The sequence below is a fragment of the Niabella hirudinis genome (assembly GCF_051201075.1).
Classification (GTDB): domain Bacteria; phylum Bacteroidota; class Bacteroidia; order Chitinophagales; family Chitinophagaceae; genus Niabella; species Niabella hirudinis.
Genome location: NZ_JBPEHJ010000006.1, coordinates 115,343 through 173,013 on the forward strand (window position 1 = coordinate 115,343; position 57,671 = coordinate 173,013).

Annotated in this window: 33 protein-coding genes (2 of these 33 running past the window's edge); 4 read left to right on the top strand and 29 right to left on the bottom strand. The window is 48.4% G+C overall.

The genetic code is table 11. The features are described 5' to 3' along the window. On the top strand, positions 1 to 175 hold the 3' end of the coding sequence (locus tag GGU45_RS13300) for a DUF2911 domain-containing protein (protein ID WP_435225454.1). Its footprint begins 656 nt before the window's first position; the window shows 175 of its 831 coding nt (coding positions 657-831); its start codon lies off the left edge, out of view; the stop codon is at positions 173 to 175. Between the two features lie 318 nt (positions 176 to 493). Here the strand turns inward: GGU45_RS13300 and GGU45_RS13305 are convergent, their stop codons facing one another. After that, positions 494 to 2,632 carry a S9 family peptidase gene (locus GGU45_RS13305; protein ID WP_435225455.1) on the bottom strand — a complete coding sequence of 713 codons (2,139 nt, stop codon included), beginning with the start codon at positions 2,630 to 2,632 and terminating at the stop codon, positions 494 to 496. 181 nt (positions 2,633 to 2,813) lie between these two features. Between GGU45_RS13305 and GGU45_RS13310 the strand changes: the two genes are divergently transcribed. Both GGU45_RS13310 and GGU45_RS13315 read left to right on the top strand, forming a co-directional pair. Continuing rightward, entirely contained in the window at positions 2,814 to 3,314 is a 501-nt protein-coding gene (locus tag GGU45_RS13310) for a hypothetical protein (RefSeq protein ID WP_435225456.1), read from the top strand. Positions 3,315 to 3,396: 82 nt separating this feature from the next. Next, entirely contained in the window at positions 3,397 to 4,104 is a 708-nt protein-coding gene (locus tag GGU45_RS13315) for a hypothetical protein (RefSeq protein WP_435225457.1), read from the top strand. Positions 4,105 to 4,451: 347 nt separating this feature from the next. On the opposite strand, the gene GGU45_RS13320 is transcribed toward GGU45_RS13315, so the two are convergent. From GGU45_RS13320 to GGU45_RS13345, 6 genes are all read right to left on the bottom strand, one after another. Then, positions 4,452 to 7,859 carry a glycosyl hydrolase gene (locus tag GGU45_RS13320; RefSeq protein WP_435225459.1) on the bottom strand — a complete coding sequence of 1,136 codons (3,408 nt, stop codon included), beginning with the start codon at positions 7,857 to 7,859 and terminating at the stop codon, positions 4,452 to 4,454. Positions 7,860 to 7,900: 41 nt separating this feature from the next. Further along, complete coding sequence (locus tag GGU45_RS13325) at positions 7,901 to 9,910, bottom strand: aceric acid hydrolase (RefSeq protein WP_435225461.1); 2,010 nt, start codon at positions 9,908 to 9,910, stop codon at positions 7,901 to 7,903. Between the two features lie 125 nt (positions 9,911 to 10,035). Then, complete coding sequence (locus GGU45_RS13330; protein WP_435225463.1) at positions 10,036 to 12,435, bottom strand: alpha-L-rhamnosidase-related protein; 2,400 nt, start codon at positions 12,433 to 12,435, stop codon at positions 10,036 to 10,038. 3 nt (positions 12,436 to 12,438) lie between these two features. Further along, positions 12,439 to 14,013 carry an SLC5 family protein gene (locus tag GGU45_RS13335; RefSeq protein ID WP_435225465.1) on the bottom strand — a complete coding sequence of 525 codons (1,575 nt, stop codon included), beginning with the start codon at positions 14,011 to 14,013 and terminating at the stop codon, positions 12,439 to 12,441. 239 nt (positions 14,014 to 14,252) lie between these two features. Further along, positions 14,253 to 15,347 carry a Gfo/Idh/MocA family protein gene (locus tag GGU45_RS13340; protein ID WP_435225466.1) on the bottom strand — a complete coding sequence of 365 codons (1,095 nt, stop codon included), beginning with the start codon at positions 15,345 to 15,347 and terminating at the stop codon, positions 14,253 to 14,255. A 90-nt stretch (positions 15,348 to 15,437) separates the two neighbouring features. Next, positions 15,438 to 17,933 (bottom strand): L-rhamnose mutarotase, encoded by a 2,496-nt coding sequence (locus tag GGU45_RS13345; protein ID WP_435225468.1) that lies wholly within the window; start codon positions 17,931 to 17,933, stop codon positions 15,438 to 15,440. A gap of 279 nt (positions 17,934 to 18,212) precedes the next feature. Between GGU45_RS13345 and GGU45_RS13350 the strand changes: the two genes are divergently transcribed. After that, positions 18,213 to 18,431 carry a hypothetical protein gene (locus GGU45_RS13350; protein ID WP_435225470.1) on the top strand — a complete coding sequence of 73 codons (219 nt, stop codon included), beginning with the start codon at positions 18,213 to 18,215 and terminating at the stop codon, positions 18,429 to 18,431. Positions 18,432 to 18,654: 223 nt separating this feature from the next. On the opposite strand, the gene GGU45_RS13355 is transcribed toward GGU45_RS13350, so the two are convergent. The 22 genes from GGU45_RS13355 to GGU45_RS13460 form a co-directional block, all read right to left on the bottom strand. After that, positions 18,655 to 19,812, bottom strand: coding sequence for an alpha-hydroxy acid oxidase (locus GGU45_RS13355; RefSeq protein ID WP_435225471.1), 1,158 nt, complete (start codon positions 19,810 to 19,812; stop codon positions 18,655 to 18,657). A 128-nt stretch (positions 19,813 to 19,940) separates the two neighbouring features. Continuing rightward, the gene (locus GGU45_RS13360; protein WP_435225473.1) at positions 19,941 to 20,798 is read right to left on the bottom strand and encodes a sugar phosphate isomerase/epimerase family protein; all 858 of its coding nucleotides are present in this window, start codon (positions 20,796 to 20,798) and stop codon (positions 19,941 to 19,943) included. Positions 20,799 to 21,003: 205 nt separating this feature from the next. Further along, complete coding sequence (locus GGU45_RS13365; protein ID WP_435225474.1) at positions 21,004 to 22,401, bottom strand: alpha/beta hydrolase family protein; 1,398 nt, start codon at positions 22,399 to 22,401, stop codon at positions 21,004 to 21,006. A gap of 101 nt (positions 22,402 to 22,502) precedes the next feature. Then, positions 22,503 to 23,444: a dihydrodipicolinate synthase family protein gene (locus tag GGU45_RS13370; protein ID WP_435225475.1), complete on the bottom strand. Its 942-nt coding sequence runs from the start codon at positions 23,442 to 23,444 to the stop codon at positions 22,503 to 22,505. 461 nt (positions 23,445 to 23,905) lie between these two features. Continuing rightward, positions 23,906 to 24,991, bottom strand: coding sequence for a sialidase family protein (locus tag GGU45_RS13375; RefSeq protein ID WP_435225476.1), 1,086 nt, complete (start codon positions 24,989 to 24,991; stop codon positions 23,906 to 23,908). Between the two features lie 170 nt (positions 24,992 to 25,161). Continuing rightward, complete coding sequence (locus GGU45_RS13380; RefSeq protein WP_435225477.1) at positions 25,162 to 25,815, bottom strand: DUF3826 domain-containing protein; 654 nt, start codon at positions 25,813 to 25,815, stop codon at positions 25,162 to 25,164. A 10-nt stretch (positions 25,816 to 25,825) separates the two neighbouring features. Continuing rightward, positions 25,826 to 28,540: an alpha-L-rhamnosidase gene (locus tag GGU45_RS13385; RefSeq protein WP_435225478.1), complete on the bottom strand. Its 2,715-nt coding sequence runs from the start codon at positions 28,538 to 28,540 to the stop codon at positions 25,826 to 25,828. Further along, the gene (locus GGU45_RS13390; protein WP_435225480.1) at positions 28,537 to 31,311 is read right to left on the bottom strand and encodes a glycoside hydrolase family 2 protein; all 2,775 of its coding nucleotides are present in this window, start codon (positions 31,309 to 31,311) and stop codon (positions 28,537 to 28,539) included. The genes GGU45_RS13385 and GGU45_RS13390 overlap by 4 nt, the downstream gene beginning before the upstream one ends. 84 nt (positions 31,312 to 31,395) lie before the next feature. Next, the gene (locus GGU45_RS13395) at positions 31,396 to 32,829 is read right to left on the bottom strand and encodes a sialate O-acetylesterase (RefSeq protein WP_435225482.1); all 1,434 of its coding nucleotides are present in this window, start codon (positions 32,827 to 32,829) and stop codon (positions 31,396 to 31,398) included. Next, complete coding sequence (locus tag GGU45_RS13400; protein WP_435225484.1) at positions 32,826 to 34,349, bottom strand: MGH1-like glycoside hydrolase domain-containing protein; 1,524 nt, start codon at positions 34,347 to 34,349, stop codon at positions 32,826 to 32,828. Before GGU45_RS13400 ends, GGU45_RS13395 begins: the two co-directional genes overlap by 4 nt. 6 nt (positions 34,350 to 34,355) lie before the next feature. Continuing rightward, positions 34,356 to 36,194 (bottom strand): exo-alpha-sialidase, encoded by a 1,839-nt coding sequence (locus tag GGU45_RS13405; RefSeq protein WP_435225486.1) that lies wholly within the window; start codon positions 36,192 to 36,194, stop codon positions 34,356 to 34,358. Positions 36,195 to 36,232: 38 nt separating this feature from the next. Beyond that, positions 36,233 to 37,147, bottom strand: coding sequence for a glycoside hydrolase family 43 protein (locus tag GGU45_RS13410; RefSeq protein ID WP_435225488.1), 915 nt, complete (start codon positions 37,145 to 37,147; stop codon positions 36,233 to 36,235). 156 nt (positions 37,148 to 37,303) lie between these two features. Beyond that, complete coding sequence (locus tag GGU45_RS13415; RefSeq protein WP_435225490.1) at positions 37,304 to 38,692, bottom strand: glycoside hydrolase family 140 protein; 1,389 nt, start codon at positions 38,690 to 38,692, stop codon at positions 37,304 to 37,306. Positions 38,693 to 38,827: 135 nt separating this feature from the next. Next, positions 38,828 to 41,941 (bottom strand): DUF6298 domain-containing protein, encoded by a 3,114-nt coding sequence (locus GGU45_RS13420; protein ID WP_435225492.1) that lies wholly within the window; start codon positions 41,939 to 41,941, stop codon positions 38,828 to 38,830. A 79-nt stretch (positions 41,942 to 42,020) separates the two neighbouring features. Then, a complete protein-coding gene (locus tag GGU45_RS13425) occupies positions 42,021 to 43,700 on the bottom strand; it encodes a pectate lyase family protein (protein ID WP_435225494.1) in 1,680 nt (559 codons plus the stop codon). A gap of 4 nt (positions 43,701 to 43,704) precedes the next feature. Next, on the bottom strand, positions 43,705 to 45,336 hold the full coding sequence (locus tag GGU45_RS13430; protein WP_435225495.1) for a pectate lyase family protein: 1,632 nt from the start codon (positions 45,334 to 45,336) through the stop codon (positions 43,705 to 43,707). 62 nt (positions 45,337 to 45,398) lie between these two features. Further along, a complete protein-coding gene (locus GGU45_RS13435) occupies positions 45,399 to 47,378 on the bottom strand; it encodes a RagB/SusD family nutrient uptake outer membrane protein (protein ID WP_435225497.1) in 1,980 nt (659 codons plus the stop codon). Between the two features lie 40 nt (positions 47,379 to 47,418). Beyond that, on the bottom strand, positions 47,419 to 50,742 hold the full coding sequence (locus tag GGU45_RS13440) for a SusC/RagA family TonB-linked outer membrane protein (protein ID WP_435225499.1): 3,324 nt from the start codon (positions 50,740 to 50,742) through the stop codon (positions 47,419 to 47,421). Between the two features lie 15 nt (positions 50,743 to 50,757). Beyond that, positions 50,758 to 51,405 (bottom strand): DUF3826 domain-containing protein, encoded by a 648-nt coding sequence (locus tag GGU45_RS13445; protein WP_435225501.1) that lies wholly within the window; start codon positions 51,403 to 51,405, stop codon positions 50,758 to 50,760. Positions 51,406 to 51,668: 263 nt separating this feature from the next. Then, complete coding sequence (locus GGU45_RS13450) at positions 51,669 to 54,104, bottom strand: glycoside hydrolase family 2 TIM barrel-domain containing protein (protein ID WP_435225502.1); 2,436 nt, start codon at positions 54,102 to 54,104, stop codon at positions 51,669 to 51,671. Then, a complete protein-coding gene (locus GGU45_RS13455; RefSeq protein WP_435225504.1) occupies positions 54,101 to 55,219 on the bottom strand; it encodes a glycoside hydrolase family protein in 1,119 nt (372 codons plus the stop codon). Before GGU45_RS13455 ends, GGU45_RS13450 begins: the two co-directional genes overlap by 4 nt. Next, positions 55,219 to 57,671, bottom strand: the 3' portion of a protein-coding gene (locus tag GGU45_RS13460; protein WP_435225506.1) for a glycoside hydrolase family 78 protein. Its footprint extends 235 nt past the window's final position; 2,453 of the gene's 2,688 nt are visible here — the last part of the coding sequence; its start codon lies beyond the right edge, outside the window; it ends in the stop codon at positions 55,219 to 55,221. The genes GGU45_RS13455 and GGU45_RS13460 overlap by 1 nt, the downstream gene beginning before the upstream one ends.

A 57,671-nucleotide genomic window follows, 5' to 3' on the forward strand; every position in this document is an offset into this window, starting at 1 on the left:
TGTTGAAACGCAGCCTAAAGCCTACTGGATCCAATACCAATATGCCCGGGCGCTTGCAAAAGCCGGACGGAAAAAAGAAGCAAAAGCAGCGGCGGAAAAATCAATGCTGCTGGCAAAAGAAAACCACAACGATGATTATGTGCGCAATAATCAAAAGCTGATTGCCGAGTTGTAGCCATTAGATGGAGTCGTCTCAAAAGTGTTTTTACCGGAAAGCCGGAAAGTCTTTGGTTGCTTAAATACAAGTCTTTCCAGCTAATAAATCAGGTTTTGGCTTTTGAGACAACTTCATTTTTAATATAGTAAGGTATACAACGATTTCCCGGCGGGGCTCCGGTACATGATTACATAGAGGTTTCCCGGCGGAGCTCCGATAGATGATTACACAGAGGTTTCCCGGCGGAGCTCGAAACGGAGATTTGGGAAAGGGTTCCCGGCGGGGCTCCGGTACACGATTACATAGAGGTTTCCCGGCGGAGCTCGAAACGACCGATCAGGGATTATTGATCTTGTAATCCTTTGGAGGTACGGCTCCCAGCAGATGTTCCACAAAATAATCCCATCGCCGCCGCATCATATAGTAGCTATCTGCTCCATAACCATGCCGGGCATTGGGTATTACCAGCAGATCAAAGGTTTTATTGGCCCTGATCAACGCATCCGCCACCAGGTAGGTATTATAAGGCGGCACGTTATCGTCCATGCCCCCGGTTACCAGCAACAGTTTCCCCTGCAGGTTCCCGGCATACAAAGGGGCTGCCTGTTTTTCATAATTATCGCCTTCCAGCAGACCAATATACCGCTCTCCCCAGTCATCCTCATAATTCCGGTTATCATGATTGCCCGATTCGGCAATGCCCACTTTGAAAAATTCGGGATATTTAAACATGGCCGAAGCCGTTGCAAAACCGCCGCCGGAATGCCCCCAGATACCTACGCGATCCAGATCCATAAATCCGTTTTTTGCCGCCAGCTGCCGCACCCCTGCTATCTGATCCGGTAATGTATTTTCTCCCATGTGTCCGTAGCAGACATCATGAAACGCTTTGGAACGGTTGGGATTACAGCTGCCCTCGAGGCGCACCACAATAAATCCCAGTTCAGCCAGCGCCTGAAAGTCCCCGGCGGCAACATTAAACGACCAGTTTCCAACGCTGCCGCCCTGTGGTCCCGGGTAGATATACACCACTACGGGATATTTCTTTGAGGGATCCAGGTGCTGAGGCTTATATAACAATCCATAGAGATCAAACTGCTGATTAGCTGATTTTACGCTGAATATTTCAGGAGCCTGCCAGCCCGCGTCTTTCAATTTAGAAAGCGCTACACCCTCCAGCTCGCGAATGGTTTTTCCGGAAAGATCTTTCAGTTTGGTAACCGGGGGCATAACGGGGGTCGAAAATCGATCAATAAAATAACGCGCTCCGGGCGCCAGGGTTAGGGAATGATTTCCGGGCTCGGGCGTAAGAGATACAAGCCGCTTTCCATCAAAACCGGTGGTATAAAAATGACTGAAATAGGGGTTTTCTCCCGGCTCCCTTCCTTTTGCTTCAAAAAGAATCTGCCGCTTTTTTGCATCGACCCGCAGCATTTTAGTAACCACAAAATTGCCCCGGGTGATCTGCTGTTTTACGTTGCCGGTAGCCAGGTCGTACAGGTAAAGGTGGCCCCACCCGCTTCGTTCCGAGTACCAGATGGCTTCATTGGTTTCCGGCAAAAATTTCCAGTTAGCCATACCCTGGCCCGATTCATATTGCGTGGGTACTTTTTCCTCAAACAGGGTACGGATTTCTCCGGTGCTGGTATTGGCTACGCGGAACTGTACAATTTTATGGTCCCTGCTTACAGACACAAAAGCCAGCTGTTTACCATCTGCACTCCAATCATTATCACCAAAACTGCCATCGCAGGCGATATCATCACAAAGCGTACCCCGGCGGTCATCGGGGGCCATCTTAAAGCGGATCATTGCGGTTGTTTCCACATCCAGCACCAGCCGGTGTATTTTTATAATGGCGCTATCGCCGGGTAGCGGATACTTCCACTGCTCCAGCTCCGGTGCGCCTACTTTTGTGCGCACGAGGTACATATCTTTTACATGACGCTGATCCTGCTGAAATGTGGCTATTTTTTTACTATCCGGTGACCAAAGTACAATGGGCCGGTTTGAATGCGTCCATCCGGCATTATCAGTAGCATACCCAAAATCCTTTACGCCATCGGTAGTCAACGGCCGCTCCTTTCCGGTAGCGATTTCTTTTATCCAAAGATTCCAGTCTTTAATATAAACCATCTTTTTACCATCCGGCGAAAGCACTCCCGGCGCGCCGGATATCTTAACAGGCGCCGGCCTGACAACAGCCGGTGATTGCTCCGTTACGGTTTGCCCCCCTTTTTTTACAGAAGGGTCAATAACAATGTACTGCCCGGTTGCCGGAAGGCGGTACCACAACCTGCCATCGGGCAACCATTGCGGGTTAATGGATTGACTGCTGTAGGCTTTAGCGGCCTTACCTCCACTCATTACGCTTACGGCCCGGTCATAATCCGCCCGGGTTCGTATATTTTTTTGCTGTGCGGCCAACCCGAGCATCATTTGAACAAAACCCACCAGCAAGAGACCTTTCTTCATAAACAATACAATTAAATCTGCCTGAAAAATTTCCGGCCAAATTAATTGAAATTTTCGGAAATTTGTATATGGGTTGCCAGTTATCGGGTTCCTGGCCGCCGGGTTTTGTTACTATTTATTATAAGGAGGAGTTACCTGTTTCATTTTGAAAAACCAATGCGTCTACTATTAAACGAGGTAAATGAGTGGTTTCAGGTATATAAAGTTGTTGGTGCTTTGGAGCATTGCCGGAATAGTTACCGGTTGCCAGAAGAATGGGGAATCTACGCCCGGCCAATATACGCTTACCACTATTTTTGAAAACCCGCTTCCGGAGGCGGTCACCATACAATACTTCAACGCGCGGATCAAACCCAATGGTGATACTACTGTTCTTTTTTCCGGTGAAAAGATCCTTGTGGATGCCAATTCGAGCACCCAGGTGGTAGAAACCATTTGTTTAAAGGATTGTCCGCCTCATATTGCATCACCGGAGTTTAATATGGCCCGCGTCACTATTGGGGATAAACAAAAAACAGATATCAATTGTAAGCTCTTTTCTTCTGACGCTGCGGCAGCCCATTGCGAAGCGGACCCTTATAACATCTTCAATGAAGCACAGTGGTCGGTAACAAAAAAAAGTTCGGGTGATTTGCTCAAAACTTATACACTGAATCTCTTTGAACCCGGCGATACGCGGTAAGTTACACGGCCGCATGGAGGGCGGCTATTTAACAAAACATTGGATAGGCCAGAAAAGAAAGCCTGCTTAATTTTAGTGATTGATGCGGCGCTATATTTTCATATTACTGATGGGGTTTGCCCTACTACCTGCCATAACATTTGGTCAAACCTACCTGCGGGGTAATATTTTTATATACACCAATGATACGCCCGTTCCCGGAGCATCCGTTACCAACCTCACAACTGGAAAAGTAATACAGGCTTCGTCTTCAGGCTCCTATGTTATTGAAGCAAAGAACAGGGACATCGTTGTTTTTTCTTTTACCGGCCTAACCAGTGATACGGTAAAGGTAGAGGAGCAGTTGCTAAAGACGGGCTATGATGTGGGTTTGACCGCGGATCCGCATACGCTGCGCAATGTAACCGTAACCAGCAACTACCAGCTGGATTCTTTAGAACGGAGGGAGCAGTATGGCAAGTATTTTGAAAAAGGTCCCGGTATCACCGGGGGCAATCGTCCTACGGATGGGTTTGGCATTTCTATAAGCCCGATCAGCCATTTTTCAAAAAAATCCCGTGAGCAGCGGAAGTTCCGGAAAAAGCTGATCAAAAACGAAAAAGAGGCTTATATTGATTATGTTTTTTCTCCCATCCGTGTCAGCAGGCTCACGGGTTTAAAAGGCGATTCCCTGAGCCGGTTCCTGTACCAGTACCGGCCCTCCTATCAGCTTGCCCGTTCCCTGGACCATACAAATATGACCACCTATATCAACGATCGCTATAAGGAGTTTATACGCCCTAAACAATAGCATCCCGCATTTAGCCGATCAATGAAAGATAGGCCTGCGCCGGTATTACTTTTATTAAACCGGCGGCTCTCTTAAATGGCTTGTGAAGACGCGAACCCTGGCCTGCGCCTCAAGGTTGTATCAAAAATCACTTTACAGCATGATGTCACCCAAGATGTCATCCCGGGCTTGACCCGGGATCTATTCTTGTTTCAACTTCTATGCGACCTCTATGCATGAATCCCCGGATCCTGAAACAAGTTCAGGATGACTATAAGCAAGTATTGTCATAACCCTATTGTTTTGCAACGCAAATGGAATACCCGGCAAGGCAAATGAAAGGCGCAGCGCGGCGGTAATAGTTGCTGCTACTGAACGATCCGTACCGTTCCCTTCAAACCGGCCGGCAGCAATGGCTTGCCCTGTAGCCGGATGGGTGCGGTGGTCCAGGTAACCCGCTTCGCTTCCGGCAGCTGCTGATCGCCCGCCAGCCGGTTTGCCCAGGTATTGGTTACTGCTATTTCCAGGATATTGGTTCCCTTTTTTATTGCTTTTGAAATATCCACCCTGAAGGGGTAGGTCCAGATCACACCACAATCGGCATGATTGATCTTTACGGAAGCCAGGTTATACAGGCTGTCCAGCTCCAGCCATACAGGCTTTCCGGGTGTTATTTCCTTCAGGTTAAACTGATTTTTATATACCGCCGTACCGGAATAGTATTTAATACCCGGCTCAGCAAATGTATTCCAGCACTTTAAGCTATCCATTACTACTACAGTTGCAGGGCCACCCGCAGCAGGATCAAATGTTACGCGCCAGTTGCCCGGAACGATTGTCAGCGTTTGCAAAGGCTGTTGCTGCCCGAAACGATGCGATGCTTCCCCTGGTTTTTTAAAATGCACAAATACGGAAGCGTTGGGTTCTAAACTCAGCGGCACCACTGTTTGCCCGCCCCTGCTGCGCCAACCGGCGGCCGCTGTTATTCTGCCGGTTACAGCATCCAGCAGCTGAGGCTCCAGTCCCTTTACCCGGAATGCAATTTCAAGACTGCGTTTTTGCTCAAATGGATTGGAAATAAAATAAAGATCGCCATCTGCAAGGCTACGATGCGCCCAGGCGATGGTGTCGCCGCCGCTCAGTACATCCACATCCCGCTCCAACCCCAGGCTCCGCAGATCCTGCTGCCGGAAGGGCGCTCCAACCAGTCTTCCTTTTGAACTTTCGGGGTTGAACAAGTCTTTCAATAGCTCATTTAACGCAACGGGACTATCATTAAAGCCAAGCGGGGCATCAAAACCCTTATCCATAATCACCCTGGCCCCGTTGCTCACCAGCTCCCGTATTTTTTTTAACACGGCAACCGATAGCAGACGGCTATTGGGGTTGAGCGCCTGCTTGCCCGGGATCACCAACACGGCGTAAGAAGCACCTCCCGGGGTTACAACCCGCCCCTGTTTCACACGCATCTTTAGTAACACATCCGGGTTCACACCATCGTATTTATAACCGTGCAGCGCATTTACATAATTGCCCGGATCCCCAATATTAGCTGCATGCAATACTCCGGAGGGTTGGGTAGTCATGGGCTGACCGGCATTTTCCATTCGCTTTTTTTCATAAGCAACGGCCGCAGGTCCAAAAAGACCGGGAAGGGTTTGTACCAACCGTTCGGGCAATACGGAACGCCGCGGCAACTCTTCCCCCGTGAACACCGCTATATCGGCAACGGGTTTTCCCAATTGTAACAATGCGGATGTCCTTGCCAGGTAATCGATCCAGGCCTTACCGGGCCGCATCCATGTTTGGTCTCTTTGAAAATACAAGCCCACTCCGTCTAATGTTACGCCTGGCTTTTTGTTGAGGAACGGGTTATGGGCAAATACATGCAATACCATTTTATTAATGCCCATGGCAAAGTTGCGGTCGCCCAGCACTTTGATATTGCCCGGATGCTCGCTCCAATCCATCCGCAAAGTAGTAAAGGCCTCCGCCTGCACAATGTTTTTACCATAAATATGTGCGCCGCTTATGGCATCCAGCATATCATTGGGCTTGTCGTGCGTGGGGCTGTTCAACCAGAATTCCCCCATCGGAATATCAACGGATTGATAGTGCAGCAATCCATCGCTCACCATGGTAGGCGCCACACTTTCCGCACTGAAGACGGCGCCCTTTTTGTGCGCCAGCTTTTGCAGCGTTGCATAAAAAACATCCCGGATCAATTCTGCAATGGTAGCACGTACATCATGCAAGACCTTTTCTGACGCAGCGGCGCTTTCGAGCGGCACCCCGGTCATTGCCAGCAGCCAGGGCCGGAGATCATACCCCCGCCGTTTATAAAATTCCTCAAGAAAATGGCGGCTCCAGTTTTGACTGCCGCACTCCCAGCTATCTACATGAAAAACCTTCAGTACTTCTTTTGCAAGCACCGGGTCTGTTTTTTCAAAAGCTTTTGCAAACCAATTATCAAACTGGAGCTTTACCGCTTCGGGATCAAACTTATCACATTCCAGTCCTTTGCCCGCCCCGCCCGTGGCATTTATGTGGCCGGTGCTGGTATGACCGATGCGAACAATCGCCCATTGGCCTGCCGGGGGCACCCAATGCAGCGTACCATCGCTATCCATTTTGCCCGTAAGATTGATAATATCCTTTAAAGGCACGGCATCCTCATCCGGAACCTGCGCTGCATCTGTATTTGCGGCTACGCGCCATACGCTGCCGTTCTTGGCCTCGTATTGGTTAATCACCGGCTCATCGCCCGGATAAATGCCCATCACCTTTAATGATGGTTTCCATTTTGCAGCGTCCAGGTCTTCGGCTCCCGGTTCGGAGCCGGCTTTATCATAAACAAACCGGAAATATTTTGCGGTGGTAGCGGGTATTGAAAAGGTATAATCCTCATCGGTATCCTGCCAGCCATGGCGGGGTGGCTCCAGCCGGGTTACTCTTTTAAAATGCACACCGTCATTGCTGCATTCTATAACCAATCGAAGCGCCTGGTAGTTATTGCCGCCGGTATGAATGCGCACGGATCTTGCCGTAAACGGCGTTGCATAGCGGTACCGGATCCAGGCAGCAGAATCTGCTTTGAAACTTTGTTTATTACCTGCATCTGCCGATGCCAGAAAATCTGCTGCAGCACCGGTACTGGTTGTTACCGTTGGCTTTATATGCGGATCTGCAAACGCAGCGCGGCTTTGGGAGCGATAGGCAAACACCGCAATATCCTGGTAATAGCCTTCGTTCGATGGAGGCTGCTCCAGCTGCAGGGGCTCTTTTGATCCTGATTTTACATACCGCTTGCTCCAGGTTAGCTTTTGCATGGATTGCCCGGGCCTGATCCAGGGGCCGCCGCCTAAGGCAAATCCATCGCTAAAATGCATTGCCAGCCTGAGGTTCAGTCGCTTTGCCTCTTTCATAGCATAACGAACCATACGCCACCATTCCGGTGTTAACTGGCGTACCGGGTGGGTATAGGGCAGTTTCACCGATGTATCGCCGATAGGCATCAGGTAGGCGCCGCCGATTCCTGCATTTTTCATGGATTCCAGATCTGCGGTGATTCCTTCTTTTGAAACAGCCGCATGCATCCAATACCAAAACACCCAGGGACGGGCCTGCTCCGGCGGATTAGCGAAAACAGCCTCCACAGGCTCCGTCTTTTGCTGCGATAATACCATTTGTGCACCGCCAAGGAGCCAAAACCATAAAAACAGGCGCCGCAGTATCCATTGTGTTATTTGTTTTTCTTTCATTACCGATACACGCATCGTCAAAGCTGTTCAGGGTTTTAATAATGCTGTTTTGATCCTCATCGTGCCAGGGGCAACCATACACACATATCCGAAGGCCCCCGGTTGGCCCAGGCATAGTAGGGGATCAGCTTCACCATTACCGGCCGCTGCGTCTTTTCCATTTCCTGGTATAATGTGTGAGCCCATTTCTGATGGAAAGTGGCCCTGGCGGTTCCTGTTAATGCCATAAAGCCTGCATGACTAAGCGTTGTCCGGACCGGGGTCCATTTTATACCTGCGGGGATGAGCACTTCTGTTATTTTATTGCCGTTATAATCTGGCGACTCGAGGCAATACACCACCGGCCCTCTCCTGACGGCTACCTGGTTCCGGGTTTCCTCTACCAGGGGATTTGCTTCCATCAGCTGTACCGGCATGTCCATAACCAGCTCAATTTTATCCCCGGCCTTCCAGCCTTTCTCTAACTTTATATATTGACCGCCCTTCACGTTTTGAGTGGTTCCTTTATACCGGATAACCGCATTTTTGCACCAGGCGGGGATGCGCAGGTGAATGGGCATGGCCGCCGGTGCTTTATCAATGGTGATTACCACATTGCCCTGCCAGGGATAATCCGTTTGTTGTGTTAATTCCAGTTCGCTGCCATCGGCTGTTTTCGTTTTTAAATGATTGCCGCTATATATATTTACAAATAACCCATACCGGCCCCAGCTATACATATAATTGCCAGCTTCTGCAATGGTGCGCACCAGGTTGGGGGGACAGCAGTTCGATAAACCGATATAGGGTTTTCGTCCCCCGCTCCACCGTCGCTGATAAGGATCATTTTTTGCAGCGGCCAGCGGGTTGGTATAAAAATAATCCTTTCCATCCAGGCTTACCCCGCTCAATATACTGTTATATAATGCCAGCTCTACAATATTCATGTATTGCTCCTGCCCGGTTATTAAAAACATGCGCCAGTTCCAAAGCAGGTTGCCAATATTGGCACAGGTTTCATTGTGCGCGCTGAGGTTGGGCAGCTGATAATCCTGGCCATAAGACTGATGCACTTTCTGCACCGTATCAGGGTTATAAGAGGTTCCATCTACCGAAACGCCGTCATATAAAGCCCCGCACCCGCCGGTAATATACATTTTTGTATTGATCACATTATCCCACAACTGATCCAGGGTGCTTTTTAAGGTCTTATCGCCGTTTTCGGCATACAGGTCTGCTGCGCCTGCCATAAGGTAATTGGCTCTTACGGCGTGCCCCACAATTTTCTTCATTTCGCGAAGCGGCGCCCGGTCGCTGTTATCATCTGTACCTTCCACCGCTCCGCGGATGTTGATCAGTTTTACCAGCAGGGCAAGATATTTTTCCTGGCGGGTAGTGCGGTAAAGCTCTGCCAGTCCCATATAATGCGAGGGACAAATGGCATTGCGTGCCTGTTCCGGTGTGGCCGTTTTATAAAAACCAATCAGGAAATCGGCTGCCTTTGCAGCAATCTGCAGCAGGCTGGTTTTGCCCGTAGCCCTGTAGTGCACACAAGCGGCCGTCATCAGGTGTCCAAAGTTATAAGCCTCAAAGCTGAGCTTGTCGTCAAATACTTTTTTTGCCCCGCTTTGTTTTTGCGCTATAATATTTTTTGTATAAATATAGCCATCCGCCCGCTGTGCTTTGCCGATCACGTCAATTGCTTCTCCCAGCCATTGATCCAGTTGCGGGTCTTTTGTGACTGCATACATAGCCGCCAGCGCCTCCAGCGTTTTATAAAAATCGCCATCATGAAAAGAGGGCCCCCTGAAATTGCCGGTATCCAGGCCGGCTGCCCGCCTGAAATTCTGAAATGCATAACAAATGGTATCGCTGGTATAGGTGCGCCAAAGGGCCGGCACCATTTCATCGCGACAAACGGCAAAACGCTCGGCCCAGAAGCCATTGGTAAATTTCACCGCTCCAAGACCCACCATTGATAAAGCTGCGTAGCGACTTTTTACGGTGTTTACCAGCCCCTGCTGCGCATAAACGGCAATATTTACCGTGCACAATGTAAGGAACACAATTAAAAAAGATCTTTTCATTTTAACGGCTTCATTCAATTATATATTTCACGAATCTCATCTCCCCATCATCATTTCACCAACGTCATCTCACCACCATCATCTCACCACTATCATTCCACTACTATCATTCCACCAATCTTCACCTAAATTGCTTTATACAGAACCTGATATTTTTTATTCTTCTCAATCGTTAATTCGTATATATTATTTCCTTTAACAGTCACCTGACCCTCTTTACACACCGGCTTTGTTTTGCTGATGATAATCAATTTCCCTTTACCCACAGGCGATGTAATTTTAATTTCTCTATCGCTGCAATAAAGTTCTATATTTCCTGCAGGAGTGGGCACGTTACCCTCCATCCATTTTAGCCCGCCCAGGGCCGGTTTTACTTCATATTGTGCATAGCCGGGAGCTGTTGGACTAACGCCGAGATAGTATTTTCCCAACAAATACAAGGGACTGGCACCCCAGGCATGACAGAGACTTTTACCGTACTTTCTTCCATACATAGCGTAATGCTCCGCGCCCTTTTTGGAGGGATCATATTCTTCCCAAAAGGATGTAGCCCCCAGCTTTAGCATACCACCCCAGTAATTTTTCATTTCCTGCAGCACATAGTCTTGTTCGCCAAGCGCGCAGAGAGCCTCCAGTTCGTAAAAACGCATATAGGGTGTGGTGATGGCCGGCACCTCTTTATTCAGCAGTACAGAGTTCTTTACCATCTGTTTTTGCTGATCATTAAAATAATTAAAGAAGATCGCAAACATATTGGTATACCGGGTCACATTTTCTGTGGGCTTCCCGTTTACCCTGCTGTGCACCAGCGCCTTTGCCTTATCACTCCAGTATATGGAAAATAATTTTTGCTTTAGCTCCGCCGCCGCTGCTTTGTAATGTGCGGCATCCTGGCTACGCCCCGCCAGCGCTGCACAAAGTCCCATCGTTTCCAATCCCCTTGCAAAAAGCAACTGTTCAAAACTCACCTCCCCTTCCTTGCTGAGGCCGGTAGCCCAGTCGATAAAGATCCAGTCGCCCGGCAGCCCTTCCAGCAACCCGTTTTTATTGCGCCGGTTCCAGACAAAATCCATCAACGATTTCATACGACCATAGTTCTGCACCAAAAAATCCTTGTCGCCACTGTACAGGTAATAATCATACACTCCCATAAACCAATAAAAGGTATAATCCATAATAGTATTTACATGCCCTGTTACGGGGTCTTTGCCGCGCAATGCATAGGTCGTGCGTTTTACCGTTTCGTTATCGTTCATCAGGTAATAATTCATCAGGTAGCTTTGATAGGCATCCCCGCTCCAGATCCAGCGATCGCGTTTGATACCATCAATAAAAAACTCCCGGGTGCTGAGGTGCAACGTGTATTTGGCCACCTCATAGATCCGGTTGAGCTCCTCATCATTGCAACGAAACCCGCCTTTGTCCTCCAGTGGTGCATATTCATATAAAAGCGAAGCATGATCCAGTTGTACATTTCCATCAATAACAATATTTACATACCGCAATGCTTTTGAGTTGGGATTGATGGTATCCACGGTATTGAGCTGGTTGACCGTTATACGGTCGAAAGTTTCTGAAGCCGCGGTATCCAGCGCCTCCTCCCGGCTTTCGCCATAGTAAAGCGAGATGGTACCTTTACCCGTTACCCCGTGCAGCTTTACATAACCAAAGGTTTCTTTTCCAAAATCCACCAGCATGCCTTCGCTCCGTTTTTCAGCGGATGTAGCTGCCACCGGTGTAACCGGCAATTTATAGGCGGAAGGCCTTGCTGCGGCATGATCAAAATTCCAGCTGCCCGCATGTCTGAAAACGGTGGCCGACAGATCGGAAGCCTTTCCCGTTTCATCAATCCACTCTTTATCTTCAAAAGTCACTTGCCAGCTGCTATCAGACACAATGGTGCGGCCCTTTACAAAAACCGTGGGCGGTGTGGCCTGGTTGAATACTTTAATATTGATTTTGTGGCTACCGGCAGGTACTTCAATAGCTCCCGGCGTTCCGGGAAACAGCTTGCCGTCCAGTTTGATGCTATACTGTCCTTCTGCGTAAACGGATACGGTTTCGGGCCGGTCCAGTTCAAACGTTTTATGAAAATCCACCAGCGGGTAATGACTGTCTGCTTTCCAGAATACAGGATAAAAAGCACCCCGTTCTGTACGGCGGTTTTGCATTTCATTGGAAAGCCATATTTCATAATCGCCGGGATACCAGATCCAGGTTTGTGCGGACGCCGCGAACCACGAAGACGCAAAGACACAAATGAACACAAAGAGTTTTAAAAATATGGTACTCTGAGTGGCGCGTGAAGACACACGCCACGACCATACGCTCCGGTTCGTGCATGCCTGTCCGGCAGGGAGATCCTTGCGGACCCGAGGCAGGCCATTATTTCCCGAGTCTGGGTTCCTGTCCTCACGAACCGGATATTTAAAAAGCCGATGCCTGCATTGCCGTACAAGTGTGCGACGCAAGTAAAGCGCAATAGCAGCACTGCTGCCGGGCCCATTATTTTTTTTATTCATCATATATTAACCAAATATTAAATACAAAACAATCATTACCGTACACAACGCGCCCCAAACAATCTTTACCCTTTTGGTGGGCTTTGCCAACTCCTGGGTTGCTATGGCCGTGCGCACAGGATGGGGGTCTGTAACCGCTATCAGCAGGGCCACAACAACGAGCAGCAGGAAAATAAAAAACGACAACAATAAGTAATGCGGCCAGAAGGAATATTCTTTTGCCGGCAATATCCATAAATAAACGACCCCAATACCAAGGCTGATGGCCGATCCCCAGGAAAGCGTAAAGTTTACCGCCCTGCGTGTGATTTTTTTCCAGAACACCGCCAGCAGGAACACGGCAGATAGCGGAGGCGCTATAAAGCCCAGCACCGCCTGAAACACATCAAACAGGTTGAGCCCCTTAATGCTGTCGATGGCAATGGCCATCAATATGGCAAAACCGCAACCGGCCAGCACCGTAAGGCGCCCTACTTTGATGATTTGCCGGTTAGTGGCGGCAGGGTTTATTTTCTTTACATAAATATCCGTTGTAAATACGGTGCTCAGGGCATTTAAAGACGAGCCGATGGTACCCACCAGCACGGCGATTAATACCACAATGACCAGGCCGTTTAGCCCCGCAGGAAACAGGTTGGTAACCATCGTCATATAAGCCTCATCGGGACTTGCAAGCTGCGGATACAATACCGAACAAGCGATACCGGGGATGATGAATAAGGGAATGGAAAGAATCTTGAGCCAGCCAATAAAACTTACGCCCAGCTGGCCCTGCTCCAGGTTGCGCGCGCCAAGTACGGATTGTACCATGGCCTGGTCTGTACAAAAAAAAGCCACAGCCGATACCGGGTAACCCAGCAAGATCGCCGGCCAGGGATAACCCGCATCGGATGCAGGCCGCACCAAACTCCAATAGGATGCCGGTGTTTTTGAAAACAATGCAGAAAGTCCGCCCACTTTTTGAACGCCCAATACACAAAGGATACAGGACACAATGATCAGGAGGATCATCTGGAACACGTTTACCCTGGCGATGGCCCTTAAACCTCCCGCCATTGCAAACAGAGAGGCAAACAATACCAACACGATCACCGATTGCCACATGGGTATTCCCAGGATCTGCCGCACCAGAAAGCCACCGGCAAACAGGCCCAGCGACAACCAGGAGATCAACATTTTTATCAATGCATACCAGGCCAGAATGTTCCGCGTGCCTTCGCCATAACGCTGTCCCATAAACTCCGGCATGGTAGTTACATTGCTCGCCAGGTACCTTGGTGCAAACACCATGGCCAGCAGCATCAGAAACACAAAGGCATACCATTCAAAATTTCCGGCTACAATACCCGTAGCATAACCAATACTGGCAAAGGCCAGCAACATTGAGGGGCCCACATTGGTACCCCACATATTAAGCCCGATATTGTACCAGTTCAACGATTTTCCGGCAAGAAACAGGGATTCATCTTTCTTTTTTCTCCGGCCAAAACTGGCGCGATAGCCGATGATCAGCAGTACCGCAAGATAGGCTACCACTATGGCATAATCGATGGGTTGTAATCTTGAAATAAGATGGTTCATTAATTCGTTATCTTTTATTTTATTACCGTCTGTTGTACTGCTATCATCTGTCTTGCATCGCACACTTGTGCTGTGGTGCAATGATCGGCTACCAATGTTACGCTCCTGCGGAGCTGTCTTATTCACCATTCATTCAACGCTACAAATGTTACGCTCTTACAGAGCTGCGCTACCCGTTGGCCCAACGTCCTCTATTTATTCCTCACTATTGATCATTGACTATTCACTTCTTACCATCACTACTCGCTATTAACCATTCTCAATAATTTCCCCAACCCATACTCCTTCAGCAAGGTTTTAACCGCAACCGGCTGCCTTGTTTTCAAACTCTGATCCATGGCCTGCAATAGCGCCACCGTTCCAATTCCCTCGCGCATGTCCGGGTAAGCCACTGTATCATTGTTGATGCTATCTGCAAAATACTCCAGGTAATTCTGATATTCGCCGGCGTGATGGCTTTGCCCTTCAAACCGGAAATAATGGTTCAGCTGCTGATCGCCCCAGGTAATCAATTGCTGCCCGCCTTTATTATTGGTGATGGCATAACGCAGCTCATGATAGTCGGCCTGGCTGGCGCCCTCCGTCCCGCGCAGGATGCAGCTCATCCCGCTTTCGCGGTTGGTTGGCTGCACCGGTCCGGTATAGGCGCCGCTTACGCGGGCAATGCGGCCGTCCTTGTTGCGAAAAATAAAATGCATGGTATCTTCATTTTTCAGGCCGGCTTTTTTGCCGTTGGCGCTGATCATCCCATAACCCATGACCTCCTCAATATCCGGCAGGTACCAACGAATAAAATCAACGGGGTGACTTAACCCGCCGTACAACCATTTAAATGATTTTTCCAGCGCCCATTTCTTTTTTAAAAACCAGCGATGATCGGCATTATAATGACTTTCTATTGTTATCAACTCGCCAATGAGCCCCTTTTCAAAATCGGCCCGCTGCCGTTTGTAAGGTTCAAAAAAACGGGAGCTTTGCCCCACAAACACCTTCTTCCCGGTCTTCTGCTGCAATTTCAACAATGCTTTTGCATCCGCCAGGTTATCAATAAAGGGTTTGGTACACACCACATGTTTACCATGCTGCAATGCCATTTGCACATGTTGTGCGTGTAAATGATCCGGCGTATAAATGGCCACTATATCAATATCCGGGTCGTTCAACAATGTTTCATAATGCGTGGTATAATGCTCAAACCGGAACTCGTTACTGCGTTGCCTGCATAATTCCTCGTTGGCATCACAAATCATTTTCAACTGCAATTTTTTGCTTTGTAATGCGGCCGACATGGTGCTCCGGCCCTCTCCTAATCCTACAATCCCGATATTTAACATGTGTTTGTTTTTATTACAAATGGATCGCTCCTACGGAGCGTGGACTATCAATATGGCCAGCCGCTATCCCCACTTGCTACCCGTCATTTCCTATTCACCATTCGTCAGCTCCACCCAGGTTTCTCCCTTCTTCGTTCCTTCGATACCCTCCTGGTAACCGCTCATTAACTGGTTCCAATCGTTCACGCGCGGATTATTTTCGCTGGTTTTGGGGTTTAAATCATCCAGCTTTTCGCCTTTGGGAATACTGATCACTAACATCAGCTGCCTTCCATTCTTAAATACCCGCAGTTGTTGAAAATCTGCGTTGCAAAATCCGTTGGACACCTCCGGCCATTTTTCAAATTGCGTGGCGTGATCATCAAGATATTCCTGTTGCTTCCCGGGATCATTTACCAGGTTAGCGGTCATGATAATATCCGTCCATTCCCTGGCAATCACAGCGCCCCGGCAACGTTCGGCCCGATCAAACTCATACACCAGATCCTGGTACACTTTAACGGTGACACCCGGAAATACTTTTTGCAATTGTCCGCGCAGTACGTTCACATCCGTTACGAGGCCATAAAACACGGTGTGCTGCTGCCATTGCCCGATGGTTGCCTGCTGCACCCCTTTTTCATGAAGCAGGGTATTCAGTGTTTTTAGATCAATGCGATTCTTATCACCGCCAACAAGCTCAACAAGCTCTTTTCGCTGCTTATTGATATCCAGATGCACCCCCTGGCTTGTTTTTTCTTTTAGTAATGCATGGTAGCGGCTTTCCAAACCAGCTTTTGCTTTTACAGCTGATGCCACCCCCGGACCATTATTGCTCCATTGATTGCCGGGGCCATTATTATTTTGCAAATATTTTTGAGCCGGTGTCCAGTTATTACGCAAGATAATACCGGACGATCCTTCATCGGTATACAGGTAAAACCAATGCGTGGGCAGGTGCGCATAAGGTGCTTTATAAATGCTGTCAATATAATTTTCCTCTATCAACGTTCCGGGTTGTGCGCTCAGCGTATAGATGCCTGCACAATCATAATTTGCGCGGCCATAATGATGAATGCGGTTAAAGCGGATGCGGTTGCGTTCCATGATATTTTTTTTTGGCGTCCATCCCCATCCCATACTGATTCCCGAATACGGTACATTTTCAACCTCGTTCCGTTCAATGCTGATGTTGCGCGAAAATCCCATTCCAATGCCCACACAGCCCCAGTCTTCATTGCCTACATCCGTAACCAGGTTATTGGCGATCTTAATATTTTCACAGATCACTCGGTTACCGGTGGGGTTGTAAGGTTTATGTATCTCCCGCCCATCATCGCCGAAATATCCGCCCTGGATGCCGGTTCCTCCTATGTCTTTAAAAAGATTTCCGGTAACGGAGGAGGCCTTTACCCCTATGCGAAGATCCAGGCCTGTAGCGGCCAGGTGCTCAAAACGATTGTCATCAAAACGGATATCGGCCGCATAGGATACCGCCACCGCGGCCTGGGGGCGGCCTACCCAGGCCTGGTTGTCAAGTGTTGGTTTTTCCTCCGTGCCGGCCGGCCGGAGTTTATAGGCTTCCGTCATGTACAGGCCAGCCTGGTGCGGTACATGCCCCTGCAGCGAAGACCGGTTCCAGGCACTATGTTCAAAACGGAGCCCTTTGATCTGTATATGTTCTACCGGAGTTTCGGGTAAGCCTTTAACAATTACAAGATTTTCTAAACGGGAAATAACGGTTTCTGCAACAGCCATATCCTCATCTGCCCGGGGATAGTAATAGATCTTTCTGCTGGCTGCATCGCAATACCATTCTCCGGGTTCATCCAAAAACGAAAGGGAATTACAAAGATAAAAGGCGGAGTTACCTGTTTCTGCGGAAAGCCAGGGAGCCGGCCAGGGATGCTCATTCTGAATATGGCTTTCCGGCTCGTAAAACCAAACCCGGCAGCTATCGCCGGTTTTCTCCAGCTTCCGGACGCGCAGGCGGGCGATCTCCCACCACTGATGAATAAAAAATTCCAGCCCATCCGTTACTTCAAGATCCTCAAACGGGTGTAGCGGAATAACCGCTGTTCCTGTTTTTTTATCCCAGTTCCGGATCCGGTGCATTTCATTACCCGGGGAGCTCTTTGCCCTTACCGCTTTTTTTTCATTTACCCATAGCTGTCGAAAGGGGATTGGGCCGGCTATAACCGGCAGGTTAGCTACCCATATACGCCCCGCCGCCGCCTGGGGCAACCCTTTTAGGTTGTCGGTATTTTCCTTCCACCCTTTTACCAGGATGCCACCGCTCAAAACAGGTTTTTCTCCAGGCGCCCCCTCTATTACCAATGGATTGGCAGGCGTACCATTGTCTTCCGGTCTTATGAATACCGGTTCGTTTAAGTAATAGGTGCCTCCCTTCATCATAATCTTTCCGGCCGGGGCCTTGCGTAATCGCCGTTCTTCCCGTACCTGCCGTATTGCTGCCGCCAATGTGGCTTTGGGAGCATTGAGGGTACCGGCGGCGGCATCGTTTCCATCGGGGGCAACATATACCTGCCCCCGTACTGCCAGCACAGCAAAAAATCCCGTAACAAATGCAAGACACAACCGTTTCACAATGGCGCTGTTTTTCTCGTTTTTTTTTTAACTGATACCGCACAAGTGGCAAAAGGTTGCCCTAATAACACAATCACGAATTTATCCTTTGCGCTGTACTCTGTAAATGTACCTGAAAGAATACAAAAGCAGATGCTGCTAATCGCTAATATACTGGCAAATTTTACTAAGGGGAATACATCGCCCATTTACCGGCAAGGCAACCTGTTTTACCGATCGGCATTCGTTAACCCGGATCTCAGGTATCATCTTTGTATCTTCATTAAAAAAACAAACATAATGAAGATCATCTGCATTTTATTAGCCCTTATTGCAAGTATTCTTGCCATTGTTGCGTTTATCCCCCTGCTTGGCTGGCTTTACTGGCTGGTAATCCCAATAGGCATCTTCTCACTGATCGTTTCTGTCATTGGAGGTTCTTCTACCGGTAAAACACTGAGCATCATCGTTATTCTTGTGGGTATTTTCCGGCTGATGATTGGTGGCGGCGTTTTGTAAAATGGAACGGGCCTATGGCTCTTCCGTTTCCATCATTTCTCAGGTGTGGCAAACTGAAGTTCGCTATTGATAATTAATTGAGGCGATGCCTTTTGCATTTGATCTCAATAAAAAAAGGTCTCCGGCCTGATCCACTTTTCAGCCCGGCAATTCATTCTGAATGATAGCCCCATTAATAGTAGCGGGAGTGCCGCAGGCCAAATACCTATTAAAAAACAACTGCTTATGATATCAATGCCTGCGGAAAATCGCGGATGGTTTCACAGCAAAGCTGTTCCATTACCTGCTTCAATTGCGCTTTAAGCATCGCGATGGTATGATCGCCACCGGCTTTTCCGAGAGCCCCTACTCCATACATAAAAGGGCGGCCCATAAATGTAAAATCGGCGCCACAGGCCAGGGACCGGCCAATATCCGGACCCGAGCGGAGGCCGCTATCGATCATTACTTTGTATTTATTTTTATACTTGTCGGCCAATCCCTTTAACGGGCGAATGGTTGATTCTCCCGCATCGATCTGCCGTCCGCCGTGATTGGAAACAATGATGCCATCTGCCCCTATCTTTGCGCACAGCTCTGCATCCTGCTCACTCACCACTCCTTTTACCACCAGTTTTCCTTTCCATCTATCTCTTATGGCCGCCACTTTATCCGCATCAACACGACCGGTAAATGTGGCGTTCATAAACTTTCCCAGCTGCTTCATGTCCATCCCCTTTTTCATATAGGGTTTTAGCGTGGCAAAGGAGGGAATACCTGCCCGCAGGGTTTCGATCCCCCACACGGGGTGCATGGCCGCCTGTACAAAATTGCTAATGGTGTTTTTGGGCGGCATCGAAAGCCCGGCCTTTATCTCGCGATAACGCAATCCAAAAGAAGGCACATCGATGAGCACCACCAGTACCTGGCAGTTTACCGCTTCGAGCCGGCGCAGGATATCATCCCGCAATTCATTCTCCGTGGGATGGTACAACTGGAACCAGAATTTACTTTCCGAAAGTTCTGCAATACGTTCGATGCTGCTGGTGGAAACTGTGCTTAAAACATAAGGAATATTATGCCGCAGGGCTGCTTTGGCCAGGATCTCGGGGGCATTGGGCCACATCAGCCCCTGCAATCCTACCGGCGCAATTCCAAACGGCGCATCGTAGGTATGGCCGAACAATTCTGTACGCATATCCACGCCATGATGCTTTTTCAGATACTGGGGCATCAGGAAGATATGTTTAAAATCTTCCTCGTTCCGCCAAACATTCAATTCATCATTACATCCCCCTTCCAGGTAATCAAAAGCAAATTTCGGAATCCGTTTTTTTGCCTTTCTTTTCAGATCTGCCACGGAAGGGTATTGGGAATTGTATTGCAGTAAATTTGTACTCATAACTCTGTTTGCGGAAAAGACCGATTATCAAAAACAGCAAGATTAACAAATAAAATCCAAATCGCTATCCTGTGCCATCCGGCAAGACCCTTTCCTGAATAAATTGTTTGATAAATGGCAAAAATGGTTTATCGGAATACTTTTTTCAAATAAGCCACATTAGCCCCGTAATTATACTTCACATCCCGCGGGCGCTGTGCATCGCGCGAGCGCTCTACCACCAGCCATCCGCTCCATTTCATGCGATCCAGGATCTTTTTCATCTTGTGAAGATCCAGCTGCGGATCGTTCTGCAGCCAAACGCTATCCTTATTGGTGCAATGGATCATAGCGATGTTTTTTGCACCAAGTATGCGCAGTTCTTTATACAGATCACGCCCTTCCTTCAGCGGATTTGAGCAATTAAAATAGATGCTGATAGCCGGCGAACCGATTTCTTTTAGCAGCCTCCGTTCTTCTTTTGCCGACAACGCTGTTTCTATGGCAACAACCACACCTGCTTTTTGCGCCATAAGGCCGGCTTCTTTTAAGCGTGCCACCACGGCCGGTCGCTTTTCGGGATATTTTTTCAGATCACATTGTATACCCAGCGGCAAAAAGGCGGTTTTAATCTGCATTTTTTTCATAGTGGCGATGCAGTCGGCTATAGATTCCTTATAATGTTCCCTCTGGCAAAAGGATTGAGCATAATAACCCGTCATAGCCAGGGATGGAATTTCAAGGTTCAGTTCCCGCGCCTTTTGAAGGTATTGCTCCCGTACGGAATCGATCGCCAGTATATTATCGAAGGTTTCCCGGTTGCCCAGGCTGCCCATATCGATTTCGATTCCATCAGCATTCAGTTCCTTTGCAAGTGGCAGCGCGCTGAGCTTCTGGCGTTTTAGCAGCATCAGGTCTATCAATGCTATTTTATAACGCTGCGATTTTTGGGCAATGCCGGCAAGCGGTAATGCAAGGATAAGGATGTATAAGAATATTTTTTGCATGTTTAGTAAGTTCAATATTCGAGACGTGGACGTCTCGAATGGCCGTTATCATCGCCGTTTCGAGCGCAGCCGGGAAACCTTTACGAAAATCCCCTCAACAAGTAAGCTTCAAATTATAGATATGAGGCAGTTTCCGCAGAGACCTCTCCATTACAGTCGAGGTGACAATGTTCCGGTCAGGTGACGGTGAACCATCAATTATACACTATCTCACTGCCGCTTCAAAAACCTTTTCCAGGTTGTCAAAACCCTTTACTGCATGTGCCGGCAATCGCTCCCCATGATCACCAAAGACATACATTTTTTGCTCTTCCTCAATCGTGATCCCCGATTCATCGATTGCACCCTGCTTGTCTTCAATTGCTTTTATATTCAAACCCAGGTACTGCGCCATAAAACGGTATACCGCCGTTCTTTTGTTGATGCCAAAATCGTGCTTTTCTGTGGGTAGGTGTACATTTTGCACATCGGCCTTTTTGCCATACCAACTGTACATTTTCTGCAGGTAGGGAAAATCATGCTCCGGCATTTTATCCGTCCAATCGCCCCCATCGCTTACCACCAGTTGCGGGCGTGGGGCGGCCATCGCAGCAATCTCCACGTTATCTGTGCCGCCACCGCAGCTATGGATGTCCATCCCGCTTTCGCAGGGACAGCCGCCATAGAAATAAGAAGAGAGCGAAACCACGGGTGCCGATACTTTGATGCGGTCGTCAATGGCCGTCATTAATACCGTATGACTGCCTCCGCCGGAGCCGCCCGTGATGCCCACCCGGCTGGCATCAGCGTCTTTTAATGCTAACAGATAATCCAGGATGCGGATGGAACCCAATGCCTGTATGGTCATGGCCAGGCTGCGGCGATGATCTTCTGTGTTGAACTGCAAGAGCGATTCGCCCCAGGCAAAGAGATCATAACTAAAAGCCATGGCGCCCATTTTTGCAAGGGCGGCACAGCGCAACTGGCAATCGGCGCGGTATCGCTGCTGTGGCCAGTGACCGTCCGGGTTCAGGATGACCGGAATCTTCCCTTTGTATTTTTCCGGTTTATACAACGATCCATTGATCCATACCCCCGGCAGGATTTCGAGCGCAATATTTGCAATAGTATAGCCACTATATTTCCTTTGTGGAGTGATGATGGGCTTGCTAATGGGCCAGGTTGGTAATTTTGCCAGTTGCAATTTTTCAAGAATACATTGTTTCAATTCCTTTTTCCGCAATTCCCATTCTCCTACATTTTTATACTGCGATGCGATGCGATCCAGCTCGGCCCATCCATCTTCCACCGCCCACCGGTAGTATTCATAACCATTGATCTTATATTTTTTATCACCGTCTTTTTTGACTTTCAGATCAAAGGGTGCCAGCACATTTTCCAGCGTTTCCTCCACATCCGGGCGAAAACGCCAGCGGGCATAATTCAACGTTTTTCCTTTTACGAGAGAATCCGGATACCGGATCGCAACACCATAGCGTGCTTCAATATTTTTTAATACCTGGGGTAATGACTCTGCATACCGGTTGTCTGTATTTTCCTGTGCCCCGGCAAAAAAGCCAAACAGGAATCCCCAAAGTACAAGAGTGCGACGCAAGTAAAGCATAATAGTAGTACTGAAGCTGGCCAAATAATAATAAAACTAATCATAAAGCGGTACGTGCGAACAGGTACCACGGCGTGCGTACCACACACCATCCAATAAAATTACAATCCCACGGGCTGAATTCCTAACCGGTTGCACCAACCCAGGAACCGGCTGTAGAGCGCATCTGCTTCTTTTTTCTGATCGGGTGTTAAATGCAGCGCATAAGCACGACTGATGGTGCGCACCGGCAATCCGCGCTTTTCCAGAAAATATTTGGCGCTCATGGGGTAGGCCTGGTGGATCATAGGATCCACGCTGGTCAACTCCCCCTGTAACCATTTCGCCGTTTCCTGTTGCTCCGGGTTATTGGCATTCTTTACCATCCAAACCAGCACTTCAGGATAAAAGTTTCCGGATACGGACGACATCCCCGTTGCGCCCCGCTGCATGCTGAACAAAGTGTTGGGCGTGTGTGCATCATAAAACCCCAAGGAACTACCGGCTACTTTTAATACATCCAGCTTGGCTTTTACATTTTGATGTGTGATGGAAGTATCCTTGTGGTAAACCAAACGACCAGACTTTAATAGCTGTTTGAAAACATCCGCACCCAGTATGCGCTTGTAAGGCGCCGGGCATTCATAAATACCCAGCGGAATAGCACCCGTAAGCGAAAACAATGTTTCAAAATTACGCAACAGTACCGCATCACCCTCCTCCACTTTTGCAAAATGTCCGCTGATCATAATGACCGCATCCACACCCGTATCATACATTTTTTTTGTAAACAGGGCTTTATCTTCCACCGTAAGACCAAAGGAGCCCGTAGCCACTACCGGCACACGCCCGTTGACACATTTTACCACGTGCTGTGTCAGCGCCAGCCGCTCTTCCTCCGTGAGACTGAACATCTCGCTGCTGAGGCAGTTGGCGAAAAAGCCTTCCACACCTGCTTCCAGATAGAACGCTACCAACTCCGTTACCGCATTATAATCGATACCGGCTTTCAGGTCAAAGGGCGTGATCATTACGGGTACAAACTTTCCTGCAATCGCTTTCATGCATCTATTGTTTGAAGCCGATAAAGTTTGGATATTTTTTTGTTTAAAGACTGTAGAATTCCACTAATGAGATGTAGGATTTTGTTATTTTCGGAGGGGGGTGATATGTATCGTGCCGATGGCACTCAGTACTCCTCTTGCGCGTTCTGTCCCCGGAATGAATTCCGGTGTTGGGGACATGAACCAGGCCGATGGCCTTGTACTACAGATGATACAGGTATAAGCTACTATATAGTGTACCGGACGGTTGCCTGATAGGGCGAGCCGGCGGCGCATGAATCGCAGTAGTGCGTTCAATCTCCGGAATGATCCGAACGTTCCGATTCAGAGTTGGGAGATGGGCAGGTCGATGGCCTTTATAACCTGCAACACGTGAGGATCAACAGCATGATGGCTCCGGCTTTCTCAGAATGTGCCAGAGGCATTGCCTCGACCGGTCACCAAAAGCGAACTTCAGTTCGCTAATCATCCGTCACCACGCCCCGCGCACTAACAGCTCCAGGCCAGCGTTTATTCTTTATAAGAGTAAGTTTCAGCTTTGAAGGATCGATCTTTACATATTTTATTTTTTGGCGGCGCCAGGTGTACACGATATGTACCATGCCATCCTTCCCCTGGATCACCGATGGATATGAATACTGGCTGATCGGTGAGTCTTCCAACACAAGAGCCGCTGACCAGTTTTTACCATCTTTTGAAAGCGCCACATTTAAAGGCGTGCGCGGCCCTTTCCCTTTCTTCCAGGTGGAATCCGGCAACACATGATTATATACCAGCAGCTGTCGACCATCTTTTAAGGTAACAGCATCCGTACCGGAATTGTTGTTGGGCAGGTCTGCTGTCGTCATCGGCGACCAGGTTCTCCCTTTGTCTTTACTCCAGCTTTGATAGATCACGGTATTCCGGGTGCGCCCCAATACCTGGAGATCACCATTCTTATATTTTAAGATGGAGGGTTGTATGGCCGAAAACTGTATGCCATCATTGATGGGTGCTGATTTTGTCCAGGTATGCCCCCAATCCTTTGTATATTCAAAATGCACTTTCCATCCGCTCTTCTCGGTACTGGAAGGACAGATCAAAACCCCATTGATTAGCTCGGGCTTGTTCTTGATCGGTCCCAGGAAGCCATCGGGCAGCGCTTCCCGCGCACTCCAGGTTTTACCATTGTCACGCGAGCGTTTCAGCCAGCCCGTCCAACCCGCCACATTGGGACCTATTTTGTAAAACAATAATAATTCGCCGGTGGGCGCATAGTACAACACCGGGTTATAACAGGCATAACGGGTGGTATCGTTCAAAATACCATCGGCCACCATTTCCGGTGCCGTCCAGCGGTGATTCACCAGGCGGCTGGTCCAGATACAAACGTCTTTATTGCCTTCCTTTGTGCCACCAAACCAGGCGGCAATCAGTCCATCCTGCGTTTCGGCAATCGTAGATGCATGAGCCTGCGGAAAGGAGGCTGTATCGTAGATAAATTCATCAATCAGGATCCCCTGCTTCCAGCGCGAAGTCTGTGCGGTAGTTACAATTGTTATTAACAAACAACAAAGGGTTAACAGATTTATTTTTTTCATCATCGTTATTTATTCTTTATTATTTTTTTCCCGGCAGAAGTGCAGGTGGCTGCTTTGCTTGCGTCGCACTCCTGTACTGCAGTGCAGGTGGCATCAGTCATGCTTCGACAGGCTCAGCATGACAAGCATATTCATATTCACAAAGCTCCATCTTTTTTCTTTTCTTTTTCTGCTTTTACCTTATCCACATAATTTTTAAACAGCTGCCGCCAGTTCCTGCCGTTATTATTAAGGTATTGTTCGCATTTTGTTTTATAAATCTCAAATATAGCCGATATCTCCTTCATACTTTTATAGTCAATAGCCTGTTCGCGTGCCTGCTCCAGGTTTTTGCGAATTTCGGCGCGCTCTTTCTCCGTAAGATCGGGTACAATGGCTTCATAGCCCTTTAACGTGAAGGCCACCTTACCGATGGTGTACTGGTCGAGAATAAATGCAACCTGCTCTTTGTTCAACCCGGCATTTAACACATCCATAAGTGATGTATGGATGGTTGACGGCTTTGATGAACAAACGATCAGCTGCCTGTCCAGGTCAGACAATCTATTTCCGGTAGCCGGGTTGAGCCCCGCCGGAACCTGTGTAAACGGATGGCTATTGTGCCAATCCCTAACAGCTGTGAGATGCGCCACTATTGCCTGTTGTACCTTCTCAGCTTTTGCCTTGTCATCGATCTTTAAGCCCGCTACCCAACGCTGCGCCTTTTGCTGCAATTCATTCGCTGCACTGGTATCCTGCGCATTCACATGATTCAACAGTAATAACAAACAAAATCCAAAAATTTTTTTCATTTCCCGATTTTTAATGATCCATAATTATTTTAAAAGAATAACGACCGCTTCCCAGCTCCAGATGAGTTGTATTATTTTTCACATCGGTTACCCGTTTTAATGGCCTATCCAATACCGTAACCTTGTCTGAGGGAATGGTAATTGACGCTGATGCATTGGCGGGCACTTCGATTTCCCAGTTTAGCGCATTCCCGTTCCGCTTCCAGCTACTTTTAATCAGTCCGTAGGGTGATTCATAAGATGCATTTACGCTGTCCAGCCCTTTTACAAAGGCCGGTTGCATATCAATCTTCCTAAACGCCATAGATTCAGCGTCCGATCGAATCCCCGCCAGGCTCTCAAAACTCCAGGTGATCAGGTCGCCCAGCAGCATCACATGATTCTGTGAGTTCATCTGTGGATTGGCCGTATTCCCATTCCACAGTTCCCATATCGTAGTTGCGCCCTGCGCGGCCATGTATCCCCAACCGGGATAGGTGGTATTCGTGGCCAATATCCATGCGGCACCGACATATCCAACCTTCGTCAATCCGCGCAGCAGCCATTGAGTCCCGATCACACCGGTGCTAATATGCATACCATCCTGTTGCAGTTTCTGAATCAACTGTTGTTTCACTGCGACTATCTTATTCGATGGTACCATTCCAAAATACAAGGGCAACAGGTTGGCCGTTACCGTGTTGTTGTCATAATGGTCACCATTGAGGAATGTTTTGTTAAACGCCGTCTTTATGCGGGCAGCCTGTTGACCATAGCTGGTCACATCTCCGGGTCTGCCGGCAAGCCCGGCAAACTGTTTCATTGTTTGTAATAGGTGATAATAATAGGCAGTGGCCATCAGTGTTCCGTTCGTATTTCGCAGCGGATCTTTTGAACGGATCAGCTCCAGGCTTTCCGGTGGCACACACCAGTCGCCGTATTTATCTTTTGTCATCAGGCCGTCCTTCATATATTTCTGCCGCATATACTCCATCCATTTTTTCATGGAAGGATAATGCTTCACGATCGACTGCCGGTCGCCATATTGCCGGTACAGCATCTTCGCCACCAGGATATAGGCTGCAGGCCAGGTAATATTATCGCTGTAATAATTCCAGAACGCGGGCGCCACATCGGGTATCGCACCTTCTGCGGTCTGTGACTCCCGGATATCATCCAGCCATTTGGCATACAAGGTAGCGTTGTTAAACAAATAACTTTCGCCCAGGGCGCCCTGGGTACGGTCGCCCAGCCAGGGCTGCCGCTCGTTGCGCTGCGGGCAATCCACCGGCATGCCTTTATAGTTGGAAGCAATGCCCCACCAGGCATTTTTCAACACCTGGTTCAGCGTGGCATTGGAGGTTTGCAGTTTACCGGTTGTAGCCATTTGATCATACACCAGCAATCCTGTAAAGTCATTCAGGGTAGGAACACCGGGATAACCGGTGATCTCCACATACCGGAATCCATGGTATACGAAAGAAGGCTGCCATAGTTCATCTGCACCCCCTTTTAGCGTATAAACATCCGTAACCCGTGCATCCCGGAGGTTGGCCGTATAAAGCGTACCATCCGGCTTCAGACTTTCTGCAAAACGTAATTGCACTTTTTGCCCACGGGGGCCGTTTACCCGCATACGTAGCCACCCCGCAAAATTCTGACCCAGGTCCAAAATATAAATACTGTCGTTTAACCGGTTAATCTTCTTCGGACGGATGGAATCCATTACCCGCATGCCGGGGGTCAACTGTGCTCGTAACTTTCCTTCTGGTGCTGCTACCAGCTCCGGCCTTTGCCATTTTGTATCATTAAACGATGCGGTGGCCCAGCCTGGAAACTCTTTATTGGCATCGTATTCTTCCCCGTCGTATTCATTATTGGTACGGATGGGACCATCTGCCGTAAATTTCCAGGAATCATCCGACATAATCAGCTTCCGGCTGCCATCAGCATAAGTGATCTCCAGTTGCAGTAATAATTTTGGATAGCCAAAGGTGTTGATCTTTTGAGGCTTGTAATCCTGGCGCATGGTAAAGAAACGGCCATTGCCCAGCACTATACCAATAGCATTGTTGCCGTTGACCAGGTCTGCCGATACATCAAAACTGTTATATAATACCGACTTCCGGTAGTCCGTTGGCACAGGCGCCAGCACCTGGTCACCGATCCGTTTCCCATTAAGATATAATTCAAACAAACCCAACCCCGCAATATGCAGCACGGCGGTCTTTATTTTTTGTTGTACCGCAAAGTTCTTTCTAAAATATCGTGCAGAAAGCCGCGACCACTGTGTAACACTATCCCAGGGCGACGCCTTATCATAACCGATCCATTTTGCCTTCCAGTCGCCCGAATGCAACAGCCCCATGCTCCATTGATTTGCATCACTCCACACACTGTCCTGCTTATTGGAAAAGACCTGCACTTTCCAGAAGTAATGGCCATTTGATACAAGCGGCTTTCCGTTATAAATTACCAGCACCGACTCCTCCGAAACAATTTTACCACTGTTCCAGAGATCCGGCCTACCGGCATCCAATAGAGTTTTTGAAGAGGCCACCAAGATCCGGTAAGCAGTTTGTTTTACATTATACTGACCACTTTTTAACTGCCAACTCAGCCGGGGCTGTACCACATCGATGCCAACCGGACTTTTCAACTGCTCACACTTAAGTTCCTGCACCGTAAGTTGTGCCTGCACTGTCAGGTGAACCATTAATAATATAATGCTGATCCCCTTTTTCATCGTTTTGGTGCATTTGCCGAAAAATCAAACCACAGGACCATCTTCAGCGCCCGGCCGGGATCTTTTTCATAATCATAAAAAATATTTTTTTGTCCCATAGGGCCGGTGGTTTCGCTGGTTTGTGTTTTATTCCCAATAGATGGGATGGCCTGCATAAAGGAAATGTCACCTTCGGGAAAAAGCGGCTCATAGTTATGCCAGGGATCCGTTTTGGGCGCAGCAGCAAACAATCGCAAAAAGAGATCCTCCGTTTCTGTAGCCACCGTAAACTGCTGATCATTCCCCTTAAAAGTGCCACTGTAAAAATTGGAATAGTATCCCTTAAACTCCGGGTATACCCATTGTTCACCGGTCTCCGTATTATTATATTGTTTGTTCCACACACCGAAGCTGGTGCCTTTCATCCGGTTCTTCCAAACCCGGTAGGGGCCATTGCCCATATAGGTTACAGAACGCATTTCCCGTTCGGGGTAATCAAAGTTTACGCCGAGCATGTTGGTGTGGAGTGCCATCGGAAAATATTGCACTTCCATTTTGATCCATCCGCTGGGATAGATCGTCCACCGCAGGGTATTAAAACTTTCTTTCTTATCAAACGCTGATGTAATCGCCAGGTTCTTTCCTTCATACCGGTAAGCGCAGTTCTTAAAATTCGTTATCCCTTCCTGGATGCGCGGCCCGTTAGTAAGCAATACCGGCCCCTTTGCATTTTCTGCCTTCACCAGCAGCCCGGTATTTTTGTTAATAATCATTCGCACATCTTTTACACGGATGGTATATAACGAATCAACTTCATCGATTGCTACCGTTCCTTCGCCCTTCGTTGTTACGATCTCCGTTGCCTTTTTGCCGGGCAGGCTGACCGGAAAACTCCAGGTAAATAATTCCTGGTGATACCGATCTTTAACCGTAACATATAGTACATCGTAAATGTGCCAGTCGGCGGGGAGCTTCAGATCCAGTACTCCTTTGGCACCCGGGGCAAGCGATGGCGCCGCCGCCATTCCCTTTTTATTGGTTGTTGTATTAAAACCGATCCGTCTTAATTCCCAGCTAAAAGAGCATTGGTCCAGGTTGGTATACAGGTAGCGATTCTCTATATGCAGCTTACCATCAAATTCCGGCGTCAGTTCCCTGCGTTCAAAATATACCGGGCTCCATATCTGCTTCACCGCGTAAAAGCTGCCTTCCTTTTCATGATGTGGCCCTACAATTCCATCTGCCCCCCGGTGCTTGTCGGTATCCAATGAATCGTGCAGGTCCTTCCGCACCACGGCCTGGTCGGCAAAATCCCATAAAAATCCCCCGGCGTGCAGCGGATCGCGCCACATTTTGTCCCAGTAATCTTCCAGTCCGGCGCCATGTCCGCCGTCATATTGTCCATGTAAAAACTCAGTAGGCAATACGATGTCATGGCCATTATCATAATTACCGATCCCGTAGTTATATTGCCGATAGTGCTGAGTCTCGATGCCGTTAAACAATTGCCAGGGATGCACCACCGGCCGCTGCTGCGGATCAAATTCTGTAAACAGAGAATCCAGCTCAACATTATGTCCGCCCTCATTTCCATTGGACCATAGCACAATCGATGGATGGTTCATATCATGAGCAATCATTTCCTTTAACAGCTTTGTACCGGTGGGTGTATCATAGTGCCCATGCCAGCCGGCCAGTTCATCCATCACAAACAAACCCAACGAATCACACACATCCAGGAAATGACCATCGGGCGGATAATGGCTCATCCGTACGGCATTCATGTTCATTTCCTTTATCAGCAACACATCCTCCACGCTATTGGCATAACTGAGCGTGCGCCCGGTTTCGGGCCGGAAGGAATGCCTGTTAATGCCTTTAAACTTCACCTTTATCCCGTTTACGTAAATGCCATCCCTTTTGCGGAGCGCAACCGTACGAAACCCGAATTTTTGCGATACAGAATGTACGGGGCGATTGTTTTTGTACAATGTAAAAACCGCTTTATACAATTCAGGGGTTTCCGGCGTCCAGGGTTTGATGCCATCTACTTTTGTCTGAATCCAAAAAACATTTTCGGGCCGGCGCAACACAGGGTGCAGCTGACCTGGCAACTTTTCGCCTCCGGTAGTAAACAGCTCAACTTTTAATTGTTCGGATGCTGAAGCGGCGGCATTGATAACCGCTTTAAATATCCCGTCTGCTCCCGCGTTGATCTTTACACTGCTGATATGCAGCTGCGGCAAGGCCTCCAGCCATACCGGCCTGAAGATGCCCCCAAAGATCCAGAAGTCGCCTTCTCGCTCTGCTGCATTCACCGATTTATTAGCCGAATGCTTGGCTACCGTTACCTCCAGCAGGTTTTGCTTCCCGTATTTCAGCAGCTTGCTGATATCATACCGGAACGCATAAAAGGCGCCCTGGTGCACCGGACCGGCCAGCTTTCCGTTCACTTTTACTTCCGCATCCGTCATTACCCCTTCAAAAACGATATTCACTTTTTTATGTCTCCAATCGGCCGGTACGGAGAAGCGGTGTTTATACAACCCTTTTTCTTTTCCCTTAACGCTGTCCTTTGCAAACCCATAGTTATACTTTCCAAAGCCCTGTAACTCCCAGCAAGAAGGTACACCAATGGTCGTCCACTTATTTGCATTCATGCCGCCGGTGCAATAAAAATCCCATTGCACCGCATCATCATTTCCTTTACCTGAGAGGTACTGCATTTCTGTTTGCTGGGCATTAACGCTCACAAACAACAACAAACAGCATATATAAATCAGTCCGCGCATTTTTTTATTTTATTATCGGCAGTGCTCCTATCGGCTTTGTTGCGTCGCACAGTTTGGCTCCAGTGCAGGTATAATGCCGCGAAACTATAAGTCTCGCGGAGCGGTCCGGAACGGCAATGCGGGCAAGCTATCTTTACTATATAGAGAAGGCCTGGCATCTTCGCGCCAGGCGTAGCGCACAGACCGGGGTGCTGCTACTTCCGGCGCCCGTACCCAAACCCTATCATCTTTAATGATGGCTTCCGCTTTTACATAACCGCCTCTTTCATTTTCTATTTCAAAGCCCCGCAATGACTTTCCATCGCGGCTTACCAGCCCTTTTCCTTTATACTCAAAATCAATAATAAATGTATTTGCTTTTCTTTCCGCTTTTTTAAACACCGGCCCCATGGGTGCACCGCTGCTGACCTTATAGGCAGCACTGAGCGCCGTGCCGGCCAAACGCTTTCCCAGATCCCATTTATTTACCGGGTGCAGGTCGGCAGGATCACTATTCAGATCCAGGGTGCTGATCATGGCCGTATGCGGAACCCTTAAGACCGCTGCCTGTGCCTCCCAAAACTCCGGCTCGCTGTACACCGTATAAGACCGGTCCGTTGCCTTTGAGTAATAATAAGGGGCTATCTGCACATAAAAAAAGGGCAGGCGGTTGTTGTTCCATTGTTTGCGCCAATAGTTGATCAGCGCCTCCATTTTATAGCTGTATTGCAGACGTTCATTTAAAAAGCAATTGGATTCTCCCTGGTACCATAAAAATCCTTTCAAAGCAAAGGGGATCAACGGCCGGATCATTGTTGTATAAAACTTGCCGGGATCGCCATCTATTTTGTGCGTGCTGTCTTTTTGTTCCCGGAAAAACTTTACTGCAGTAAAGGCCTCCCGTGGCATCCACGGTTCAATCCGGCTGCCGGGTATGGCCGCGGAGATCACGCCCACCGGCACTTTTAGTTTTGCCTGCAATTCTTTTGCAAAGAAATAGCCAACGGCAGAAAAGCTGCGCAAGGCCGTTCCTTCTGCCTGATTCCACCCGGCGTGCGTGGAATCAGGCATCATTTTTTTCCGCTCCACCAAAAAAATACGGATATTGGTATTCTGTGCCTTTGCCAATTCAGCAACCGGCCAATCCGCGCCGGATGGGGGCTGCAATTTACCAATCTTCCGCATGGCAAATTCCATATTCGACTGGCCGGAGCATAACCACACTTCTCCTACCAAAACGTTTTGCAGGCTAATGGTTTCTTTACCGGATCGTATTTCAAGAACCGCCGGATCAAAGGATGCCTGCTCTGGTTTCAATACGACCTTCCAGTTGCCGGATGCATCGGCCAGGGTTTGCTGCCGTTGTTGTTTAAACCGGACGTTTATAGCCGCGCCGGCTTCTGCATGGCCCCAAACCGGCAATGGCTGCCCCTGCTGCAATACCATATTATTACCGATGATTTTTGCCACCGTTAATTGTGCATTCAGTTTTATCGAAAGCACCATCATTATTATTATGACCAGCCCGTATCGCATCATAAAAGTCCTGTAATTTTTGTCAGCCGTTTTGACCGCTTCACCAGTTTGCCATCTGCCCAAACGGACAAGCCTTTGCCTTTACGATATTTTTTTCCTGTTCTGTCCCAGATGATCGTAATGATCTTTCCGTGATACAACACATTGTCCAATGCAAACCAATCCCATGTTCCTGCGGGGAGCAAGGGGTTCACTTCGATACGGTCATCCGCACGCGGGCGTAATCCCGCCAACCCCGTAATTACAAGATCATTAAATGTGGAGTGATTGTAATACCGGCCGCGTTCATCAGCGGTCAGCCACTTACCGGTGTTTTCGTCCATATACTCCCCAATATAGGGCCGTCCCTGAGCATATTGAGAAAGGGCATATTTGCGTAACTGCATATAATAATCCTTCTTTGTTACAACATGCTGCCGATAATTATTGAGCAGGTTGGCCATGGCCGTTAATGTTTGTGCCGTAGCAAAGGGCCATACCGCGCCATCCCATTCGCATTTGCAACAGCCATGGGTACGGAACCCCGGGTGACTGCGGTCCGCCGTGGTAATACCCGCCGGCGCATTAAAATGCTTCTTGTCCATTAAACGGCTCCAGGCATTGTTGTATGAGGCATCCGGCATATTAAAATACCAGGGAATAAAGCCAATCTCTTCCATTACATTAGCCAGTGTATCTGCAGGCTGTTTCCGCACCTCAAAGAAATGATCCTTATCATTCCAGAGTTCCTGCTGCACCAATCTTTTTAAAGTATCAGCCTTGGCCTCATATAACTGTTGCCAAGCGTTATCTCCGGTTAACCTCGCAATCCCGGATAAGGCTTTTGCATTTCCATACATATACCCGTTAATGGACGGACGGGGGTTTTTCTCTTTACGTCCGCCGCTGATGGTTTCCTCCATAGCATCGCGCACATCATATTGCCAGAACAGGCCACCGGGATATCTTTTCTCTACCTCCCATTCCTGGTAATCGGCCAGCAGATCCGGAAATATCTTTTTAACAAAAGCCGTATCGCCATTTACCAGGTACCGGTTGTATATCGCATCGGTGTTCCAGCTACTGTAAAAACGCAGTTTCTTTAACGGCTTGCCCCCATTACCACGGTACCATGTCAGTAAATCATCATCCAGGTACTGCTGGTTGTGCAGCCAGCGGCTTTCGTAAATATGATGCCCCAGTGCGCTGCTGATCAAATTGTATTTATCCGCATAAGACCGCTGAATCAGAAATTCGGTAAACGCAAATCCCTGTGGCGTCTTTTTTATATGCTTCCGCAATGTCCACCAACGGAAATAGTAGATCTCCTCCATCTTTTTATCCGGACACTCAAACAGGGGAATATTTTGTTGCATCCAGCTCCAGGCCTCTGTATTGGAAATCGCCTGCACCATAGGTTCCTGCTCCATGGTATTAAAATAATCCACATAATGTTTAAAGGTCGCCGGTTGCAATACCTGTGCCTGCGAAACAGATGCTGCAAGCCATAAAAAGAAAACCGTATTGAAAAGTTTTATCTGCATGTCCGGCTATTGCTTTTCGGTTTTAAAATACCCGATCTGGTAAACGGCCTTTGTATCCCTCTCCCCGGCCCGCGGCAGATCATAATCCTGGTCAGTAGGTGTATCCGCATCAGGGAACCGGCGTACCGGCCCGGTTCTGAAGGTTACGTGATGGATCTTGTGCACCGGTGCAAAGAAAATACCGTTAACGGGTTTGCTCCCATTGATGGATATGGTATAAAATCTTTTTTCAGCATCCAGCTCCATCACAAAATTATACGTTTTACCAGCCTCATATTTTGCAAGCGTCCGGTCCCTGTAGCCGGCCTTTGTAATGATGGTACCCGTGGAATCAAAGGAGATCCGTATACAAGCTGAATTCTTTGTATCCTGTAATTCAATATCCAGCCGGCCATTTGTTGCCTGCCCCGGTCTTATACTAAATTCCAGCTTCATTTTTGCAGCCTCCGGCACTACCCGTTCTGCTTTTGCAAAATCGAAGGGATCATAATCCGTAAGCGACAATACTTTTTTGCCATCCTGCTTTTCAATAGCAACCGGCGCCCATAGCGGACTGTATACATTCCAGTACTTCAATCCTTCTCCGGGTTTCAGCACATTAAAATCATCCGCTATATCCTCTGTCACTTCACGCTGCACCGGAACGGGAATTTTTGCCACCCAGATGTCTTCTTTATTCATGCTATATCCTACCCAGGTATCATTACCGGGTGGCTTCTCATTTACTTCCTGTATCCCTCTTACATACTGCGGGCCGTAGCTTTTATAGGCGCCTCCATACCGGAGCGAAGTGATTTCACCATTCACAAGTAACAGGTTCTTATAGTTCAGTCCATCATCACTAACGGACAGCGCCAGCGGCCAGCGGAATTCCGAAGGATTGTATACGGTCATATATTTACCATCGCCCGTTCTTTGTCCCCAGATCTTTGCATTGGCGTTTACAAATCCGGGCGCGCGCGTAGGCATATACGCCCAGGTTTTCCCTTCATCTTTGCTGATACTGGTTAAAGCATATTTCCAAAGTCCCACTACACGCCCATCTGGCAGGTGGTAATAGTTAAATGCTTTATAATCCTTTTTCAAAGGGATCAGCGGGTCGTTCCGGTCTGCTTCTTCCACCATCTGCTGCATCAGCAGGGGTGTAGCCAGTATTTCTTCGCAAGCTGCTACAAGGCCCTTATCCTTTGATTTTTTATAAAAGGGGTAACTGGTATTTTTTTCACTAAACCGGTGGTTGTATCGCAAAAAATAAATTGGACCAAAACTGCCATCCTTTTTTATTTCGCGGATCACCCGTCCCACCCCATTCCCATCGTTGGGATCATCTTTTGGCCCCAGCGCAATCCCATAAAAACCCAACGCAAACAAGCGTTTTTCTTTAGAAACGTAAAAGCCCATTCGCTGGTGCATGACCGCAAAACTATTGTGCGTTACTTCGGTGCGTCCCTCTTTTGTAAATCCATCCGGCAATTTGTATTCGGGAAAAATGGTCACCGGGGCCGACCATTTGTATCCATCTTCAGATGTTAGCAGGAAAGTGGCTCCGGGGGCCAGATGCTCCCCCACCGGGTCGCTCAGGAAATGCAGGTAAAACCTATGGTTCCAGTATGCCAGCATGGGTTGGTGATTGTAGGTCCAGTTCATGCCGCCTGCCCATTCCGGATGCTGGCGGTTAGCGCGAAACACCTGTATATTATGCACACCCACTGCAGGGGTTAACTGACCATTATGGTAATCCACGTTGGACAGGGTTTGGCCCGTGTAGCGAATAGTGTCCTGCTGTGCGTGCAGCAGGAGCCCGGTTAATACCAAAAATGCTGTTATATAATATTTCAATTCCATATCGTTTCACCGGGGGTTAAACCCCGGGCTATATGTTTTCATTTTTTAAACCGTTTAACCAATTGCCGCACTACTTTTTTCTTTACCGGCACAATCGTACCATGTTTATGCCCCTCCGGTACATGTACCTGGCTCGTAACATCCTCAAAATGGTGGAAGTCCTTTGTTGCCTTTACCTCGTAGATCTTTTTCCGGTATGAATCATAATAGATCAGCCACCGGTCCTTTAGATTCGCTACCGATGGACCTTCTGTAAAGTTATCGGAGAAAGGTTGCGAGATGTTTTTCCAGGGGCCCAGCGGGCTATTTGAAAAAGCCACTTTCAGATTACGCTCGGGTCTTGTATTGTCTTTTAATACCAATACATAGTCGTTTTTTTGTTTTTTAACGATCACTGCGTCGATCACGCTAAAACCAGGATCCAGGAATAACTTCGCGGGCGTAAATGTTTTAAAATCTTTTGTGGTGGTCACATACATCCGGTGGTTATTACTGTCTTCTTCCGCCCCCCGTTCAAAACGACCGGGAATAGTGCTGGCCCAGATGATCTTGTAATCCTTTGCCGCATCATCATAAAATAATTCCGGTGCCCATACATTCACCGTTGCAGGTTCCTGTTCCATTGCGGGAATCATTCTTTGTTCACTCCAATGAATAAGATCTTTTGACGAAGCATATCCAAAACCCTTATCGCCCCGCCAACTGCTGGTCCATACCAGGTGAAAAACGCCATCCGGTCCCTGTACCATTGAAGGATCGCGCATTACTTTTTGTTGCCCCACAATGGGCTTCAGGAAGACCGTATCAAAATCGGTCCAGTGATAGCCGTCGTAACTGTACAGCATACGCAGACCGGCATCAGCGGGTTCATGAAAGGATGTAAAGAGGTAGGCCCGGTTGGAACAGGAGCTGATAGCGATGATTGTAATAAGTATGAGTAAAAATCTTTTCAAGTTTTATATTTTTAGTATTCGCGCTTCCGCTTACATATTTACGCTATTTCTGATCGTCATGCCGAGCGCAGCCGAGGCATCTCCTCAACCCGGAAAGACCTTTCGACTCCTCCCGGCTTTCGCCGGGATGCGCTCAAGGTGACGAATACGCTGCCGTTATTCCTCCAACACCAACACCCTGTCTGTATCTTCCGCATCGCTGGTTGCAGCCGGAGGATCAAATACCGCCACACCAGCGAACCTGTTTAAGGTTGCCGGCGCGTAGCTTCCGTTTGCCGGATAAAACCATTTTGCCGTTGACGGCTTAAAATCCAGCCTGGAAAGATCAACTTTAAATGGTTTCCCATTGCAGGTATACACCATTGCATACCCCCGGCCTTTGGTGGCCAACAGGTAATCATAACGCCTGCCCTTATTGCCAACCAGCAACTCCTGTGCGGGCACCCGGCTGTAATAATCGTGAGATAACATCAACGTTTTAATAAACCGCATCTGTTGTGCTCCCGGGGCATGAAGTGCCACCGGCCACTCGTCTGTTACCCCGTAGTTGGCACTTTTAAATCCCTTTGTATTGAATTGCATTACCGCATTTTCGCCATAGGTAAACCCGGCGCCGCCTGCAAACACATTCCAGTAGGCATAACGCCTCAGATCCGCTGCTTTCCATCTTGGCTGCAGGCTGTCATGCAACCCCTGGGGAATATTCTCGTAAGAAGGCTCGCCGTCCAGCGTAGGCTTTACAGGCCGCAGGCGGTAATCCACATTAACGTATTTCCAGTTATCTTCTCCAAAATGGTTCTTCTCACTCACGCTGGTGTCCTGGGCATAGGTACGGTGACCGCTTTGAAACATATTAAAATCCAGCCAGGCCGCATGATGAAACCACTCCGAAGAAGAATAGCGTCCCCGGGGATGAAAGGTCATTACATGATTCGGGTCGTGTTTTTTGATGACGGACCCGATCGTATTCCAGACATTAAGGCCATTGTTTCCTTTTATATCCCCGCCATTCATCCAGATAATATTGGGTTGGTCTTTATAGCGCTCCGCCAGAAATTCAGCAAATACAGCCGCCTTTTCCGGTGTAACTTTTCCTTCTTTTACATTGCTTCCCCACACAGGTACAAGGGCCATATACAAGCCGCGTTTTGCTGCTTCCCGTATTATAAAATCCAGATGATCCCAAAAATCATAGGCCACCGGATCGGCCGGATCGGCTCCCGGCGTAGTAAGAGGTTTTGAAACATCCGCGTCTTCAATGGCATCATCTCCATAAATATTGCGGGCGTTCTTAACATCGTGCAGCACCATCACCTGAATTACATTAAACCCCTGTTGTTTCCGGGCATCCAGGTAGGCGATCGCTTCTTCGCGGGTCAGCCTTACAAACAATAACCATCCCGTGTCGCCCAGCCAGAAAAAGGGTTTACCATCTGCAGTCTGAAAAAACCGGTGGTTATCCGAAATCTTCAATACCGGCAGTTCCTGTGCCGTTGCGCGGGTTTGAAATACCAGAAAAATAAGTATATAAAATAGTCTGTTCATAACAACAAGGCCTTCGATTAAACCGGCCATTAAACACAGCAATCAAACCAATAGTATTCCTCATGTTTAACGGGCCCATTAAAGGTAAACCCGATAGCGGAGAAACCTGTTTAACTCGTAAATATTTCCAGTAGTTCAGAAAGATCTTCCATGGCTGATCCACAGCAGCGATGCTCCTTCCGGAAGCGTTACCGTTCCGGTAGCACCGGCCGTGGTAACGAATTCTGTTTTTATAACCTGCCCGGTTTTTGCACTGATATAACGGAGCGTTATTTTCCCCGTAAAGGCCTGCAGGTTTACCGGAACCATATTGCCCTTTGCTGCATAAATGATCATTCCATCTGATCCTTCCAAGGTCAACTCAGCGGTTGCTGCGGGGTGCATTCCTGCCGCAGCCTTCAGCAATTCTTTATCCACCGTTACGGGCAGCAGGGGCAGCGAGCCACCAGCCATCAACACGGCCCATCCAAACTTATCGGCACCATCCGCCGAATAGAGCACCGCCTTGCCCGGGTACCGTTGCCGGTATTCCTTTACCGCACGATACACCTGCTCAAAGGAACTGGCCCGGGGTTTTAACAGACGTGCCCACTGCCGCGGCGCCAGGTTTTTTCCACCCTCCGGCGCATATACGGATCCATTGGCCTGGTAATGCCAATATTTGATATCGATCACATCGACGATGGATGTATACCGGTCGTCCTTCAAAACAGCGTCCTGTACATCTTTGGTTGTGCTCAGCCCAATCCATTCTTTTGTATGTTGCTTTTCCCAATCGTTAATCGTTTTCAGCCAGAACTGCACAAAATGCAGGGGGCCGGTAAATTCTTCCCCGGTAAACTGGATTACATTACCATAGTCTTTAAAATTCTCCAGGCATTTCCAAATATATTGCTGGTGCAACTTACGCCGTACCGGGTTGGCAATATCATAAAACTGTTCTGCATAAAAAATGCGTTTGTCCCCCGCGAAGTTCACCGGCTCATTAAAGCCCGTATTATTGATATTATTGGCTGTCCGCCAGGGAAAATCCGCATAGTGCGCACCAGCTTCAATAATATTATGCTGAAAATAATTCTGATGCAATAATATCCGGTCATTTGCCGCGGCCAGACCGGCAAATTGCTGCATGCGGCGCCAGTACCATGCATTATATTTTGTAAGATCATATTTACTCAGGCCATCCCAGGCTGTATCGATCCCGCTTCTTTTAAAAGGCAGTTCATAAAATGGAGGCCACACTTCACCATCCATCCTCCGGATGCGCTCATGATCGTCCCTGCGCCGTTCGTACCAAAGGCCGTAATGCTGGTTCAGCGCCACGACATTATGGGTCTTCATCGAATCCACTACCGCATGAAGGTCATCGGTAAGCCCCTGGCCTGCACGTCCCGGCACAAAACGGGTGATCGCCATTTTTTTTGTGGCCTGTTCCAGGTCTTTACCTTCCACACCGCCCGTCCACCAGGGCACTTCCTGCACAGCTCCCGTAAGCACATTCCCATACATACCTACCAGCCAGCCGTTGGTTATGCCTGTAAACGGCGGATATACGGTCCATTGTCCTTTTGGGGCTTTGTTAATTATTTTTGCGCCTTTCGAATCAATGGCGATCGGATTGTGCTTTGATGCCTCCCTTATCCAGTCGGCCAGTTGCATTTTGGGTCGTATGGCTTCTTTGGTAAGCTCCTGTGCTACTTCAACAGAGGGGCTGCTGGAAGCCTCCGTAGCCGTTTCCAAAATAAAGGATTGTTGCGGGCTGGGTTTGCCCAGGCGCTGCTGCAATTGTGCATAATAGAAGCTTTCCGGTGTAAGGTGGTTATTGGATTCGCCCCAATAGCCATCACCCGCAAACTGGCTCCAGGAACCCAGTGCCCAGTTCTGCGCCGTAGGCGGCCGGTAACAATCGATGCGTGCTGCCGAGCAGTTCCACAACAAGCTATTGGCTGAAGCCCATCCCGCACCCTGGCCGTCCTGCCCCCGGTTGCCAAAGCGGATGGCATTTCCGTCTACGGACACAATATCAAATAAAACACCGGAAGCCCATTTGTCGATGGCCCCCGAAAAATTATAGGGCCGGTCCGAAACGCATTGCACAAAAGCATTGGGCCCTGCAGCCGTATGTCCTGCCGAAAAATCATGATAGCCATTGGCCGCATAGCAGCGCTGAAACAACGTTTGCTGTCCCCGCGTAAAAAATGTGTAGCGCCGCTGGCCGCCGATTTCTGAAACCGGCTCTGTAGAAATACAGTCTTCCACTGTAATACGCCTTGCCGATTCCAGCAGGTATACAGCAGAGCCCGCAAAATGTTTAAAAGAAACCTGGCGTACCCAGGCATCTTCCACATTTTCCATGGTGATGGCCATCCACCGATGATCTTCGTCTTTGGGGCTGCTGCTATCAAAGGCCGAAACAAGGGACAGGTTTTCAATGCCAACGTGGTCGATCCGGCCCGGCCAGGAAAAGCCCGTTACCGTAGCAGTTCCGTATTTTTTATCCAGCGAGTTGGTAAGCGGCACATCCAGGTGAAGGATATTTCCATCAACCGCAGTAACCTGCCGTTCAAAAACCAGGTCGGCATCACCGGGCTTCCAGCCCAACGCCGACAAGCCTCCGCCAAAACTGCGGGTACCCAGTACATCAATCCATTCTGCGGTGGATGGGCGCCGGACTTCCACCCGATCGCCGGTCTTAAAACGGGTGCCATTGTCAACCGTTAACACAGCAGCGTTTACCGGTACATAATCCTGCGTTACCGGTATCGTTGCTCCAAACTTTTTGTCATTCTTTCCCATTACCCGTATCAGTGCATCGCGACTGAAGCCAGTTCCCCGCAAGACCGTTTCATCAGCAGCGCCGGCACCGCGCAATACGACACCCGGCTGGCAGATCAGCAGCTGCCCTTCTATAGCGTATATTCCTTTTTGCAGCAACACGGCTCCCCTGAATCCGTTCTTATCTGCAGGCAGTGCAGCTACCTCATCGATCGCCTCCTGAATAAGCGCTGTTGCATCACCTTTTATAACAGGAACCACGATTTTAACAGGAACCAATGGTATAGCCGTTTCGGATGCATTATAACCACAATAGGAATAATCCGGAATACGATCCCCTGTTATAGAATCTGCGTTATAGACCAGTTTGCCCTTTTCGACTAACACCGGCAATACCGGTTTTACCGGCTTTGGTTTTTGCCCGTTTGCTACAGTAAACAAAAAGCTTATTAAAACAGATAGGAGAAATTTCATTGCTGTTAATTTATCAATGCCTGCTATTGATTTGTGCGCGTACAAATCACAACGCTGACATTGCAAAACTACCATTTATCTATTGGTTTGCAGGGGACACAAACCATGACAAGGGTTTACCGTTTTCCGGGGTTACCGTTTTTAATGCCACCAAACCGTTCAGATAATTTTCAATATTACTATAACCGTTTTTTGCAATAGCTGCGGCATCATGTGAATCCCCCGGGTTCAGGCCCATCCGTTTTTCGACGGCATCCGGTATGCCATCATGATCTGAATCTTCATAGGGCCTGCCTTTGTATTCCGGGTAACCACCCACCTGGCCGACATCGGAAATAATGCCATTCTTGTATGAATCTGCCGGAAGCCGGCGTTTCAGGTATTTGGATACGGGTGCCGGATGCGCATCCGGGCTGTAAGTGATCTTTCCCGTGCGTACATCTTCCACAATCCGTTGATCGACCGCATCCCTTACCGGCAGCAGCGCCCCGGCATTTTGCAGTACGTATCCATAGGCATCAGCCGCAGACAATACAGGGAATGCGGCTATGGGAAATGGCTGATTTACTTTGATCTGCTGCAGGTATGTTGCCGCATCTTTTACATCTTCCAGCTGTACACCGCCGTCCCAGTTGTCTTTTGTCACCCGCGCATTTCCCTCCACAATATTTCCGTTTACATAGGCTTTTCCGAATACCAGGCTATCTTTAAATGCCCGGCCCGATTCCGGCTTTAAGATGCGGTAACTGATCGGCCGGTCTTTGGGAGTAATGGGTCCGGGTTTATAATAATTGTTGATAAAATTGTACAACGATTTATTGTCGCCGCCATCGGCGCTCCGGTTCCACCAGTTAAAGATCACATTGTTCACAAAGCCAAAATCGCCATCCATACCTACCGATGGATTGCGGGCAATATTGTTTGCCCAGAGGTTGCGCATAAAGGTACTGTTGCGCCCGCCAATGGTACTGCCAAAAGCATGGTTATACGTATCCAGCGCTTCAGAAAAAATAGAATTCTGGATGGTTACATTTACAGTGGGGAGCTTTTCGCCTTTGCCATCTGCCTTACGGTCGTACACATGGCGATAGATGCTCATATTTTCATCCAGCCCCCAGCTTGCAGAAACATGGTCAATCATAATATTACCTACGGGATTGCCACCCAGGCCATCATCGCGGCGGGTAACCTCCGTGGCGCCGCGTCTGAAACGCATAAAGCGGATGATCACATCATGCGTATCGATGAGCACCGATTCGCCGGCAATGCAAACACCATCACCCGGCGCACTTTGCCCCATAATGGTGATATAGGGTGCACGAATACTTACCGGGCTTTTCAGCCGGATGATCCCCGCCGTATTAAACACAATGATCCGCGCGCCGCCCTGCTCGCAGGCCCACCTGAAACTACCAGGGCCGCTATCGTTCAGGTTTGTTACCACCCATACTTTTCCTCCCCGGCCTCCGGGAGTATAAGCGCCGCCACCTTCAGCACCCGGAAAAGCGGGAATGGCAGCCCTTACCAGGTCGGTAGTTTTTGAAGCCCAGGGCACAAAGGGTTTACCATGCGCCGCATCTGCTTCCACAGCCGGCAATGCCTTCTCCCACGCGGCATCTGACAATTTGCGGTACCCCGCCATTACCGCGTCTGCCGAATCTTCCATGGATTTAGGAATAACCGGGTATTGCGCTGCCGCCCGTTGCTGCAGCCCCAACAGAGTTATAAAACCCAGAAAACAGATCCTGCTTTTTTTCATGTTATTATTTTGAGGGCACTACGTTTTTGATATTCACCACGCTATCCAGATAGTTTTCAATATTGCTGTAGCCGTTTTTTGTGATCTTTTGTGCATCGGACGCATCATTGGGATTCAATCCCGCTTTTCTCTCATAATCATCCGGCATGCCATCATCGTCCGAGTCCTTATAAGGTGCTCCTTTGTACTCCGGATATCCACCGGCCTGGCAGGGGTCGGTAATGATGCCGATCTTGTAGGAATCGATCGGAAGTCTTCTGTGCTCAAACTGGGTGGCGGGCAGCGGGCAGCCGGGCACATTATTTATCTTACCCGTCTCCACCTGTTTTACAATACGGGTATCCACGGCATCGCGTCTGGGAAGCGTGGCGCCGGCGTTTGCCAGTACATAGTTTTTGGCCGTTTGTGCATCAAGGATCGTTAATGCCGGCATGATCAGGGGTTTTGACTGGCGGATATAGTCCGTATATGCGCCTGCATCCTTTTCTTCTTCTACCTGCACCCCCCCATTCCAGTTGTCTTTGGTAACCTGCGGATAGCCCTCCATTACATTACCATTTACATACGCACGGCCATAAACTTTGTACTTTAATTTGCTGCGACCACTCTCCGGTTTTAATATCCGGTGTCCTACATTATTATCTTTTGATGTGGCAGGACCCGGTTTAAAATAGTTGTTGATGATATTGAACTGTGCGCGATAATCGCCGCCATCAATGGAGCGATGCACCCAGTTAAACACCACATTGTTCACAAAATTGAAAACCCCGTTCCAGCCCACTGAAGGGTTGCGACCGGTATTATTGGCCCAGAGGTTACGCATAAAACTGCAGTTTTCCCCTCCCAGGGTGCTTCCAAAAGCATGGTTCCAGGTATCCAGCGATTCTCCGAAAATGGAGTTCTGGATCGTGATGTTTACAGTACCAAATTTATCTTCGATTTTACCCGTACTGTCGTTATACATGTGGCGGTACATACTCATATTTTCATCCAGGCCCCAGGTGGCCGACACATGATCGATCATAATATTGCCAACGGGGTTACCGCCAATGGCGTCATCCCTCCTGCCCACCCATGTTTCGCCGCGGCGAAAACGCATATAACGGATGATCACATCGTGCGTATTGATCCAAACCGTTTCACCGGCAATACAAACACCATCGCCCGGAGCGGTTTGACCGGCAATGGTAATATAAGGCGCTCTTACAATAACCGGGGACTTAAGACGAATAATGCCTGCTACATTAAAAACCACAACGCGGGCGCCGCCCTGCTCACAGGCCCGGCGAAAACTGCCCGGGCCATCATCATTTAAGTTGGTAACAACGATTACCCTTCCCCCACGGCCGCCTCTTACAAACTTACCACCACCTTCAGCACCGGGAAAGGCGGGGATATCCGCATGTGGCAATTCATCATACCGGGATGCCCAGGGTATATACGGCCTTCCTTCCTTTGCTTCCTTATCTATAATCGGGTAGGCGATGGCCCACATAGAATCGGAGTGCCGCTCAGCGGCATCCAGCAACGCCTTTGAGCGCTCCTGGTCCTCTTTGGAGATCTTAGGGTACTGTGCGGCAGCCGAAAAAAACAAACCAATACAAAAAATCACGAATGGTATTCTTTTAAAAATCATCTTTAAATTGTTCCTTTTTTATTATAAAATAAAGCAGTATCGGTTTACAAAATTTCCTGTTCTTATTGCCGGTAGTTGAATGTACCGGGCGCACCCGAGTAGTCATTCCAGCCAATGGTTTGCTGAAGCCATGGGTTCAGCGACAAAGCCGTTGAATTCAAACCGGAGATATAGTAATTCTGTCTGAATGAAATAAATAAGGGATTTCCTGATCCGTCTTTATCTACCGGCTGATCGGTATTCACGATTGTAATATTGTCGTCAAAAAAAGTTTTCAACCGATCCAGCTGCACCGCAAAATCCGCGGCGTCCGGGTCAATTGAAATTGTACCTCTTGCTGCCGTCAGCGGGTCTGCGCTGCCCGACAAGGCCGTTTTATACTGCCACAATCTTCCGGTACGCGCCGTTCCGTTAATGGGTGCAACGCCCAGTTTTTCGCAGGTATTATTTCCTGTAGCAGCATCATCATTGTACAACATCCACCGTTGCGCATCCCAGAAACGTTTGCCTTCATAGGCCAGTTCCACCCGGCGCTCATACAGGCAGGCTTCTATTGCAGCATATTTGGATGCCAATGTACCAATTCCATAATTATTAGCTTCCGGTATGCCAACACGTTTCCTGATCTTTCCAAGATATACCAAGGCATTGGAAACATCGCCTTTTGCGGCATAGCACTCGGCAATATTCAGCAACAATTCGGCATACCGGTATTCCATAATATCGGTTCCTGAATAAGCAAGGCCATTCACGGTGCTGGAACCTGAAGGATTGGTCATTTTACGAACTACTACCGGGCTGCTTACCTGATTGCCATCGCTATAGGCCTTTTTATTGCCGGTATAGATCCACCGGTATAGCCAAATAACAGCCGGCACCTCCGCTTCCTTAACCGGCCATTTCATGCCCGAAAAAGCAAATGTGCGGTAAAAGCGCGGATCCCTGTTCATAAAGAAATGCGCGGAGTCGTACCCGTTCGCCAGGGTGGGGCGCTCACCGTCTGCCAGGGGAAACAGATCCACCATCTCCTTGGGTGCAGAAATACCGCCTCCACCGCTTTGTTTTGATACCCGGATGCTCCGCTCCCATCCGTTGCTGATGATTCCTGAAGAAGCTGTTTCTTTTGACAGCAGTTGAACCATGATGGCCTCTTTATTGAAGGAGTTATCATTTTTATACCACATTTCCGCCCAGTCTTTAGCGCTGTTTCCATACAAACCATATCCTGCTGAGGTCAATGCCGTTTCGGCCGCAAGGCCTGCATCTAAAGCCTTTTGCCAGCGGTCGTTCCCCGGATTGTCCCAGTTTGCATTAAACAACGGGCTTGCGTAAGTTAACAATACCCTGCTCTTCATGGCCAGGGCCGCCCCACTGGTAAACCTGCCGTAATCGGCCGACCCCCAGGTTGCCGGCAACAGTTGGGCTGCCAGATCAAAATCTGCTACGATTTGCGCCACCACTTCGGCCGGGCTTGCACGCGGATGCTGAATAGTGGGATCATCTGCACCGGCATTTTCTGCGGTAAGTACGATAGGCACACCGCCATAAACGCGCATGAGCTCAAAATACTGAAGCGCCCGCAGAAAATACATCTGCCCTCTTGCTTTCTTCTTAAACTCTTCGGATAAGGCCTGCCCTTTTTCATCGATCTTTTGCAATAAAAAGTTTGCCGTCCGGATGCGGTTGAAGGGGTCATTGTTTGCGTTTGCACCCAATGCCCTGCCATAATAGCTATCGGCCTGGTTGGCATTCTCCAGTGTTTTTTGCGAATTGATCATATCGGTTACGGTACCGCCGATCTCTTCGGTAGATCTTGACCGGGTATCATTATACGTACCCATTAACGAAACAACCGGAGACCGGTAGGCTGAAAAACAATCATAATAAAGGCGATCAATATACCAACCCGTTAATACTTCGTTGGCAAATATACTTTCGTCATATTTATCGAAGCTCTTCATGTCTTCTAAAAAGTCCTTTTTGCAACCTGTAGCCAAGAAAGTTGCGATAATAAGGAAACAGCATATTTTTATCTTTTTCATCTGTTTATTTTTAAATGGTCAGATTTTGGTAATAGCTTAATTAAAAAGTAGCATTGATGCCTACTGACCAGGTACGTAATGTTGGATAGGCAACCTGAGGATCATCATACATATTCCGATACTTATCCGGATATGGGTTATAAAAATCCCAAAGATTAAATCCGGCCAGGCTGACCCTCAGCGCATCCATCTTTACTTTTGCCGCGATATTTTTTGGAACAGAATAGCCAACCACCATGCTGCGTACAAAGCTCCGGAAAGCAGAGATCTGCCAAAAATCAGATACATATTGATTCTCATCGGTATATGCCAGGCTCGGCCAGCGTCCGTTTACATTATCTTCTGCGCTGTACATATCTTTCAAATAGGATTCATGCGACCAGAACAGTTGTGTAGAACCCGTTCCCTGTTTAATATAATCGATACGGTTAAACCCGCCCCATGAAGTGGCTATCTGGGTATTTAAACTGAAAGACTTCCACGATAGTCCAATATTCGTACTCAATCCAAAGTTCCTTCTTTTTCCCAACTGGGTAAAATCCTGGCCATCATCCCTGATCTGACCATCAGGCCCTGCAATTGTTTTGCCATCAGCATCCAATTGGCCTCCGAGATCCTGGTAAGCGAGCATCCCTTTTTTAACACCATCTTTTGTATCAAAATCAAAATAAGAAGGCGTAGTACCTGCTGCCGTAGCACGATCGGTCAGGTATTGCCAATAGGCGTCAATATCCGCATCTGTACGTAAAAGCCCATCGCCTCCCGCATTTCCTTTCCAGGTCATAAAGCCATACTGCGGGCGAAGAGAAGAATACCCTTCACGATTTCCATACTCTGATGGGTAGTTAAATGCTGCCGGCAACCATTTGGTGATCTTGTTATCGCTGGTTCCAAAATTCACGCCGATGCTATATCCAAAATCACCGGCCCTGTCTTTCCATGTTGCGCTAAACTCAGAGCCCCATGCTTTCTGTGCGCCGAAGTTTTGCTCGGCAAAACCGCCACCCACAGAAATGGGTACACCCACCTGGTTGGCCAGCGTCATTAACATATCGTAGTGGTCGTCCCAGTACCGGTCGTAAGTAACTGACAGGCGGTTATTCAGGAAAGAGATATCGACACCTATGTTCTTTTTGACGGTTTCGTCCCAGGTCATGTTGGGGTTTGGTGTGGCATCGGGAGTCAGACCCGCCACCAAAAGCCCGCCGTTGTTGGATCCAAAGCCAAGCCCCTTGTCAGCAGCATAGCCATAGGTCTGCATCCAGCGCCAGGGTTTCACATTATCGATACCGGTTTTTCCAACGGAGGCCCGGATCTTTAAGAAGCTCACCCAGTTTACATTTTTCCTGAACCAGTTTTCTTTCGAAATCACCCAGCCCGCAGAAACCCCCGGAAAAAAGCCCCAGTAATGATCGGGAGAAAATTTAGTAGATGCATCCGAACGGAATACAAACTGGAAAAGATATTTATTATCATAATCATAACTCAACCGGCCCAGGTAGGCCAGGCTCCCGCCTTCTGTTTTGTATACATAGGTATTGGACGGGTTCAAAGTTCCCGCCGAAGGAGAAGAACCATTGTACGCATCCATAATGGGCTTATCATAAATAATAAATTTCTTTTGGTAATTCTGCTGTCCTTTTTCTACAGAAGCCATGGCCGATATATTATGTTTACCAAACCTGTTATCATAATTGACAAAAAAGTTGGATTGCTCTACTTTACCAATTTCATCGGAGTATCGTACGGTAGAACGACTATCATTATTGGCAATTTTCCATTCAGTAGAGTCGGTGTACAAATGATATCCCATCAAATGGTTATTCTGTGAGGCAGCCAGTCTTAAACCCAGCATGGCCTGTTCATTATTTGATGTAGAATAATTTAAGCCATAAGACACTTTAAACGCCAGCCCTTTAATAAAGGGTACATCATATTGCAAAGAGAAATTGGTATTAAATGCCTGATCATCGTCAGAAGTAAATGACCCGTTGTTTAATAATCCGAAATAGTTCCACCCCTTAATATTATTTTGTCCGGACGGACTGCCCTGAGACCTGTGCGGTCCCAAAGCCGGGGATATATATTCAGGTACCCCGTCAACGGTATATTGCCAGGGTATATACTTGGGCATATGGGCTAAAATGGCATAATCGGTCTGCTCTGAACCCGAGGTATAAGCGCCATCATTGACACTGATTTTAGTAAATGATTTTTCTACTTTCGATTTATTCGCCGCAACCGTTGCCGAAAGTTTTAAATTGTTCACTACTTTCACATCTACCCCTGTTCTGAAAGACCATTTATTATAATCCTGGCTTCCAAGGTTGGGTTTTTGTGTATAATAGCCGGCTCCGGCAAAATAAGTGGCTCTTTCAGATCCGCCGCTCACATTAACAGAATGCTGCATGGCCCCTCCAGGCTTCCAGGCTTCTTTTAGCCAGTCGTAATTCAACGATTTCATAGCCTCCAGTTCATTTTGATCAAAAAGAGCATCTTCATTGCTCCCGGCCTTAAAAAACCGGTTGGAAAAAATACCATGCTCATAGGCGCTCATCGTTTTTCCAAAACTCACCGCATCATTAAACTCAAACTTCCCTGAATAAGATATTTTTGGAGCGCCGATCCTTCCTTTTTTCGTTTTTACGATAATTGCGCCCTGACTGGCTCTTGAACCGTAAATAGCAGCTGCCGCATCACGAAGTACAGTAATACTTTCCACTTCTGTGGGATCCAGTACGTTAAACTGATCCATGGTGGGCAGACCGGTATTGGGGTCCAGTTGTATTACATCGTCAATGATGATCAGAGGCAAAGCACTGCTGCCGTCTTTACTGTATCCAAACGGCTGCCGTATACTGAACGTTGCATTGTCACCGGGCCGCTGGCTACCACCTGTTACATTCAGCCCGGGTATTTGCCCTTTTAGCGCTTCGGCAATACTGCTAACCGGAAAATCTGCAATTTTTCCCATATCAACAGTAGCTACGGAACCGGTAAGATTTTCCCGTTTCTGCGAACCGTAGCCGATCACTACGACTTCATCCATTTCGTTTTCGGTCTTCTTAATCACGATGGCTACTTTTTCCCCCGCTTTTACCGTTTGCTCTCCATACTCATATCCCACATGTGAATATTGGAGTACGGCGCCTTCAGCGGGAATATTCATGGTAAATTCGCCTTTCATATTTGTAACGGCGGTCTGGCTTCCGCCTTTTACCTTAATGGTAACATCCGGAACCGGCGTACCCGAGGGAGCTTCAGTAACGGTACCCTCAATTGTTTTGGTTTGTGCATTTGCGCCCAACCCCCAACATATTGCCAGGAACACGCAAATAATCCTTAAAACTGACTGATAAAGCATATGGCTTGTTTTTTATTATTGTTTGGGTTGCTGTTTTTTATTTTGATTGGTTTTCATACGCTCCTGCCAGGCCTTGCTTTCCTTATTCATATCATAGCCGCGCGCAGAAAGATAATTGTTGATCCGCCCCTTATACTTTCCAAACCAGGCATGTTTTTTTTCTGAAGACCCCGCGTCCATGGCATGTTCCCGCGCTTCGGTAAGCGCATCCAGGATAAACTTCCGCTCTTCGGTGGTTAACCGCGGAATCATTTCCAGGTATCCTTTATAGGTGATGGGAAGCACATTATACGTCATCCCGTTCTTTATAATATCCACCTGATCCTTACCAAGTATATGCGATAGCTTTTGAATATAGCGTTTATGAAGGGCCGCACGATCCGCCTCGGTTTTTGCATCGGCTTCAGCTATCTTTTTCTGTATTTGTTCTTTATCAGTAAGGGCTGCTTTAATATCCGCCACCCCGCTTTCCCTGTGGGCATCCAGATCACGTAAATCTATATACTGTTGCACCACCATCTGCTGCACCCTGTAGAAGGCCGAAGAATCCTTCAATTGCAGCGGCGCTACAATTTTATAGGCCCGCTGACCAATTACCTGGCGATAATCCAAATGACTGTCTCCGCTTTGTGCAGACAGCCCCGGAAGATTAAAAATTGTCAAAACAACAATTAATAAACTTTTGCCGAAAACACTCCTCGTTTTTTTTCTGTAAAAACAACACTTCATTACAATCGTTATTTGGCGGAAATCATTAAATGTGAATCTGACATTAAAAGTAAATCGTCTGAAAGCCCTGTACAATGTACGGTTTCACTAATAAAATGGAAAATATTCCTATTCTACGCAACGGTTTGCATAACAGAACAAAAGAGTCAAACACCAAAAACCGGCATCTTTTACGACAATGTATTAAAATACAATGTCTATTTTACCAATATGCTGACCGATGCCGGCTTTAACCCCGGCGAGGTCACCGTAACAATGGCACCCCCCTTTTTAACACCTTTTATAATAGCCAGCCCCATTCCATTGTATACGCTGCGCCGACTGGTTTGGAAAGGCTCCAGGTCGGCCTGGTAACCATTATCCATAGCTACCACCAGGGCGGCAGGGGAACTTGTCACGCGCACTCTATGCCGGGCATCCGGAACCAGGTTGCCCTCCCGGTCAAGAATACGAATGGTAACAAATGCGCGGTCGTCTTTATCCTGCCGCAATACAGGATTTTCAATTGTCAGTGCTATCTGAGCCGGGGCACCCGCAGTGCGCACCGTACGTTCAAGAACCGTTTTTCCATCCTTTCGTGAAACCGCTTTTAATGTTCCGGGCTCAAAGGACACCCGCCACAACACATGAAATGCCGTGTCCTTTTTTTGCCGCCGGCCCAGGGAACGGCCGTTCAGGAACAGCTCCACTTCATCGGCCTGGCTGTAATACACTTTTACATCTACCTGCTGTCCCCGCTTCCAGTTCCAGTGGGGCGCTATATGCAGCACGGGCTTACTGGTCCATTCGCTTTGATACATATAGTACACATCCTTTGGAAAGCCGGCCAGGTCAACGATGCCATAATAGGAACTCCTTGCAGGATAAGGATAAGGAACGGGCTCGCCCAGGAAATCGAACCCCGACCATACAAACAAACCGGATAAATAATCGTGTTTTTTGATAATACGCCAGGTTTGTTCATGCGTAGATCCCCAGTAAGCCGCCACATTATCATAGGCCGAAACCGTGTAGTCGGGATTACCGTTTTCGACAAATTTAAATTTTGAACCGGAGGGCCACAGGCGCAGCGAATCCGCCGGCCCATCATAGTGCCCGCGGGTGGCCAGCCCCGAAACATTTTCTGTGGCAATGAATTTTTCGCCGGGATAATTTTTGGGAAAATCTTCATAAGCTTCAATATGATAATTGAGGCCTACTACATCCAGCGCTTTCGATTGGTAAATAAAGTTTTTATCGGGCCGGTTTTCACTCAGCGCACAGGTTACGGGGCGGGTGGTATCCAGTGCTTTTACAATATCCACCAGCTCTTTTGCCAGGGTAATACCGGTTGAATCGAACTGTTCTCTTATCTCATTGCCAATACTCCACATAAACACACTTGGGTGATTGCGATCGCGTTTTACCATAGACTCCAGATCGCGCCGATGCCATTCCGGAAAATCGCTGTAGTAATCGTATTTGTTTTTCTTCTTTGCCCACATATCAAATGATTCATCCATCACCAGGAAGCCCATTTCATCACAGAGATCGAGCAACTGCGGATCGGGCGGATTGTGCGCAGTACGGATGGCGTTTACACCCATCTCCTGCATGATACGCAGCTGCCGTTTTGCTGCCGAACGGTTAAAGGCCGCACCGAGTGCTCCCAGGTCGTGATGCATGCAAACTCCCTTTATTTTTAAAGGGAATCCGTTCAATGAAAAGCCCTTTTCCGCATCAAAGGAAAAATAACGCACGCCAAAACTTGTGGCCCATTGGTCGGTCTGCCGCGCACCATCAAAAATTTTAAATACCGCCCGGTAAAGCTGCGGTGTGGTCACCGACCATAATGCCGGATTTTTTAATACTGCTTTAAACCGGAACGCCCCGGCTGTTGCTTCCGGCTTGCCGCTGACTTCCGCCACGGGCGTGCCAGCGGGATCAAAAAGCGTGCAGCTTACACTTAATCCAAACCTGGCAGCCGTTGTATTCAGAACATTTGAAGTAGCATGAAACCAGGTTTGGCCGTTGTTATCCCTTGTTGTGTACACAAAATTGCCCCAGTTTTCAAAGGCAATCTCTTGTGTGATCACCAGGCGGGTATTCCTGTAAATGCCCGACCCGGTATACCATCTTGAGTTGGGCTGCCGGCTGTTATCTACTTTTACAGCAATCACATTCTTTTGCTTTGCGGCTTTTAGATAAGGCGTCAGCTCATACGCAAAGGAGGTATAACCATAGGGCCACTTACCCAGGTAGTGTCCGTTGATCCAAACTTCGGCGTTGCGGTAAATGCCATCAAACTCGATACGGACCCTGTTTTCAGCAGTTATGTTTTCCAGCGTGAACGTTTTGCGGTACCAGCCCGTGCCACCGGGCAGTGCGCCGCCCGCATTACCTGCGGGATGGGCAGGATCAAACCGGCCTTCGATACTCCAGTCGTGTGGAAGATCCAGCAGCCGCCATGTGGCATCATTAAATGCCGGCAGCCGCCATGCTTTGTCATCGAAGGTTTTGTCTTTCCACGAAGCAGCATCCCCTAAACGGAACCGCCACCCTTTGTTAAAGTCGATCACCCGGCGGGGGCCTTCCTGTGCCGCCACGGCCGCCGTCAGCAACAAATAAATACTTAGTTGTAATAGATATTTCATTTTGCTCTATAAACCTGCCCCGTAAAACCAACGGCGCTTTTTCCTTTATCAACCGACGTAGCCACTGCAATACCCCGCTGATCCTTGTTATTGACCGCACAGTAAAAATGGTATACGATGCCTTTATATTTAACCACACAGGGTTTGTGCGCATACTTTTCATCAAAGGGCTCTGAAGAATGAATCAGATCCTCCCCCTCCCAGTCTGTCCAATGCACCAGGTCGTAGGAACAGGCAAAACGGTTAAAGGTTTCATTCTTCCGCTGCTCCCAAAACGCGCCAAAATAAAACATGACCCAAAGATTGCCCATCTTCTGTAAAACGCCATCCCCGGTGATGCCCACGCGGTGATGCACTACCGGATCTGCCTGGTAGCGTTTCCAATGCACCATATCCTGCGATACCGCCATGCCAATACGCTCAAACCAACGCCATTTGGGCGTATTATTGCTGGTATCACCATTGGCATTGTAATACATCACAAAAGGATAGCCCAGTGTCTTTTTTTTATCCCATATCACCGAGCTCTTGTACAGCTTCTTATTCTCCCACCACCGCACATCCGGGTCGGTGGCTTTTAATACCGGCCGGCCAAGCGTTTGCCATTCATGCGGGCGGGTAATATCGCCCCGGGTATGGGCCATCCCGATAGAAAGCAATCCGGCCTCATAACCGGACGTATGTCCGCCAATATAGCTCATCCAGTAATTGCCGTTGTATTTTTCCGCGGCATAAGTTCCGCCCCAGGCAGGATCGATCAACGCTACATATCCTGCTTTCTGGTAACCGTCCCACTGCAGGGAATCCTGCTTTTTCGACATCATTTTGCCGAGGGTTTTCCAATGGAGCAGATCCGTGCTTTGCGCCAGCCAGGTTTCATAGCCGTTACCATCAAACTCAATATAGGACATATACCATTTTCCGTTCTTGCGGAATACGGTTGGGCAATCCAGTTTTTTTGATGTACTACCAGGTACCAGTACCAATCCATATTTATATGGCGTTTTTACCGCTTCATATACTTTTTGCATCACCGCCTGCGGCACTTCGTTTTGTTGCGCCTCCGCAGTACTGCTCCATACCATCAATCCGATCAATAAAAAAAACGTTCTCATTATTGTTTCTTTGCTGTAAAGCTATAGCTGCCCGACCCCGTTTTTACAGGCTTTTTATTATAGCCCGGCGGAAAATAAATGGTGGCCGTGGTATTGGCCGGAACTGCCACATTTACCGTAAACCGGTCGCCTTCTTTTTGCCAGTCCACTTTTATAAGCCCGCGCACCGAGTGATAGCTTGCCTTTGCGTTGCGGATCGTTCCCACCGGGTGTGGTTTGATTTCAATATCCTTAAACCCAACCGATCCCTCTGCCTGCCGGATACCGCAAAGCCCGGAGTAAAACCATTCCATCAGGTGTCCCAGCATAAAATGATTATTGGATACGGAGGTCAAAGCGGCCCAGGACTCCGTAAGCGCTGTAGCGCCGTGTGCAAGCTGGTAACCATAGCCCGGCACATCGCTTCGGTTATTCATATCATAGATTACATCACTATACCCGGCCTCCTCCAATGCCCGCAGCACATAGCGGTAACCTACATCGCCGCCGGTGAGGGCATTGTTGCGGCTCCGGATATCTTTTACCAGGTTTTGCACCACAGCATCGCGGTACTGCGGCTCTACCAGGTTCATATATAGGGCCATGGCATTGGCCGCCTGGCTGCCGGTAGCATATTGTTTGGTTTGGGTGTTAAAGAATTTTTGGTTAAACGCCGTCTTTACTTCTTTGGCCCAGTTTTCAAACAGGGGCAGATCGGCTTTAACGCCCAGTAATGCCGCCACTTTTGAAAGAATGGTAAGGTCATAATAATAGGTGGCTGTTGCGGTAACGCCCATCGGCGTCAGCTGCGAAACACCGGGATGCCCGGGGCCAATATCATACCAGTCGCTCAATCCGAATTCAAGGATATGATTCTTTGATTTTGCTTTTAAATAAGATACATATTTTTTCATCATCGGGTAGGCTTCCTTTAACAGGGCCGTATCGCCATACCATTGGAAGGCATACCAGGTAAAGATCACCCCCGCGCTTCCCCACTCCGGGGAATCGCGGAAACCACCATCAAACTGAACATACTCGGGCGCGATATCAGGGATAAGCCCGTCTTCGGTTTGCGCATTGATCATATCCCTCACTACTTTCTTACAAAGGGCCGCAATATCATAATTATATTGTACCGAACTACCCATCAGGTGGGTTTCCTCCAGCCAGCCCAGCTTTTCGCGGTGCGGACAATCGGTAAACACACTTACCATATTGCTGCGGATGGCCCAGCGGATAAGATCGCTGGTTTTATTAAACAATTCGTTGGAAGTATTAAAAGTTCCAATTTCCGGCGCACTGTTGCGGATATGCAATCCTTTCAGCTCCCTGACAACCGGCAGGCCGGACCCTTTACCTTCTGGCACAGCACCCTCTACCTGCACATACCGGAAACCATAGTAGGTAAAGCGGGGCTGCCATTCTTCTTCCCCGTTTCCCTTGAGGACATAAGTATAAATATGCGGCGACCCCGTGGCTCCCTGCCGGGCAGAACCATCTTCATTGATCAGCTCCGCAGGGCGCAGCCGGATGGTATCCCCTTTATTACCAAAAACTTTTATGGCAGGAATGCCCGAAAAATTTTGCCCCAGGTCATAGACCCATGTTCCTGCCGCCAGCTCTTTTTTAGCAACCGGAAGGAATGTTTGCAAAACCCGAACCGGCTCCGCTGGCTGTGCCTGTAACTGCGGGGGTCCTGTGGTTACCACTGCCGGCGCCCAGCCGGCATCGTTATAACGCGGCTGGTCCCAGCCTGCTTTTTCACGGTTGGCGTCATAATCTTCCCCGCCATAAATACTGGAAAAATAAATGGGCGATTCCTCCGTCTTCCAGCTATCATCAGACACGACCGTTTCTTCCGAACCATCCTGGTAGCGGATCCATAATTTGGCAATCATCTTTGGAAATCCATACGCACCGGTGAGTTTCCGGTAACGCTCACCGGGTATATAGTAAAACCCGTTACCCAGCATTACGCCTACTGCATTGGCACCCTGCTGCAACTCTGTAGTAATATCAAAAGTGATATACTGGGCATGCCTGGCATACTGCGTCCACCCCGGATCCAGGAAATGATCACCTGTTTTTTTCCCGTTTATATGCAGTTCAAAATGGCCGAGTCCGCTGATAAAGGCCGTAGCCTGTTTTACAGGTTTGATGATCTTAAAGTCTTTGCGGAATAAGGGCAATACATCGGCGCGCTTCCCCCACTCCTTCTTACCGCTACCGTGCGCAAAGGGCAGGATCACACCGGTCTCGGGCAACACCTCCCTTGCGATCCACTGTGCGCCGGACCAGGCCGAAACATCCAGTAATCCCATCTGCCATTGCGCCGGTGCGCTAAAGGAAGCAGCTTGTCCGCCACCGTCCCAGGTCATCACCTTCCAGTAATACTTTTTCCCGGATGCCAGCTGTTTTCCGGAATAGCGGATCTGGATAGAAGCATCCGACAGCACTTTATGGGAATCCC

Bases quoted from the DNA above. Each gene is read 5' to 3' on its own strand.
- GGU45_RS13340 (WP_435225466.1), bottom strand. From the start codon at position 15,347: ATGTTAAATATCGGGATTGTAGGATTAGGAGAGGGCCGGAGCACCATG.
- GGU45_RS13365 (WP_435225474.1), bottom strand. From the start codon at position 22,401: ATGCTTTACTTGCGTCGCACTCTTGTACTTTGGGGATTCCTGTTTGGC.
- GGU45_RS13415 (WP_435225490.1), bottom strand. From the start codon at position 38,692: ATGAACAGACTATTTTATATACTTATTTTTCTGGTATTTCAAACCCGC.
- GGU45_RS13310 (WP_435225456.1), top strand. From the start codon at position 2,814: ATGAGTGGTTTCAGGTATATAAAGTTGTTGGTGCTTTGGAGCATTGCC.
- GGU45_RS13435 (WP_435225497.1), bottom strand. From the start codon at position 47,378: ATGAAAAAGATAAAAATATGCTGTTTCCTTATTATCGCAACTTTCTTG.
- GGU45_RS13405 (WP_435225486.1), bottom strand. From the start codon at position 36,194: ATGGAATTGAAATATTATATAACAGCATTTTTGGTATTAACCGGGCTC.
- GGU45_RS13425 (WP_435225494.1), bottom strand. From the start codon at position 43,700: ATGAAAAAAAGCAGGATCTGTTTTCTGGGTTTTATAACTCTGTTGGGG.
- GGU45_RS13380 (WP_435225477.1), bottom strand. From the start codon at position 25,815: ATGAAAAAAATTTTTGGATTTTGTTTGTTATTACTGTTGAATCATGTG.
- GGU45_RS13320 (WP_435225459.1), bottom strand. From the start codon at position 7,859: ATGCGTGTATCGGTAATGAAAGAAAAACAAATAACACAATGGATACTG.
- GGU45_RS13455 (WP_435225504.1), bottom strand. From the start codon at position 55,219: ATGAGAACGTTTTTTTTATTGATCGGATTGATGGTATGGAGCAGTACT.
- GGU45_RS13370 (WP_435225475.1), bottom strand. From the start codon at position 23,444: ATGAAAGCGATTGCAGGAAAGTTTGTACCCGTAATGATCACGCCCTTT.
- GGU45_RS13325 (WP_435225461.1), bottom strand. From the start codon at position 9,910: ATGAAAAGATCTTTTTTAATTGTGTTCCTTACATTGTGCACGGTAAAT.
- GGU45_RS13335 (WP_435225465.1), bottom strand. From the start codon at position 14,013: ATGAACCATCTTATTTCAAGATTACAACCCATCGATTATGCCATAGTG.
- GGU45_RS13385 (WP_435225478.1), bottom strand. From the start codon at position 28,540: ATGAAAAAGGGGATCAGCATTATATTATTAATGGTTCACCTGACAGTG.
- GGU45_RS13450 (WP_435225502.1), bottom strand. From the start codon at position 54,104: ATGAAATATCTATTACAACTAAGTATTTATTTGTTGCTGACGGCGGCC.
- GGU45_RS13395 (WP_435225482.1), bottom strand. From the start codon at position 32,829: ATGATGCGATACGGGCTGGTCATAATAATAATGATGGTGCTTTCGATA.
- GGU45_RS13420 (WP_435225492.1), bottom strand. From the start codon at position 41,941: ATGAAATTTCTCCTATCTGTTTTAATAAGCTTTTTGTTTACTGTAGCA.
- GGU45_RS13315 (WP_435225457.1), top strand. From the start codon at position 3,397: ATGCGGCGCTATATTTTCATATTACTGATGGGGTTTGCCCTACTACCT.
- GGU45_RS13430 (WP_435225495.1), bottom strand. From the start codon at position 45,336: ATGATTTTTAAAAGAATACCATTCGTGATTTTTTGTATTGGTTTGTTT.
- GGU45_RS13360 (WP_435225473.1), bottom strand. From the start codon at position 20,798: ATGCAAAAAATATTCTTATACATCCTTATCCTTGCATTACCGCTTGCC.
- GGU45_RS13355 (WP_435225471.1), bottom strand. From the start codon at position 19,812: ATGAGTACAAATTTACTGCAATACAATTCCCAATACCCTTCCGTGGCA.
- GGU45_RS13350 (WP_435225470.1), top strand. From the start codon at position 18,213: ATGAAGATCATCTGCATTTTATTAGCCCTTATTGCAAGTATTCTTGCC.
- GGU45_RS13390 (WP_435225480.1), bottom strand. From the start codon at position 31,311: ATGCGCGGACTGATTTATATATGCTGTTTGTTGTTGTTTGTGAGCGTT.
- GGU45_RS13305 (WP_435225455.1), bottom strand. From the start codon at position 2,632: ATGAAGAAAGGTCTCTTGCTGGTGGGTTTTGTTCAAATGATGCTCGGG.
- GGU45_RS13440 (WP_435225499.1), bottom strand. From the start codon at position 50,742: ATGCTTTATCAGTCAGTTTTAAGGATTATTTGCGTGTTCCTGGCAATA.
- GGU45_RS13400 (WP_435225484.1), bottom strand. From the start codon at position 34,349: ATGCAGATAAAACTTTTCAATACGGTTTTCTTTTTATGGCTTGCAGCA.
- GGU45_RS13330 (WP_435225463.1), bottom strand. From the start codon at position 12,435: ATGATGAATAAAAAAAATAATGGGCCCGGCAGCAGTGCTGCTATTGCG.